The 56,011-nt window shown below is 70.5% G+C and carries 49 protein-coding genes and 1 tRNA gene (2 of these 50 only partly in view); 20 read left to right on the forward strand and 30 right to left on the reverse strand.

Going from position 1 to position 56,011, the window contains the following annotated elements; all coding sequences use genetic code 11:
• Window positions 1–354 carry the final stretch of an IclR family transcriptional regulator C-terminal domain-containing protein gene (locus Q9R47_RS07265; RefSeq protein ID WP_311232538.1) on the forward strand. It extends 525 nt beyond the left edge of the window, so only the last 354 of its 879 coding nucleotides appear in the window; its start codon lies beyond the left edge, outside the window; the stop codon is at window positions 352–354.
• Window positions 355–402: 48 nt separating this feature from the next.
• Here Q9R47_RS07265 and mtgA read toward each other — a convergent pair whose 3' ends face one another.
• The 4 genes from mtgA to Q9R47_RS07285 all read right to left on the reverse strand — a co-directional run bounded on the left by mtgA (window position 403) and on the right by Q9R47_RS07285 (window position 5,053).
• Window positions 403–1,137, reverse strand: coding sequence for a monofunctional biosynthetic peptidoglycan transglycosylase (gene mtgA, locus Q9R47_RS07270; RefSeq protein ID WP_311232539.1), 735 nt, complete (start codon window positions 1,135–1,137; stop codon window positions 403–405).
• Entirely contained in the window at window positions 1,134–1,979 is an 846-nt protein-coding gene (gene aroE / locus Q9R47_RS07275; RefSeq protein ID WP_311232540.1) for a shikimate dehydrogenase, read from the reverse strand. Before aroE ends, mtgA begins: the two co-directional genes overlap by 4 nt.
• 87 nt (window positions 1,980–2,066) lie before the next feature.
• Complete coding sequence (locus Q9R47_RS07280; RefSeq protein ID WP_311232541.1) at window positions 2,067–2,927, reverse strand: TonB family protein; 861 nt, start codon at window positions 2,925–2,927, stop codon at window positions 2,067–2,069.
• A gap of 41 nt (window positions 2,928–2,968) precedes the next feature.
• A complete protein-coding gene (locus tag Q9R47_RS07285; RefSeq protein ID WP_311232542.1) occupies window positions 2,969–5,053 on the reverse strand; it encodes an RNB domain-containing ribonuclease in 2,085 nt (694 codons plus the stop codon).
• Between the two features lie 195 nt (window positions 5,054–5,248).
• On the opposite strand from Q9R47_RS07285, the gene Q9R47_RS07290 reads away from it, so the two are divergent.
• Entirely contained in the window at window positions 5,249–6,874 is a 1,626-nt protein-coding gene (locus Q9R47_RS07290) for a Wzy polymerase domain-containing protein (RefSeq protein WP_404977114.1), read from the forward strand.
• 19 nt (window positions 6,875–6,893) lie between these two features.
• Here Q9R47_RS07290 and Q9R47_RS07295 read toward each other — a convergent pair whose 3' ends face one another.
• The gene (locus Q9R47_RS07295; protein WP_311232719.1) at window positions 6,894–7,499 is read right to left on the reverse strand and encodes a YqiA/YcfP family alpha/beta fold hydrolase; all 606 of its coding nucleotides are present in this window, start codon (window positions 7,497–7,499) and stop codon (window positions 6,894–6,896) included.
• An 81-nt stretch (window positions 7,500–7,580) separates the two neighbouring features.
• On the opposite strand from Q9R47_RS07295, the gene rodA reads away from it, so the two are divergent.
• Together rodA and tldD are read left to right on the forward strand one after the other, a co-directional pair.
• Window positions 7,581–8,741, forward strand: a complete 1,161-nt coding sequence (rodA, locus tag Q9R47_RS07300) for a rod shape-determining protein RodA (protein WP_311232543.1) — start codon at window positions 7,581–7,583, stop codon at window positions 8,739–8,741.
• A gap of 95 nt (window positions 8,742–8,836) precedes the next feature.
• Window positions 8,837–10,297 carry a metalloprotease TldD gene (gene tldD, locus Q9R47_RS07305; RefSeq protein ID WP_311232544.1) on the forward strand — a complete coding sequence of 487 codons (1,461 nt, stop codon included), beginning with the start codon at window positions 8,837–8,839 and terminating at the stop codon, window positions 10,295–10,297.
• A 154-nt stretch (window positions 10,298–10,451) separates the two neighbouring features.
• On the opposite strand, the gene Q9R47_RS07310 is transcribed toward tldD, so the two are convergent.
• Entirely contained in the window at window positions 10,452–11,459 is a 1,008-nt protein-coding gene (locus Q9R47_RS07310) for a hypothetical protein (protein ID WP_311232545.1), read from the reverse strand.
• Between the two features lie 212 nt (window positions 11,460–11,671).
• Here Q9R47_RS07310 and Q9R47_RS07315 point away from each other — a divergent pair, with 212 nt between their 5' ends.
• The 3 genes from Q9R47_RS07315 (at window position 11,672) to Q9R47_RS07325 (ending at window position 14,091) form a co-directional block, all read left to right on the forward strand.
• Window positions 11,672–12,238, forward strand: a complete 567-nt coding sequence (locus tag Q9R47_RS07315) for a hypothetical protein (protein WP_311232546.1) — start codon at window positions 11,672–11,674, stop codon at window positions 12,236–12,238.
• A gap of 264 nt (window positions 12,239–12,502) precedes the next feature.
• Window positions 12,503–13,648 carry a 3-deoxy-7-phosphoheptulonate synthase gene (locus Q9R47_RS07320; RefSeq protein WP_311232547.1) on the forward strand — a complete coding sequence of 382 codons (1,146 nt, stop codon included), beginning with the start codon at window positions 12,503–12,505 and terminating at the stop codon, window positions 13,646–13,648.
• Between the two features lie 134 nt (window positions 13,649–13,782).
• Window positions 13,783–14,091, forward strand: a complete 309-nt coding sequence (locus Q9R47_RS07325) for a hypothetical protein (RefSeq protein ID WP_311232548.1) — start codon at window positions 13,783–13,785, stop codon at window positions 14,089–14,091.
• A gap of 18 nt (window positions 14,092–14,109) precedes the next feature.
• Here the strand turns inward: Q9R47_RS07325 and mpl are convergent, their stop codons facing one another.
• The gene (gene mpl / locus Q9R47_RS07330; RefSeq protein WP_311232549.1) at window positions 14,110–15,528 is read right to left on the reverse strand and encodes a UDP-N-acetylmuramate:L-alanyl-gamma-D-glutamyl-meso-diaminopimelate ligase; all 1,419 of its coding nucleotides are present in this window, start codon (window positions 15,526–15,528) and stop codon (window positions 14,110–14,112) included.
• 214 nt (window positions 15,529–15,742) lie between these two features.
• On the opposite strand from mpl, the gene Q9R47_RS07335 reads away from it, so the two are divergent.
• The 7 genes from Q9R47_RS07335 to Q9R47_RS07365 all read left to right on the forward strand — a co-directional run bounded on the left by Q9R47_RS07335 (window position 15,743) and on the right by Q9R47_RS07365 (window position 22,743).
• Window positions 15,743–16,342: a hypothetical protein gene (locus tag Q9R47_RS07335; protein WP_311232550.1), complete on the forward strand. Its 600-nt coding sequence runs from the start codon at window positions 15,743–15,745 to the stop codon at window positions 16,340–16,342.
• Window positions 16,339–16,917, forward strand: coding sequence for a TlpA disulfide reductase family protein (locus Q9R47_RS07340; RefSeq protein ID WP_311232551.1), 579 nt, complete (start codon window positions 16,339–16,341; stop codon window positions 16,915–16,917). The genes Q9R47_RS07335 and Q9R47_RS07340 overlap by 4 nt, the downstream gene beginning before the upstream one ends.
• A 109-nt stretch (window positions 16,918–17,026) precedes the next feature.
• Window positions 17,027–17,476, forward strand: coding sequence for an acetyl-CoA carboxylase biotin carboxyl carrier protein (accB, locus tag Q9R47_RS07345; protein ID WP_311232552.1), 450 nt, complete (start codon window positions 17,027–17,029; stop codon window positions 17,474–17,476).
• A 258-nt stretch (window positions 17,477–17,734) separates the two neighbouring features.
• The gene (gene accC, locus Q9R47_RS07350) at window positions 17,735–19,084 is read left to right on the forward strand and encodes an acetyl-CoA carboxylase biotin carboxylase subunit (protein ID WP_311232553.1); all 1,350 of its coding nucleotides are present in this window, start codon (window positions 17,735–17,737) and stop codon (window positions 19,082–19,084) included.
• 84 nt (window positions 19,085–19,168) lie between these two features.
• Entirely contained in the window at window positions 19,169–20,050 is an 882-nt protein-coding gene (gene prmA, locus Q9R47_RS07355; RefSeq protein ID WP_311232554.1) for a 50S ribosomal protein L11 methyltransferase, read from the forward strand.
• Between the two features lie 49 nt (window positions 20,051–20,099).
• Entirely contained in the window at window positions 20,100–21,710 is a 1,611-nt protein-coding gene (locus Q9R47_RS07360; protein WP_311232555.1) for a zinc-ribbon and DUF3426 domain-containing protein, read from the forward strand.
• Window positions 21,711–21,846: 136 nt separating this feature from the next.
• Window positions 21,847–22,743 (forward strand): carbohydrate kinase family protein, encoded by an 897-nt coding sequence (locus tag Q9R47_RS07365; protein ID WP_311232556.1) that lies wholly within the window; start codon window positions 21,847–21,849, stop codon window positions 22,741–22,743.
• A 90-nt stretch (window positions 22,744–22,833) separates the two neighbouring features.
• Here Q9R47_RS07365 and Q9R47_RS07370 read toward each other — a convergent pair whose 3' ends face one another.
• The 8 genes from Q9R47_RS07370 to Q9R47_RS07405 all read right to left on the reverse strand — a co-directional run bounded on the left by Q9R47_RS07370 (window position 22,834) and on the right by Q9R47_RS07405 (window position 33,353).
• On the reverse strand, window positions 22,834–23,589 hold the full coding sequence (locus Q9R47_RS07370; protein ID WP_311232557.1) for a hypothetical protein: 756 nt from the start codon (window positions 23,587–23,589) through the stop codon (window positions 22,834–22,836).
• A gap of 189 nt (window positions 23,590–23,778) precedes the next feature.
• Window positions 23,779–24,978, reverse strand: coding sequence for a ribonucleotide-diphosphate reductase subunit beta (locus tag Q9R47_RS07375; RefSeq protein WP_311232558.1), 1,200 nt, complete (start codon window positions 24,976–24,978; stop codon window positions 23,779–23,781).
• A 137-nt stretch (window positions 24,979–25,115) separates the two neighbouring features.
• Window positions 25,116–28,067 carry a ribonucleoside-diphosphate reductase subunit alpha gene (locus tag Q9R47_RS07380; protein ID WP_311232559.1) on the reverse strand — a complete coding sequence of 984 codons (2,952 nt, stop codon included), beginning with the start codon at window positions 28,065–28,067 and terminating at the stop codon, window positions 25,116–25,118.
• 378 nt (window positions 28,068–28,445) lie between these two features.
• Window positions 28,446–29,072: a 1,6-anhydro-N-acetylmuramyl-L-alanine amidase AmpD gene (ampD, locus tag Q9R47_RS07385; RefSeq protein WP_311232560.1), complete on the reverse strand. Its 627-nt coding sequence runs from the start codon at window positions 29,070–29,072 to the stop codon at window positions 28,446–28,448.
• Window positions 29,059–30,570, reverse strand: coding sequence for a sigma-54 dependent transcriptional regulator (locus tag Q9R47_RS07390; RefSeq protein WP_311232561.1), 1,512 nt, complete (start codon window positions 30,568–30,570; stop codon window positions 29,059–29,061). The genes ampD and Q9R47_RS07390 overlap by 14 nt, the downstream gene beginning before the upstream one ends.
• 33 nt (window positions 30,571–30,603) lie before the next feature.
• Entirely contained in the window at window positions 30,604–32,307 is a 1,704-nt protein-coding gene (locus tag Q9R47_RS07395; protein WP_311232562.1) for an ATP-binding protein, read from the reverse strand.
• Window positions 32,308–32,325: 18 nt separating this feature from the next.
• Entirely contained in the window at window positions 32,326–32,559 is a 234-nt protein-coding gene (locus tag Q9R47_RS07400) for a PP0621 family protein (protein ID WP_311232563.1), read from the reverse strand.
• On the reverse strand, window positions 32,556–33,353 hold the full coding sequence (locus tag Q9R47_RS07405; protein WP_311232564.1) for a cytochrome c biogenesis protein CcsA: 798 nt from the start codon (window positions 33,351–33,353) through the stop codon (window positions 32,556–32,558). Before Q9R47_RS07405 ends, Q9R47_RS07400 begins: the two co-directional genes overlap by 4 nt.
• An 86-nt stretch (window positions 33,354–33,439) precedes the next feature.
• Here Q9R47_RS07405 and ffh point away from each other — a divergent pair, with 86 nt between their 5' ends.
• Window positions 33,440–34,822, forward strand: a complete 1,383-nt coding sequence (gene ffh / locus Q9R47_RS07410; protein ID WP_311232565.1) for a signal recognition particle protein — start codon at window positions 33,440–33,442, stop codon at window positions 34,820–34,822.
• Window positions 34,823–34,968: 146 nt separating this feature from the next.
• Here ffh and mdoH read toward each other — a convergent pair whose 3' ends face one another.
• The 6 genes from mdoH to Q9R47_RS07440 form a co-directional block, all read right to left on the reverse strand.
• A complete protein-coding gene (gene mdoH, locus Q9R47_RS07415; protein ID WP_311232566.1) occupies window positions 34,969–37,053 on the reverse strand; it encodes a glucans biosynthesis glucosyltransferase MdoH in 2,085 nt (694 codons plus the stop codon).
• Between the two features lie 289 nt (window positions 37,054–37,342).
• Window positions 37,343–38,764, reverse strand: coding sequence for a sigma 54-interacting transcriptional regulator (locus Q9R47_RS07420; protein WP_311232567.1), 1,422 nt, complete (start codon window positions 38,762–38,764; stop codon window positions 37,343–37,345).
• A 13-nt stretch (window positions 38,765–38,777) separates the two neighbouring features.
• A complete protein-coding gene (locus Q9R47_RS07425; RefSeq protein WP_311232568.1) occupies window positions 38,778–39,518 on the reverse strand; it encodes a hypothetical protein in 741 nt (246 codons plus the stop codon).
• Entirely contained in the window at window positions 39,508–40,968 is a 1,461-nt protein-coding gene (locus Q9R47_RS07430; protein WP_311232569.1) for an ATP-binding protein, read from the reverse strand. The genes Q9R47_RS07425 and Q9R47_RS07430 overlap by 11 nt, the downstream gene beginning before the upstream one ends.
• Before the next feature lie 12 nt (window positions 40,969–40,980).
• On the reverse strand, window positions 40,981–42,330 hold the full coding sequence (miaB, locus tag Q9R47_RS07435; RefSeq protein ID WP_311232570.1) for a tRNA (N6-isopentenyl adenosine(37)-C2)-methylthiotransferase MiaB: 1,350 nt from the start codon (window positions 42,328–42,330) through the stop codon (window positions 40,981–40,983).
• 127 nt (window positions 42,331–42,457) lie between these two features.
• Window positions 42,458–42,934 (reverse strand): hypothetical protein, encoded by a 477-nt coding sequence (locus Q9R47_RS07440; protein WP_311232571.1) that lies wholly within the window; start codon window positions 42,932–42,934, stop codon window positions 42,458–42,460.
• 116 nt (window positions 42,935–43,050) lie between these two features.
• Between Q9R47_RS07440 and Q9R47_RS07445 the strand changes: the two genes are divergently transcribed.
• A tRNA-Met gene (locus tag Q9R47_RS07445) sits at window positions 43,051–43,127 on the forward strand.
• Window positions 43,128–43,241: 114 nt separating this feature from the next.
• Here Q9R47_RS07445 and Q9R47_RS07450 read toward each other — a convergent pair.
• From Q9R47_RS07450 to msuE, 5 genes are all read right to left on the reverse strand, one after another.
• Window positions 43,242–43,502 carry a hypothetical protein gene (locus Q9R47_RS07450; RefSeq protein ID WP_311232572.1) on the reverse strand — a complete coding sequence of 87 codons (261 nt, stop codon included), beginning with the start codon at window positions 43,500–43,502 and terminating at the stop codon, window positions 43,242–43,244.
• A 96-nt stretch (window positions 43,503–43,598) separates the two neighbouring features.
• Window positions 43,599–43,784: a DUF2252 family protein gene (locus Q9R47_RS07455; RefSeq protein ID WP_404977119.1), complete on the reverse strand. Its 186-nt coding sequence runs from the start codon at window positions 43,782–43,784 to the stop codon at window positions 43,599–43,601.
• A gap of 10 nt (window positions 43,785–43,794) precedes the next feature.
• A complete protein-coding gene (locus tag Q9R47_RS07460) occupies window positions 43,795–45,084 on the reverse strand; it encodes an SfnB family sulfur acquisition oxidoreductase (RefSeq protein WP_311232574.1) in 1,290 nt (429 codons plus the stop codon).
• Between the two features lie 76 nt (window positions 45,085–45,160).
• On the reverse strand, window positions 45,161–46,315 hold the full coding sequence (sfnG, locus tag Q9R47_RS07465) for a dimethylsulfone monooxygenase SfnG (RefSeq protein ID WP_311232575.1): 1,155 nt from the start codon (window positions 46,313–46,315) through the stop codon (window positions 45,161–45,163).
• A 79-nt stretch (window positions 46,316–46,394) separates the two neighbouring features.
• On the reverse strand, window positions 46,395–46,979 hold the full coding sequence (gene msuE / locus Q9R47_RS07470; RefSeq protein WP_311232576.1) for an FMN reductase: 585 nt from the start codon (window positions 46,977–46,979) through the stop codon (window positions 46,395–46,397).
• A 341-nt stretch (window positions 46,980–47,320) separates the two neighbouring features.
• On the opposite strand from msuE, the gene Q9R47_RS07475 reads away from it, so the two are divergent.
• The gene (locus Q9R47_RS07475; protein WP_311232577.1) at window positions 47,321–48,442 is read left to right on the forward strand and encodes a sigma-54 dependent transcriptional regulator; all 1,122 of its coding nucleotides are present in this window, start codon (window positions 47,321–47,323) and stop codon (window positions 48,440–48,442) included.
• A gap of 90 nt (window positions 48,443–48,532) precedes the next feature.
• On the opposite strand, the gene Q9R47_RS07480 is transcribed toward Q9R47_RS07475, so the two are convergent.
• The 4 genes from Q9R47_RS07480 to Q9R47_RS07495 form a co-directional block, all read right to left on the reverse strand.
• Window positions 48,533–49,312 (reverse strand): enoyl-CoA hydratase, encoded by a 780-nt coding sequence (locus Q9R47_RS07480; protein WP_013593304.1) that lies wholly within the window; start codon window positions 49,310–49,312, stop codon window positions 48,533–48,535.
• Window positions 49,313–49,386: 74 nt separating this feature from the next.
• Window positions 49,387–51,201 (reverse strand): peptidase M61, encoded by a 1,815-nt coding sequence (locus tag Q9R47_RS07485; RefSeq protein ID WP_311232578.1) that lies wholly within the window; start codon window positions 51,199–51,201, stop codon window positions 49,387–49,389.
• 43 nt (window positions 51,202–51,244) lie between these two features.
• Window positions 51,245–51,988 (reverse strand): DsbC family protein, encoded by a 744-nt coding sequence (locus Q9R47_RS07490; RefSeq protein ID WP_311232579.1) that lies wholly within the window; start codon window positions 51,986–51,988, stop codon window positions 51,245–51,247.
• Between the two features lie 75 nt (window positions 51,989–52,063).
• Window positions 52,064–53,227 carry an FAD-dependent monooxygenase gene (locus Q9R47_RS07495; protein WP_311232580.1) on the reverse strand — a complete coding sequence of 388 codons (1,164 nt, stop codon included), beginning with the start codon at window positions 53,225–53,227 and terminating at the stop codon, window positions 52,064–52,066.
• A gap of 92 nt (window positions 53,228–53,319) precedes the next feature.
• Here Q9R47_RS07495 and Q9R47_RS07500 point away from each other — a divergent pair, with 92 nt between their 5' ends.
• The 3 genes from Q9R47_RS07500 to Q9R47_RS07510 all read left to right on the forward strand — a co-directional run.
• Window positions 53,320–54,189, forward strand: a complete 870-nt coding sequence (locus tag Q9R47_RS07500; RefSeq protein WP_311232581.1) for an MOSC N-terminal beta barrel domain-containing protein — start codon at window positions 53,320–53,322, stop codon at window positions 54,187–54,189.
• 69 nt (window positions 54,190–54,258) lie between these two features.
• Window positions 54,259–55,353 carry a redox-regulated ATPase YchF gene (gene ychF, locus Q9R47_RS07505; protein WP_311232582.1) on the forward strand — a complete coding sequence of 365 codons (1,095 nt, stop codon included), beginning with the start codon at window positions 54,259–54,261 and terminating at the stop codon, window positions 55,351–55,353.
• 19 nt (window positions 55,354–55,372) lie between these two features.
• On the forward strand, window positions 55,373–56,011 hold the 5' portion of the coding sequence (locus Q9R47_RS07510; protein ID WP_311232583.1) for an AAA family ATPase. Its footprint extends 567 nt past the window's final position; only the first 639 of its 1,206 coding nucleotides appear in the window; the start codon lies at window positions 55,373–55,375; its stop codon lies off the right edge, out of view.

A 56,011-nucleotide genomic window follows, 5' to 3' on the forward strand; every position in this document is an offset into this window, starting at 1 on the left:
GCCCTGCGCAGGACGGTGCGCGAGACGCGCCGGCAGGGCTACGCCATCCGCTATGCGAAGAACAACTCCGAGAGCACCGCCTTCGCCGTGCCGGTGTTCGGCGGCGGCGTGCTGCGCGGCGCGCTGGTGTATTCCACCTTCGCGAGCCAGATGGACGACCGCATGCTCAAGCGCTTCCTGTCGCTGGTGCAGTCCACCGCATCGCGCATCGGCGAGGAGGCCGCCGCGTCCGCCCAGCTGTCCGGCATGCCGATGCCGGCGCAGACGGCCGGCATGCTGGCGACGCCGCAGCCCCTGCTGCAGCCTGCCGGCGCCGTGCCGTCGTTCGCCCACCACCACCCCGTGGCCGCCTGACGGGGGGGCGGGCCGGTCCTGGGCCGCGCCACTCCGCGCGCGAGGTGCCTACGGAAGTTCGGCGCTGGCCATCCGGCCCAGGATCACCCGGGTGCGGCCCGACAGGTAGGCCGATCCGGGGCTCTTCTCGAAACGCCGGGGCGCGGGCAGCATCACGGCCAGGCGCGCGGCCTCGGCGGCGCTCAGCTGCGCGGCGCTCTTGCGGAAATAGCGCTGCGCCGCCGCTTCGGCGCCGAAGACGCCTTCGCCCCATTCGACGCTGTTGAGGTAGATCTCCAGGATGCGCTGCTTGCTGAGCAGCTGCTCCAGCGCCAGCGTCAGCACGAATTCCTGGCCCTTGCGCAGCAGCGTGCGTTCGCCCGACAGCAGCAGGTTCTTGGCGAGCTGCTGCGTGATGGTGGAGCCGCCGCGGATGCGGGCCGGCCGCGCCGCGCGCCCGGGCTGGGCATCCTGCAGCCGCGCGGCGTGCGCCTCGGCGCGCGCGTTGCGTTCCCAGGCCTTCTCCACCGCGGTCCAGTCCACGCCGTCGTGGTTGACGAAGCCGTCGTCCTCCGAGGCGATCACCGCGCGCTTGAGCGTGTCCGCGATGCGGTCGTAGGGCAACCATTCCTGGCGCCAGTGCAGGCCGTCGCCCGCCGCCACCTGCGCCCAGATTTCGGAGCGCTGGAAGCTGGTGGACTGCGGATCGATGGCCGCCATCGCGGCGATGCGCAGCACGAAGAACAGCTGCAGGGCCACGCCGGCCAGCAGCACGCAGCCGATCCAGCGCAGCAGGGCCTTCATGGCTGCGCGCGCAGTTCCTGCAGCACCTGCGCGGCCGGGGGGCGCACCCCGCGCCAGACCGCGAACGCCTCGGCGGCCTGCTCCACCAGCATGCCGAGCCCGTCGCGCGGCACCGCGCCGCGCGTGCGTGCCCAGTCCATGAAGCCCTGCGCCGCGGGGCCGTACATCATGTCGTAGGCCAGCGTGCCTTCGCGCAGCACCGCGCCGGGCACCGGGATTTCGCCGCCGGCCAGGCTGCTCGCCGTCGCGTTCACGACCACGTCGAAGCCGGTGCCGGGCTCTTCGATCGGCAGTGCCTGCAGTGCGACCTGCCGGGCCGCCGCCAGATCGGCATGCGCCTGCACCAGGGCCTGCGCGCGGGCCGCGGTGCGGTTGACCACCACGATCCGGCGGGGCCCCTGCTCCAGCAGCGGCGCGAGCACGCCCGCGGCTGCACCGCCCGCGCCCACGAGCAGCACGTCGCGGCCCGCCAGCGCCACGCCCGCGTTGCGCACGATGTCGGCCACCAGGCCCAGGCCGTCGGTGTTGTCGGCATGCACGCTGCCGTCGGGCAGGAAGGTCAGGGTGTTGGCCGCGCCGGCGCGGCGCACGCGCTCGCTGGCCACGGTGGCGAGCCGCGCGGCGTCGTGCTTGAACGGCACCGTCACGTTGCAGCCGCGGCCGCCGGCCGCCGCGAAATCCGCAAGGGCCCGGGCGAAGCCGTCCAGCGGCACCAGCCGCCGCGTGTAGTCGATGCGCTCGCCGGTGAGTTCGGCGAAGCGTGCGTGGATCCACGGCGAGCGGCTGTGCTCCACGGGGTGGCCCATCACGCAGTAGGCGTCCGGTGCAGGGGTCGTCGTCATGCGGCAGGAGGAAGGGGAAAGGAGAGGGGGAGAAGGAAAGAGGGAGCGGCGTCGGCCGGGGCAAGGGAGACGGACGGGCGGGGCACGTCAGCGCACGCTGGTCTCCAGCGTCTGTTCGCGCGTGAACTTGAAGCGCGACACCACGGCGATCTGGTCGGCCCGGGCGCGCATCGCGGGGCTGAACGCGCCGAACGGGCCGGAGGCGCGCACGATGGACTGGGCGCGCTGGTCGAGCAGGCGGTTGCCGGAGCCCTGCACGACCTCGGTGTCCAGCACCCGGCCGTCGTGGTTCACGGTGACGATCATGGTCAGCTCGCCGTAGAGCTTCTTGCCGCCCTGTTCGGGAAAGCTTTCCGTGCCCTTGTCCTCGATCCTGCGGCGCAGCCCGTCGTAGTAGATGGCGTACACCTCCTCGCGCGTGGCGGGGCTGATGTAGCGCTTCTTGGGACGGGAGTTCTCCTCGTTGATGCGCTTTTCGATCTCGGCGAGCAGCTTCAGCAACTGGCGGCGCTTCTCTTCCTGCTGCACGCGGTCGGTGTTCGGGCTCTGGTCGCGCGGGTCCGGCGGGGGCATGGTCGCCAGTTGCCTGCGCAGCTGCGCGAGCAACTGGGCCTGCTGCTCCTGCATGGCGTCGAGCTTGCGCTGCGCCTCCTCGAAATCCTCGCCCACGTGGGTGACGGCGGAGTAGGGCAGGGGGCTGGTGGCGCGGCCCTTCTCCGCATCGCCGCCGCCCGCGAGCGACGCCTGGGCGATGGCCTGGGCCTTCTCGGGCTGCTCGCCGGACTTGGCGTTCACCAGGATCACCTCCAGCGGCGTGTCCTGGAAGACGCGGTTGAAACTCTCCGGATCGACGAAGCGCACGGACAGCAGCGCCGCATGCACCGCCACCGACAGGGCGAGGGCGATCTGCAGGGTGCTGAAGCGCTGGAGGAAGGCGGGGCGTCTCACGGCGGCCGATTATGCGGTGGTGCGGGCGGTCCCGGCCGTGGTCAGGAAGCGGCCGCCGGCGGCGTGCCGGCGCCCTCGGCCTCGTCCACGTCCACCGCGATGGCGATCGGGCCGGCCACGGCCTCCTCGTCGTCGCCCTCGGGCTCGGCCACGGCAGCGTCGTCCGACGGGTCGGCCGGATCGTCCAGGCGCTCGGTCACGGTGCCGCTCACGTCCAGCGTGATGTCGTCGATCTCGCCGAGCTTCACCCGCACGCGCGCACCGCGCGGCAGGGCCTGGGCACCCAGCACCGGCAGCACCAGCGGCAGATCGTCCGCGCGCACCAGGTAGCTGCCGCCGCCGCCTTCCTTGATCACGCTGGCGTCGATTTCCGTGATGCCGTTCTGGCGCAGGTACTGCAGCGTCCAGAAGCGCTCCATGCCGGCCTGGTAGCCGTTGTAGGCGCCGTAGGCCGCGTCGAAGCTGCTGATGATGGAGAACAGGTCGGCGTCCTTGGGCTTGAACGGCGCGGCGAGCGCGGCCGTCTTGCCGTGGCGCACGCAGGCGATGATCTGCCACTGGTTCACCAGATCGACGTAGCGGCGCAGCGGCGAGGTCGCCCAGGCGTAGCTCTTCACGCCGATGCCCGCGTGGGGCAGGGCCTTGGTGCCCATGCGCACCTTCATGCCGGGCGCGAGGCTCGCCTGGCTGCGGTAGATGCCGGGCACGCCGTGCTCGGCCAGCAGATTGCCCCAGGTGCTGTTGGCCACGATGGCGGCCTCAGCCACGATCAGGTCCAGAGGCGCGCCGCGGCGGCGCGTGGTGATCGAGACGGTCTCGGCGCCGGTCGGCTCTCCGCCCTCGGGCACGCCCGCGAGCCGGAAGTTGTAGTCGGGCCGGTTGAAGGTCTCGGGCTTGCCGCGCACCACCTCGCGCTGCGCCTTGAGCTTGCGCGCCAGGCGGTGCAGGAACGACAGCTCGGCACGGCGCTCCTGCAGGGCGGCGGGGGTGCCCTCCACCTCCAGCGACGGGTCCTGCAGCCATGCCTCGGTGACGATGTGGTCCAGCCGGTCGTGGCGCAGGTTCACGGCGACGGGCACGCGCTCGAGCTTCGTCTCGGTGCCGGTGATCTCCAGCGTGGCCTCGTCGATCGTCGCGTAGAGCGAGACGGCGGGGTTGGCGCGGCCTTCGTCGAGCGTGTAGATCTGCACCACGTCGTCCGGCAGCATGGTGATCTTGTAGCCCGGCATGTAGACGGTGGACAGCCGCTGGCGGCCGAGCTGGTCGAGCGGCGAGCCCGGCACGATCGCCAGGCCCGGCGCCGCGATGTGGATGCCCAGCACCACCGTGCCGGTGCCCAGGCCCTGCACCGAGAGCGCGTCGTCGATCTCGGTGGTCTGCGAATCGTCGATCGAATAGGCCTGCACGGGCGCCAGCGGCAGCTCGGCCGGCGGCTGGGGAGCGGTGAGCGACGGGAATCCCGTGCCCTTGGGGAAGTTGTCGAACAGGAAGCGCTTCCAGTGGAACTGGTAGGGCGAATCGATCGCGCCGGCCTGCTGCAGCAGATCGAGCGGCGCCTTGTGCGTGGCGCGGCTGGCGTCCACCACCGCCTTGTATTCGGGCGCGTTCTTGTCGGGGCGGAACAGGATCTTGTAGAGCTGGTCGCGGATCGGCTGCGGGCATTCGCCGCGGCCCAGCTGCTCCGCCCAGGCGGCGATCTGCTCCTGGAGCAGGCGCTTTTTCTCGATGCCGGCCAGCGCCTGCTGCAGGATCTCGGCCGGCGCCTTCTTGAAGCGGCCCTTGCCGGCGCGGCGGAAGTAGTGCGGCGCCTCGTAGAGCGCGAACAGCGCGCCCGCCTGCTGCGCGAGCGTGGCGTTCTCGGAGAAATAGTCGCGGGCCAGGTCGGCGAAGCCGAATTCCTCTTCGGGTGCGAACTCCCAGGCCAGGGGCAGCTCGATCGTGGCGGCCAGGGCCTGGCCCTCGCGCAGCAGGTCGGCGGGAGCGGGCTTGTCGAACTTCAGCAGGATGTGGGCGGCCTTCACCTTCACCCGCTTGCCGGAGTCGAGCTCGATCTGGGCCGAATTCTCGGCCTCGGACAGGATGCGCCCGGCGAGGAACTTGCCGGCTTCTTCAAACAGTGCGTGCATGGGGAGGATTCTCCCATGGGCCGGCCCGCCCGCCGCCCGGCCCGGCCGTGGCCGCGCGCCCTATGATCCTGCGCTGGCCGGCACGCGTGCCCGGCCACACCCTTCTTCCTTCGCCCCTGCCCGCTGCCGCGGCCCACCTTCTTCCCGATGAACGCGCTTCCTCCTGCGCCGCCCGCCGCTCCCGCTCCCGCATCCTTGCCCGCGCCCTCCGCCGCGCGTGGCCTCGCGTCCGCGCCATCCCCATGGCCGGCCCGCGCCCTGGGCGGCGTCGCGGCGGTGGCCATCGCCCTGCCGTTCCTCTACGGGCACACGGCGTCGCCGCTGTCCAATTTCTGGCCGCTGGTGGTGTCGGCGCTTTGCGCGCTGGTGGTGGCCACCGCCTTCGCCATCGCCTGGTCGCGCCAGCCGGCGGGCGATGCGGGCCACGGGCTGCGCCAGCACGCCGCCCGGGCCGTGGCGGCGGGCGCGCTGCTGGCGGGCCTGGCCGGGGCCGGCATCGGCCTGGCCCAGTTCTTCATGGGCGATCCGGGCTGGGCGCCATGGATCTACCCCTCCACGCACGGCATCGCGATGGGCAACCTGCGCCAGCGCAACCAGCAGGCCACGCTGCTGTGCATGGGGGCCTGGGCGCTGGCGTGGTGGGTGGCGCGCATGCGTGCCGCGTCCCACCTGCAGGGCGGCCCGCGGCTGCGGCCCGCCGCCGTGGGCGCGGGCGTGCTGGCCTGCTGGGCGCTGGCGCTGCTCGCGGCCGGCGCGGCCGCCACGGCGTCGCGCACCGGGGCTCTGGAATGGGGCTGCATGCTGTTCCTGCTGCTGCTCTGGCGCCGCAGCCTGGGCGCTCCCGCGCTCGCGCTGGGCCTGGCGGGCATCGCGCTCTATGCCGCGTTCTCCGGGCTGCTGCCGGTGCTGCTGGAGCGCTGGACGGGCTTCTCGATGGACGGCCTGTTCGCGCGCCTGTCGGCCGCCGAACATGCCTGCGACAACCGCCGCGTGCTCTGGTCGAACGTGCTGCACCTCATTGCCGAGCGGCCCTGGACGGGCTGGGGCTGGGGCGAGCTCGCCTACGCGCACTACGCCGCCGACTATCCCGGCAAGCGCTTCTGCCTGCTGGTGGACAACGCCCACAACCTGCCGCTGCAGCTGGCCGTGGAGCTGGGGCTGCCCTTCGCCCTGGCCGCGTGCGGGCTGGCGCTCTGGCTGGCCTGGCGCGCACGCCCCTGGCGCGAGACCGAGCCGGCGCGGCAGCTCGCCTGGGGGCTGCTGGTCCCCATCGGCGTGCACAGCATGCTGGAGTTCCCGCTCTGGTACGGCCCCTTCCAGCTCATGGCCGCCTGTGCGCTGGCGCTGCTCTGGCCGCGCTTCTGGCGGGCGCCGGTCCGTGCCGCGGTGCGGGTGCCGCTGCTGTGCGCCGCCGGGCTCGCCGCCGGCGTGTGGCTGGCCGGCATCGCGCTGCTGGCGCGGGATTACCACCGCGTGTCGCAGCCCTATCTGACCGCCGACCGGCGCGATCCCGAATTCCAGAGCGACACCGCCCGCCGCGTGGCCGCCTCCACCGTGTTCTTCCGCGACACCCTCGACTTCGCCGTGCTCACCACGATGCAGACCACGCGCGAGAACGCCGCGCGCGTGCACGCCCTGGCGACGCGCCTCGTGCATTACTCGCCGGAGCCCCGCGTCATCGAGGCCTTGATCGACAGCGCGACGCTGCTCGGCCTGCGGGACGAGGCCGCGCTGAACGCCCGGCGCTACCAGGCCGCCTATCCGCAGGAATACGACCGGTGGCGGGGGCGGCAGGCGCCGGCCAGCGTGCCGGCGCCCTGAGCCGGTCAGCGAAGCCGCTTCACGCGGGGCGGGCGTCCAGCCCGCAGAACGCCACCACCGTGCCGATGTGCTCCGCGAAATCGCTCAGGGCATGGTCGCCGCCTTCCAGCAGCACCACCCGGGCGGCGGCATGGCGGGCGGCCATCTCGCGCCAGTCCAGCAGTTCGTCGCCCTTGGCGATGATGGCGAGTTCCGGTCCGGCGGCGGGCAGGGTCCGCACCTCCAGCGCCCGCAGTTCGGCGATGTATTCGGGCCGGAAGTAGAACTGCTCGGACGGATCGTGCCAGGCCGTCTGCTGGCCGATGTAGCGCTCCAGGTCCCGCGCCGGGTCCACGGCCGGGTTCAGCAGCACGCTCGCGCAGCCGGGCTTGTGCTGCGCCACCCAGCTCGCGTAGAAGCCGCCCAGCGACGAGCCGACCACCGCCATCCGCTGCGCCGGCCAGTCGGCGATGCCCTGCGCCACCAGCGCCATCGCATCGCGCGGCGAGGGCGGCAGCTGCGGGCACCAGAACCGCACGTCCGGCCGGTGCGCTGCCATCCAGTCCGCCATCTGGCGGGCCTTGGCCGAGCGCGGCGACGAGCGGAATCCGTGCAGGTAGAGCAGGTGGGTGGTGGTGTGCGGCATGGGCGCGGAAGGCATCGGCATGGAGCGGGCATTGTGCCGCCACGGCCGGCCGCCGCGGGCCGCCGCCGATAATGTCGCCCCATGTCCGCCGCCTTCGACAAGCCTTCCCTGCTGCAGCGCATCCTGCCCCTGTTCCGCGGCTTCGACTGGCCGCTCATCGCGGTGCTGCTGACGCTCTCGTCGATCGGCTTGGTGGCGATGTATTCCTCGGGCTACGACCACGGCACCCGGTTCTACGACCATGGCCGCAACATGGTGCTGGCCGCGGGCATCCTGTTCGTCGTCGCGCAGATCCCGCCGCAGCGGCTGATGATGCTGGCCGTGCCGCTCTACACCGCCGGCGTGGCGCTGCTGGTGGCGGTGGCGCTCTTCGGCATCATCAAGAAGGGCGCGCAGCGCTGGATCAACGTGGGCCTCGTGATCCAGCCGAGCGAGATCCTGAAGATCGCCATGCCGCTCATGCTGGCCTGGTGGTTCCAGAAGCGCGAGGGGCAACTGCGCCCGCTGGATTTCGTGGTGGCCGGCGCGCTGCTGGCGTTGCCCGTGGGCCTCATCATGAAGCAGCCCGACCTGGGCACCTCGCTGCTGGTGCTGGCGGCCGGGCTGTCGGTGATCTTCTTCGCCGGCCTGCCCTGGAAGCTCGTGCTGCCGCCGGTGGTCCTGGGCGGCATCGGCATCGCGCTCATCGTCTGGTTCGAGCCGCAGCTGTGCGCGGACGGCGTGCGCTGGCCGGTGCTGCACGACTACCAGCAGCAGCGCATCTGCACGCTGCTCGATCCCACGCGCGATCCGCTGGGCAAGGGCTTCCACATCATCCAGGGAATGATCGCCATCGGATCGGGCGGCGTCTGGGGCAAGGGCTTCATGGCCGGCACGCAGACCCACCTGGAGTTCATCCCCGAGCGCACCACCGACTTCATCTTCGCGGCCTATTCGGAGGAGTTCGGGCTCGCCGGCAACCTGTTCCTGATCGTCTTCCTGCTGCTGCTCGTCTGGCGCGGCCTGGCCATCGCCCTGGGCGCGACCACGCTGTTCTCGCGCCTCATGGCCGGCGCCGTGTCGATGATCTTCTTCACCTACGCCTTCGTGAACATGGGCATGGTGAGCGGCATCCTGCCCGTGGTGGGCGTGCCGCTGCCCTTCGTGAGCTACGGCGGCACGGCCATGGTCACACTGGGGCTGGCGCTGGGGGTGCTGATGTCCATCGCCCGCGCGCAGCGCCAGCCGCTCGCCCCGGCATAGCGGAGGCGGCCCGCCGCCCCCGAGAGGCCACGCCGCCGTACGGGGTGTGCGCGGGCCGCAGGGCGGTGGCCGCCGGGGGCTTCTAGAATCCGCCCATGATCTCCCGCGAACCGACCATCGAACGCCTGTCCATCGCCCGCCAGCTGCTGCTGGAGCCCTTCGGGCTGGACGAAACCCACCTCGCGCGCGCGCTGTCGGACATCCGGGCGCACCGCGTGGACGATGCCGACCTGTACTTCCAGTACACCCGCAGCGAGGGCTGGAGCCTGGAGGAGGGGATCGTCAAGACCGGCTCCTTCAGCATCGACCAGGGCGTCGGCGTGCGGGCGGTGAGCGGCGAGAAGACGGCCTTCGCCTATTCCGACGACATCTCCGAGGCCTCGCTGCGCGACGCGGCGCATACGGTGCGCTCCATCGCGGCGGCGTCGCAGCAGGGCCGCGCGAAGGTGGCGGCGCGCAAGGTGGCCGCCAGCCGCTCGCTCTACCCGGACCTGGACCCGATCGCCACGCTCGACAGCACCGCCAAGGTGGCGCTGCTGGGCAAGGTGGAGCAGCTGGCCCGCGCCAAGGACCCGCGCGTGTCGCAGGTCATGGCCGGCCTCGCGAGCGAATACGACGTGGTGCTGGTGGCGCGCGCCGACGGCACGCTGGCCGCCGACGTGCGCCCGCTGGTGCGCCTGTCGGTGACGGTGATCGCCGAGCAGGGCGGCCGCCGCGAGATGGGTTCCGCCGGCGGCGGCGGCCGCTTCGGCCTGGCCTACTTCGACGACGCCCAGATCGGCCGGTACGTGGACGAGGCCGTGAACGCGGCCCTGGTGAACCTCGAATCGCGTCCGGCGCCGGCCGGCGAGATGACCGTGGTGCTCGGCCCCGGCTGGCCGGGCATCCTGCTGCACGAGGCCGTGGGCCACGGGCTGGAGGGCGATTTCAACCGCAAGGGGTCGAGCGCGTTCAGCGGCCGCATCGGCCAGCGCGTGGCGGCCAAGGGCGTCACGGTGCTGGACGACGGCACCATCGCCGACCGCCGCGGCTCGCTCAACGTGGACGACGAGGGCCACGCCAGCCAGCGCAACGTGCTGATCGAGGACGGCATCCTCAAGGGCTACATCCAGGATTCGCTCAACGCCCGCCTGATGGGCGTGGCGCCCACCGGCAACGGCCGGCGCGAGAGCTATGCGCACATCCCCATGCCGCGCATGACCAACACCTACATGCTGGGCGGCGACAAGGACCCGGCCGAGATCGTCGCCAGCATCCAGCGCGGCCTCTACGCCACCAATTTCGGCGGCGGGCAGGTGGACATCACGAGCGGCAAGTTCGTGTTCTCCGCCAGCGAGGCCTACTGGGTCGAGAACGGCAAGATCCTCTATCCCGTCAAGGGCGCCACGATCGTCGGCGGCGGCCCCGAATCGCTCAAGCGCGTGACCATGATCGGCAACGACATGGCGCTCGACAGCGGCGTCGGCACCTGCGGCAAGGAAGGCCAGAGCGTGCCCGTGGGCGTGGGCCAGCCCACGCTGCGCATCGACGGGCTGACGGTGGGCGGCACGGCCTGACGGCTGCGCCGCCGCGCATGCGGCACCTACGGCAAAAAGCCCGGCGGAGAGCAGTCTCCACCGGGCTTTTTTTCCATTCGCCATCCCCGGCCAGAGGCTGGGGACGGGAGCCGGGACGGCCGCCGCGCAGGCGGCCTCCGGTCCGGGGCCTGGATCAGGCCGCCACGACCACGCCGACCGGGCGCTGGCGGCGGAAGCCCAGCATGCCGGCGCCGGCGGCGACCGCGGCGCCGATCAGCAGCACCACCAGCGTGCCCCAGGAGCCGCGGGCCACGTTCTTCGCGGCTTCCGCGCCGGCCTCGCGGGCCTTCTGCTCGGCCTGCTGCTTGGCTTCCTCCAGCTTGGCGCGCGCCTGGTTGTAGGTCTGCTCGTAATTGTTGGCGATCTGCTCGGCCTCGGCGCGGGACTTGCCCGTGCGCGCCACGATGATGTTCACCAGGGCTTCCTTGTCGGCGGCGTTCAGCACGCGCTCGCCGCGCTGGATCACGCTCGCCAGCCAGCCCTTGGCATCGGCGTCGGCGGTCTGCGGCGTCTGGGCGGCGCTGCTGGCGCTGGCCTGGGCCTCGCTCGCGGCGGCCTGCGCCTCGTTCTTCAGGTTCTCGGGCTGCAGCTCGGGCTTGCCGGTCTGGCGCAGCAGCTTCTCCAGCTCGGACTGCAGGCTGTTCGCGTCCAGCGAGATGCCGGCCTGGTCCAGCTGGCGCTGCACCGCGCCGCCCAGCGCCGGAGCGGCGGCCGAGACCCCGGCACCGGCCACCGCGCCCGCGGTGGTCAGGCCGGCCTTGGCCGCTCCGCCCGCCACGCTCAGGGCGCTGCCCGTGGCGCTGATCAGCAGGTACACGGTGAAGAGCGTGGTCAGGCCCCAGGCCAGCAGGCCGTGCAGCGCGCCCGAGCGGCGTGCGAGGTTGCCGGCCACGTAGCCGCCCACCGCGATGGCCAGCAGCGTCGTCACGCCGGCCCAGATGCCGGCCCCCACGCCGAAGCCGGTGAACGGATTGCGGTCGCCCATCGGGTCGATGGCCGAGGCGCCGATCGCGGTGCCGAGCACGGACAGCACCAGGTAGACGATCAGCGAAAGAACGAGCCCCGCGAAAACGGCGCCCCAGGAGACGGTGGGCGCCCAGGGGCGCTCTTCGGGAAGGACAGCAGTGGATTGGATGGACATGATCGGCTTTCTTGGAGATGGGATGTCACGCTCGGGCGGCAAGACGCCGGACCGAGGCCGAATACCGGAGGCCCTCTCGCCCGCCGGTACGGCAGAGCTTATGCAGCGCCCTTACTGTCCAGCGTCTGCCGAAGCAGTGCTCGACCGTAGGACAACGCCCGCACACATGCCATGCAGGCAGGGGGAAGACTGGTTACATTGCCATTGCATCCATGGCCACCACCCCCACCCAGCTTCCCTCCAGCCTGCAGACCTTCGGCGACATCAGCCGGTGGCTGCGCGAGAGCGCCGCAGACGAGGATTCGCTGCAGTTCCGCGATGCCGTGACGGCTCTGTCCGCGCAGGTGGAGCAGGCCGTGTCCACCCGCCGTGCGCCGGATGCCGATCCGCAGGCCGTGCTGGCGTGCGTCACGGCCTTGCTGGACGAAGCCCGCCGGCACCAGCTGTTCCTCTCGGGCCTCGGATCGGCCTGGCATGCACTCTATGAATTCTGCGCTTACGAGAACGCGCTGCGCCAGCTCGTGCGTGCCGCGGCGGCCTGGCAGCATGCCCTGCAGCGGCGCAGCCGCGACGAATCGCCGTGCTTCCATGCCTTCGAAGGCCATGCGTGGCGGGCGCTGGGCCAGGCCGTGCTCGCCATCGATCTCTACCAGCAGGGCGGCGTGGACGCGAGCGAGTGGCAGGATCTGCGCACGGGCGGGCCCGCGCCCGGCCTGCGGCGCGGCTGGTGGACGCGCCTCGGCGGATGGCTGTCGCGCCGGGGCGGGGCAGGGGGCTGAGCGCCTGCGGCAAGGACGCCTGTCGCCGCGCTGCAACGCATTGCCGCGCCACGGCCCGCGAAAGAGTGCTACATTGCCAGTTATGCCGATTCGCAGCGCGTTTTACTTTTGGTCCTTTTGGTTCTCTGTCCCTGGCGGATGAGAGGTTAGCGCGCAGCCCCCTGAAAGCACCTACCCCCTGACGACCGCCGACGCTGAAAAGCCCGGCGGTTTTTGTTTTTTCCGGCCTCCCTTTTTTCCGAACCACTCCACGAGGAAGCAGCCATGACGGCCCCCACCCAGTCCGCACCCTCCACCAGCGATGCCTGGTACCGCCACGTCGAGAAAACCAGCCAGACCGACGACGAACGTATCCAGGACATCACCGTGCTGCCTCCTCCCGAACACCTGATCCGCTTCTTCCCCATCCGGGGCACGGCGATCGAGACCCTCATCGCCCGCACGCGCCAGCGCATCCAGGACATCATGGCCCGCCGCGACGACCGCCTGCTGGTGGTGATCGGCCCCTGCTCCATCCACGATCCGGCCGCCGCCCTCGAGTACGCGCGCCGCCTGCAGTCCGTGCGCGCCCAGTACGCCGACACGCTGGAGATCGTGATGCGCGTCTACTTCGAGAAGCCGCGCACCACCGTGGGCTGGAAGGGCCTCATCAACGATCCCTACCTCGACGAGAGCTACCGCATCGACGAGGGCCTGCGCATCGCGCGCCAGCTGCTCATCGACATCAACCGGCTGGGCGTGCCGGCGGGCAGCGAATTCCTCGACGTGATCTCGCCCCAGTACATCGGCGACCTCATCAGCTGGGGCGCGATCGGCGCGCGCACCACCGAGAGCCAGGTGCACCGCGAACTGGCCTCGGGCCTGTCGGCACCCATCGGCTTCAAGAACGGCACGGACGGCAACATCCGCATCGCCACGGATGCCATCCAGTCCGCGAGCCGCGGCCACCACTTCCTGTCGGTGCACAAGAACGGCCAGGTGGCGATCGTGAACACGCAGGGCAACCGCGACTGCCACGTGATCCTGCGCGGCGGCAAGGCGCCCAACTACGACGCCGACAGCGTGGCCGCCGCCTGCAAGGACCTGGAGGCCGCCAAGCTGCCGCCGACGCTCATGGTCGACTGCAGCCATGCCAACAGCAGCAAGCAGCACGAGCGCCAGCGCGACGTGGCGCGCGACATCGCCGGCCAGATCGCGGGCGGCTCGCACAGCATCTTCGGCGTGATGGTGGAGAGCCACCTGGTGGCCGGCGCCCAGAAGTTCACGCCCGGCAAGGACGACGCCTGCGGCCTGGAGTATGGCAAGAGCATCACCGATGCCTGCCTGGGCTGGGACGATTCGCTCGGCGCGCTCAAGGAGCTGTCGGACGCGGTCGCCGCACGGCGTTCCGCTGTGGCCCTCGCCGCTTGACACGGCGTCCCCCGGGTTAACCGGGAGCCCGCGGCGGTTGCGGATGGGCGAGGCCGCCGTGTAAGCTTTTCCCATCCGCCGGCGGGGCTCCGAGTTCCGCCGCTTTCCCGATCCGGCAAGAAAGGCCCCCTCCCATGCGCAGCGAAGTCACCGTCCTTCTCGGACCCGGCCAGGAGTTCCGCTTCGACCTCGAGGGCGAGGTGCCCATGGCCCACGAGATCGCGCGCCGCTGGCTCGACGACGAATTCATGCGCCTGGAGTGCGAGCCGCTGCGGGCCAGCGGCAAGGTGCTCACCGCCGACAAGGTGCTCGTGGTGGCCCAGGCGGCGGGCGCGGCGCTGCTGGCGCAGGACTGGGGCCGGCAGTTCGCCATGGCCGCGAGCGCCGCGCTGGCCCGGCCGGTCGTGCGGGTCGATTTGCCGGCGATGGCGATCAGCTATTGAGGGCCTGACGCCCCCAGTTCACGCGGCGCGGCCCGCCAGGGCCTCGAGCAGCCGGGCATGCACGCCCCCGAAGCTGCCGTTGCTCATGCACACCACGTGGTCGCCGGGCCGGGCCTCGGCGGTGATCTGGTCCACGAGCGTGCCGATGTCGGCGGCCGTGCGGCCGCGGGCGCCCATCGGGGCCAGCGCCTCGGCCGCGTCCCAGTCCAGCCCGGCGGTGTGGCAGAACGCCAGATCGGCCGCTTCGAGGGCCCAGGGCAGCTGCGACTTCATCGTGCCGAGCTTCATGGTGTTGCTGCGCGGCTCGAAGGCCGCGAGGATGCGCGCGCCCGGTCCGACGCGGCGGCGCAGCCCGTCCAGCGTGGTGCGCAGCGCGGTGGGGTGGTGGGCGAAGTCGTCGTACACCGCCACGCCGCCGGCCGTGCCGCGCAGTTCCATGCGCCGCTTGACGTTGCGAAAGCGCGCGAGGGCCGCTGCCGCCTCGGCGGGCGCCACCCCCACGTGGTCCGCCGCGGCGATGGCGGCCAGCGCATTGAGCTGGTTGTGCACGCCCGACAGCTCCCACTCGACGCGGCCGACCACGTGCCCGTTGCGCAGCACGTCGAACGCCCCCGGCTCGCCGCGCGCGGTGAAGTCGCTCACCGCCGCGCCGAAGCTGGCCACGCCGCTCCAGCACCCCTGGTGCAGCACGCGCGCCAGGCTGTCCTCCAGCCCGTTGAACACCACCCGGCCCGAAGGCGGCACGGTGCGCACGAGGTGATGGAACTGCCGCTCGATCGCGGCGAGGTCGTCGAAGATGTCGGCGTGGTCGAATTCGAGGTTGTTCAGCACCGCGGTGCGCGGGCGGTAGTGGACGAACTTGCTGCGCTTGTCGAAGAAGGCGGTGTCGTATTCGTCGGCCTCGATCACGAAGAGCGGGGCGCCGCCCGCCGGCCCGTCCGACGCCACCGGCCGGCCCGCGAGCCCGAGCCGCGCCGACACGCCGAAATCCAGCGGTACGCCACCCACCAGGAAGCCGGGCTGCAGGCCCGCGCATTCCAGCACCCATGCGAGCATCGAGGTCGTCGTGGTCTTGCCGTGGGTGCCGGCGACCGCCAGCACGTGGCGCCCCTGCAGCACATGCTCGGCCAGCCACTGCGGCCCGCTGGTGTAGGGCACGCCTGCGTCGAGGATCGCTTCCATCAGCGGGAACTTCGGACTGCCGTCGGCCAGACGCGCGCGGCTCACCACATTGCCCACCACGAACACATCCGGCGCGAGGTCCAGCTGGTCGGCGCCGTAGCCCTCGATCAGTTCGATGCCCAGCGCCCGCAGCTGGTCGCTCATCGGCGGGTACACGCCGGCATCGCAGCCCGTGACCCGGTGCCCCGCTTCCCGCGCCAGCGCGGCCAGGCCGCCCATGAACGTTCCGCAGATGCCCAGAATGTGAATATGCATGGGCGCCGATTCTACGGTTCGGCCGCGCGCGGCGAGTCGGCGGCCGGGTCCGTCGGAATGCTCCATTTTTGATAGCGGCCGGCGGCCGCCGCCCGTGTTTTCGGGCAAGACCCCGCCCCGCGCGGGCGCATTGCTCCCACGGCGCGCGCCCGCCGGGCCACAATGCGGGTTGTCCCTGCCTTTTCTCTCCCACGCAGCCCACCGGGAAGCCGCCATGCCCAACGCCCTCGCCACCGAGATCGCCAATGCCGCCGCCCGCTTCGTCGTGGAGGAAGGGCTCGAATGGGGCCCGGCCAAGCGCCGGGCCGTCCGGCAGCTCGGCCTGCCTGCGCGCTCGCCGCTGCCGGACAACGACCTGGTGGAGGACGCGGTGCGCGAATACATCGGCCTCTTCTGCGCCGACACCCAGCCCGCCGAACTGCGGGCGCTGCGCGAGCTGGCGCTCGTCTGGATGGAGCGCATGGCGGAGTTCCGGCCGCACCTGGGCGGCGCCGTCTGGTACGGCACGGCGACCCGGCTGTCGGATATCTACCTGCAGCTCTTCTGCGACGACTGCAAATCCGCCGAGATCGCGCTCATCGACCACCACGTCGATTACGAACCCCGCACGGTGACCGGCTTCCACGGCGAATCGGTCGAGGCGCTGAGCGTCGCCGGCCGCTCGGCCGCGCTGGGTGAGACGGTCGGGGTGCACCTGCTTGTCTATGATCTGGACGATCTGCGCGGCGCCCTGCGCCCCGACGCGCGCGGCCGCGTGCCCCGCGGCGATGCCCGGGCCGTGCGCAGGCTGCTGGACGAGGAACCCTCCGCATGACCGAACCCACTTCGGCGCCCGGTGCGCCGAACCCGTCCTCTGTCGACCGCTCGCGCCGCCGTGCCCTCTATGCCGGGGCGGCAGCCATCGCCGCAGCCGCGGGGGCCGGCCTGGCCTGGTGGCGCCTGCGGCCCCACGCGGCGTTGCCGGAGGCCGAAACCGCCATGTGGGCGCAGCGGTTCGACGCGCCCCGGCAGGGCGACGCGGCCGTGGAGATGCAGGCCTTCCGCGGCCGGCCGCTGCTGGTCAACTTCTGGGCGACGTGGTGCCCGCCTTGTGTGGAAGAGCTGCCGATGCTCAACGGTTTCTACCGCGAGCACCGCGCGCGCGGCTGGCAGGTGGTGGGCCTGGCGATCGACCAGCCTTCCGCAGTGCGGAAGTTCCTGGAGCGCGTTCCACTGGATTTCCCCGTCGGGCTGGCGGGGCTGCAGGGTACGGACCTCGGCCGGAGCCTCGGCAACCTCGCCGGCGGCCTGCCGTTCACGGTCCTGTTCGGCGCAGATGGCGGCATCATGCATCGTAAAATGGGGCAGATCACGACCGAAGACCTCCGCCAGTGGGCGGCGCTGGGATGACATCGCGGCATTCCATTCGAAGATGATGGAATTTGCGCTCGGATAGGGGTCGAAACGGCCAAATTGGGGTAAATTCGCGCCCTATTTCGTTTTAGGCGTTGGAGTCCCCATGGATTTGCGAAAACTCAAGACCTTGATTGACCTCGTGTCCGAGTCGAATGTGTCGGAACTCGAGATTACCGAGGCGGAAGGCAAGGTCCGCATCGTCAAGAGCGGCGGCGCCGTCGTGCAGCAATTCGTGGCCGCCCCGGCACCCGCACCGGCCGCAGCGCCCGCGCCCGCAGCAGCCCCCGTGGCCGAACTGCCGGCCCCCGCGGCACCCACCGGCCACATCGTCAAGTCGCCGATGGTGGGCACGTTCTACCGCGCCTCCAGTCCCGGCGCCAAGGCTTTCGTCGAAGTCGGCAGCCAGGTCAAGGAAGGCGACACCATCTGCATCATCGAAGCCATGAAGATCCTCAACGAGATCGAGGCCGACAAGTCGGGCACGGTCACGCGCATCCTCGGCGAGAACGGCCAGGCGGTGGAGTACGGTCAGCCGCTGTTCGTCATCGAGTAAGTCCTCGCTGCGCCCACTGCGGACCTGCAGCGAAACAGGAAATTCGTGTTCAAAAAGATCCTTGTCGCCAATCGCGGCGTACTTGCCGCAGGCAAGGCGAAGCAAAGCGCCCTGGCACGCGCCAGCGTGCGGCGATGAGCCGCGAGAGAGTCCATGTTTAAGATCCTTGTCGCCAATCGCGGCGTACTTGCCGCAGGCAAGGCGAAGCAAAGCGCCCTGGCACGCGCCAGCGTGCGGCGATGAGCCGCGAGAGAGCCTATGTTTAAAAAGATCCTTGTCGCCAATCGCGGCGAAATCGCCCTGCGCATCCAGCGCGCCTGCCATGAGCTGGGCGTCAAGGCCGTGATGGTGTATTCCGAGGCCGACCGCGACGCGAAGTACGTCAAGCTCGCCGAAGAGGCCGTCTGCATCGGCCCGGCCCCCTCGCCGCTGTCCTACCTCAACATGCCGGCGATCATCTCGGCCGCCGAGGTGACGGACGCCGAGGCCATCCACCCGGGCTACGGCTTCCTCTCCGAGAACGCCGACTTCGCCGAGCGCGTGGAAAAGAGCGGCTTCCAGTTCATCGGCCCGACGCCCGAGTCCATCCGCACGATGGGCGACAAGGTGTCGGCCAAGCAGGCCATGATCCGCGCGGGCGTGCCCTGCGTGCCGGGCTCCGAGGGCGAGCTGCCCGACGATCCGGTGCAGATCCGCCGCATCGCCAAGACGGTGGGCTATCCGGTGATCATCAAGGCGGCGGGCGGCGGCGGTGGCCGCGGCATGCGCGTGGTGCACACCGAGGCCGCGCTGGTGAACGCCGTGCAGATGACCAAGGCCGAGGCCCAGGCCGCCTTCGGCAACCCGGCCGTGTACATGGAGAAGTTCCTCCAGAACCCGCGCCACATCGAAATCCAGGTGCTGGCCGACAAGTTCCGCAATGCCGTGTACCTGGGCGAGCGCGACTGCTCCATGCAGCGCCGCCACCAGAAGGTGATCGAGGAAGCGCCGGCCCCCGGTATCCCGCGCAAGCTCATCGAGAAGATCGGCGAGCGCTGCGTGGCCGCCTGCAAGAAGATCGGCTACCGCGGCGCGGGCACGTTCGAGTTCCTCTACGAGAACGGCGAGTTCTACTTCATCGAGATGAACACGCGCGTGCAGGTCGAGCACCCGGTGACGGAGTGGATCACGGGCGTGGACATCGTGAAGACCCAGATCATGGTCGCCGCCGGCGAGAAGCTGCCCTTCACGCAGCGCCAGATCGAGATCCGCGGCCATGCGATCGAGTGCCGCGTGAACGCGGAGGACGCCTACAAGTTCACCCCGTCGCCCGGACGCATCACCGTCTGGCACGCGCCGGGCGGCCCGGGCGTGCGCGTGGACTCGCATGCCTACACCAACTACTACGTGCCGCCGAACTACGACTCCATGATCGGCAAGATCATCGTGCACGGCGACACGCGCGAGCAGGCCCTGGCCCGCATGCGCACGGCCCTGTCCGAGACGGTGATCGAGGGCATCCACACCAACATCCCGCTGCACCGCGAGCTGATGGTGGACGCCAAGTTCGTCGCCGGCGGCACCAACATCCACTACCTGGAAGAGTGGCTGGCCGCGCACAAGCGCTGAACCCGTGCCGGCCCCGGCCGGCCCCCGCGCATGCTGGCGCTCCGGTGACGGGGGCCGGCATCGCCGTTTCTGGAGATGGATGCCATGTTTGAGCTGAGCCTGTTGTGCCCCGAAGAACGGATCGAAGCCGTGGGCGAAGCCCTGGAGGCGCTGGACGCCCTGAGCGTGTCGGTCGAGGATGCCGACGCCCAGACCGATGCCGAGCAGGCGCTGTTCGGCGAGCCGGGCATGCCCCCTCCGAAGGACGGCTGGCAGCGCAGCCGCGTGGTGGCGTTGTTCCCCACGCAGGAGGCGGCCGGCGAGGCGCGCGCGCTGCTGGAGGTGCAGGATTTCTTCGCGGGCTGCCGCGTGCTGGGGCTGTCCGACGTGCCCGACCAGGACTGGGTGCGGCTCACGCAGTCGCAGTTCGCGCCCGTGGAGATCACGCCGGAATTCTGGATCGTTCCCACCTGGCATGAACTGCCGCCCCAGGCCACGCGCCACATCCGCCTCGACCCGGGCCTGGCCTTCGGCACCGGCACCCACCCGACGACCCGCATGTGCCTGCGCTGGACCGCGCGGCGCGGCGGCGGCTTCGGCCGGGTGCTGGACTACGGCTGCGGCTCGGGCATCCTCGCGATCGGCGCCGCCAAGTTCGGCGCCGTGGACATCGACGCCGTGGACATCGATCCCGCGGCCGTGGAATCGACCCGGCTCAATGCCGAGGCCAACGGCGTGGCGCTGAAGGCCGGCCTGCCGGACGCCGCCCAGGGCCTCTACGGCACCGTGTTCGCGAACATCCTGGCCACGCCGCTGAAGGTGCTGGCGCCGCTGCTGTGCGCGCACGTCGATGCCGGCGGGCACCTGGTGCTGGCCGGCATCCTGGAGCGCCAGGCCGCCGAGCTGCAGGAAGCCTATGCACCCTGGCTGCCGCTGCAGGTGAGCGACGCCGAGGACGGCTGGATCCTGATGACGGCCTCGCGCTGACGCGAGGGCGGGCCGCACCGGGCCAAGCGCCACCTACAATCGCGAGCCCATGAGCCAGATCACGCGCTGCCCCGCCTGCGGCACGACCTTCAAGGTCGTCGCGGACCAGCTGCGCATCTCGGACGGCTGGGTGCGCTGCGGGCAGTGCAAGGACGTGTTCGACGCCTCCGCCCACCTGCTGCCGTCGGGCGCGGCCCGGCGCGGCGCACCACCACCACCGCCGCCGTCGCAGGCGGCCGCTCCGGCGCCTGCCGCTGCGCCTGCCTCGTCCATCCCCTCCACCTCGCCGGCCGCATCCGCCGCGTCGGAGCGCACTGCGCCGTCGCCTGCCACGCAGGTGCGTGCGGCTGCGCCGGACATGCCGCCGGCGCAGCCCGCGCACGCACCGCCGCCCCCGGCGCAACCTGCACCGCCCGCGGTGCTGCCGCGCGGCTTCCCGCTTCCGCCCGAGGCATCCCCGCTGTCCGCGGGTGCGCCAGGCACCCTGCCGGACGCTCCGCCCGTACCGGCTTTCCTGGAACGCCGGCGGGAGGCCGCCACCCGGAGCCTGGCAGCCGACGCGTCCGAACGGGCATGGAGCCTCGAGCCGGTCTCGCCGCTCGCATGGCGCGTCCGCCCGCCGGGTTCTCCCGCGGCCGCACCGGCCCCGGCGCCCGATCCGCTGGTGGGCTACGAACTGCCTTTCGCCGAACTGCGCGACTCCGGCTGGCCCGAGGAATTCGACACGGACGGCGCGGGATTGCGCGAGGAAGGTCCGGCCACGCCGCCGGCCGGCCGCTCCGATGCCTCCGAGGCGGCTGGACGGGATGGCGCCCCACATGCCGAGGAGGACGGCCCGCCGCCGACGCCGGCAGACGATGCCCTGGAGCAGGAGCTGGCGAGGGAGCTCGCGCACGAGGGCGTCGACGTCGATACCGATCCGGTGGACGTCGCCACCCAGGCCATGCCGCTCGCCGCCGATGCCGCGATGCCCGAAGACGCGCCCGTGCCCGCCCCGTCGGTATGGCGGTCCGCGCGCAATGCGGCCAACGCGCGGGCAACGCCGGGCACGCCGCCGCAGCGCGCACCGGGCCGCAGGCCGCGCCAGGACGAAGACGGAGCCGACGACGATGGCGATGACGGGCACGGCGATGCCGACAGCGACGAGCCGGGCTTCGTGCGCGCCGCGCGGCGCAGGGCCTGGTGGCGCCGGCCGGCGGTGCGCATCGCCCTGGGCCTGGCGGGTGTGCTGCTGCTGGGGGTGCTGCTGCTGCAGGTCGCCCTGCAGGAGCGCGACCGCCTCGCATCGCAATATCCCGCGATCCGGCCCCTGCTGCAGGTGCTGTGCGCGCCGCTGCAGTGCCGGATCGATCCGCCCCGCCGCATCACGGACGTGGTGATCGACAGCTCGTCCTTCAACAAGGCGCGCGGCGACGGCTACGTGCTCGCGGTCACGCTGCGCAGCCGCGCGGATTTCCCCGTGGCCACGCCCGCCCTCGAGCTGACGCTGACCGATGCGCAGGAGCAGCCCGTGCTGCGCCGCGTGCTGACGCCGCAGGACCTGAACGCGCCCATCGAACTGCCGGCCGGCGGCGACTGGGGCGGCTCCTGGCCGGTGAGCGTCGCGGGCGCTGCGGCGCCGCGCGTGGCGGGCTACCGGCTGCTGGCGTTCTACCCGTGAGCGGCGCGGGTGCGCGTTCGGCGGGGCCGGAGTCTGCCGGCTTTTTCACCAGGCACGCCGACGTTCCCGTCGCCGTCTGCCTGGTCTGTTTCGTTTCCCCCGTTTCATCCACTTCTTCCCGATCGACAGGATTCCTATGGCTGCCCTGATTTGCGGTTCCCTGGCCTTTGACACCATCATGACGTTCGAGGGCCGCTTCGCCGAGCAGATACTGCCCGACCAGCTGCACATCCTCAACGTGTCCTTCCTCGTCCCGTCGCTGCGCCGGGACTTCGGCGGCTGCGCCGGCAACATCGCCTACAGCCTGAAGCTGCTGGGCGGCACCCCCGTGCCCATGGCCATGCTCGGCAGCGACGGGGCCGAGTACCAGCAGCGCCTGCAGGGCCTGGGGATCGACACGCGCCACGTCGGCCGCGTGGACGAGACCTACACCGCGCAGGCGCTGATCATGACCGACCGCGACAACAACCAGATCACCGCGTTCCATCCGGGCGCGATGATGCTCGCGCACCAGACGCGCATCGCCGCCGAGCCGGACCTGCGCCTGGGCATCATCGCCCCGGACGGACGCGACGCGATGATCGAGCATGCGGCGCAGTTCGCGGCCGCCGGCATTCCCTTCGTCTTCGATCCGGGCCAGGGCCTGCCGATGTTCGGCGGTGAAGAGCTCGCGCGCTTCATCGGCCAGGCGGACTGGGTGACGGTGAACGACTACGAGGGCCGCATGCTGTGCGAGCGCACGGGCTGGAGCTTCGCCGAGATCTCCCGCAAGGTGCGCGGCCTGGTCGTGACCCTGGGCGCCGAAGGCTGCGATGTGTGGGAAGACGGCGTGGCCACGCGCGTGCCGCCCGTGCAGCCGGCCGCGGTGGTCGATCCGACGGGTTGCGGCGACGCCTGGCGCGGCGCGCTGCTCTTCGGGCTGGAGCAGGGCTGGTCGCTCGCGCGCTGCGCCGCACTGGGCAACCGCCTGGGCGCGCTGAAGATCGCGCAACGCGGACCGCAGAACTACCAGCTCGACTTCACGCCCGCCTGAGATCGCGCGGGCATAAAAAAACCCGGTGCATGCACCGGGTCGGTCCAGGCCCCTGCATGCATGGGCATGCGGCGGGCCGGAGACGCTGCCTCAGGGCTTGGTGCCCGTCGGGAACGGCCATGCGGCCTGCGGGTTCAGCGTGGTCTGCGCCGCAGGAGCAGGGGCCGGAGCGGCGGCCTTCGTGGTCTTGGCGGCGGCGGACTTGCGCGGGGCGGCGGCTTTCTTCGCCGTGCCGGTGGAGGCGGATGCCGCCTTCTTGGCGGGAGCGGCAGCAGCCTGCTTGGCAGGAGCAGCAGCCTTCTTCGCGGGTGCGGCAGCCTTCTTGGCCGGAGCGGCAGCCTTCTTCGCGGGCGCAGCGGCCTTCTTGGCAGGTGCTGCCTTCTTCGCGGGGGCTGCGGCCTTCTTGGCGGGAGCGGCCGCCTTCTTCGCCGGTGCAGCCGCCTTCTTGGCGGGAGCGGCAGCCTTCTTCGTGGTGGTCGAAGCGGCCTTCTTGGCAGGAGCCGCAGCCTTCTTCGCCGTCGACGATGCCGACTTCGTGGACGAAGCGGCCTTCTTCGCGGGAGCGGCAGCCTTCTTCGTCGTGGTGGAAGCGGCCTTCTTGGCGGGCGCGGAAGCCTTCTTCGCCGTCGTCGTCGAAGCCGACTTCGTGGTGGACGAAGCAGCCTTCTTGGCGGGAGCGGCAGCCTTCTTCGTGGTGGTCGAAGCGGCCTTCTTGGCCGATGCCGTGGCCGGGGCCGCAGCGGCCTTCTTCACGGTCGTCGATGCCTTGGTGGTCGTCGCCGATTTTTCCTTCTTGGCGGCGGGTGCTGCCTTCTTGGCGGCGGTCGTCTTTTTCGCAGTTGCCATCATTTTCTCCTTGGGTCGATTTGCAAAGAGCGCTCCGTGCCTGCATTGGACATGGAGCGATCCATGGCGATGGGGCCCCGGGGGCACCCACCGCCATGAACGCGGGAACGCCCCGCGCGGCAGGGCCCTTGCGGGCTGCCGGTGCGGGGCGTGGAATGAAAAATCATGGCCTGGAATTACCGGGATCGACTAATCCCAGGACAGAGCGCCGCCGGACTGGTACTCGATGACGCGCGTCTCGAAGAAGTTGCGCTCCTTCTTCAGGTCGATCATCTCGCTCATCCAGGGGAAGGGGTTCTCTTCGTTCGGGAAGAGCGCCTCCAGGCCGATCTGCGTGGCGCGCCGGTTGGCGATGTAGCGCAGGTAGCCCTTGAACATGGAAGCGTTCATGCCCAGCACGCCGCGGGGCATGGTGTCTTCGGCGTACTGGTACTCCAGCTCGACGGCCTTCATGAACAGGCCCTTGATCTCTTCCTTGAACTCCGCCGTCCAGAGGTGCGGGTTCTCCAGCTTGAGCTGGTTGATCAGGTCGATGCCGAAGTTGCAGTGCATCGACTCGTCGCGCAGGATGTACTGGTACTGCTCGGCGGCACCGGTCATCTTGTTCTGGCGGCCGAGCGCGAGGATCTGCGTGAAGCCGACGTAGAAGAACAGGCCTTCCATCAGGCAGGCGAACACGATCAGCGACTTCAGCAGGGTCTGGTCGGTCTCGGGCGTGCCGGTCTTGAACTCCGGGTCCATGATCGCCTCGATGAAGGGGATCAGGAACTCGTCCTTGTTGCGGATCGACGCGACCTCGTTGTAGGCGTTGAAGATCTCGCTCTCGTCGAGGCCGAGCGACTCCACGATGTACTGGTAGGCGTGCGTGTGGATCGCTTCCTCGAACGCCTGGCGCAGCAGGAACTGGCGGCACTCGGGCGCGGTGATGTGGCGGTACGTGCCCAGCACGATGTTGTTGGCGGCCAGCGAATCGGCGGTGACGAAGAAGCCGAGGTTGCGCTTGACGATGCGGCGCTCGTCCTCGGTCAGGCCGTTCGGGTCCTTCCAGAGCGCGATGTCGCGCGTCATGTTCACTTCCTGCGGCATCCAGTGGTTGGCGCAGGTGGCGAGGTACTTCTCCCAGGCCCACTTGTACTTGAAGGGGACGAGCTGGTTGACGTCGGTCTGGCCGTTGATGATGCGCTTGTCGGCGGCATTCACGCGGCGGTGCTGGGTGGGTGCGGCAGCGGCGGACGGCGCGGCTGCGGCGAGCGGCGCGGAGGCGGCGACGGACTGCAGCGCGGGGCTCTGGAAAGACGCGGGGGGCGCCATGTCGGGACGGTGGCTTTGCAGACCGCCGTCCGGAGTTTTCTGCGATGAGGGCTTGACTTCTTCGTCCCAGTTCAGCATAGGTATTCCAATGGTCGGATTATGAAAGCAGCGCTGCAAAAATAAAAGCGCCGCAGCGTGGCGCAGCGATGTTTTTGTTGCTTCAGAGCACACGCGCGGAAGGTCCCGTGGTGAGACCTTCCGCGCGGCGCATCACATCACTGGCACGCTTCGCAGGTCGGGTCGTCGATGGCGCAGAACTTCACGTCGGTCGCGGGCAGCGCGGCGGCCTGCGATTGCGCCGCGGCGGCGGCCGCATCGAGCGCGCTGGGGCGCGCGGCGCCGTTGCCGGCGGCCTGCATCGCACCGTCGCTGCCCGACGAAACGGCGTTGAGCTGGCGCGTGTTCACCGTGCTCATCTCGACGTGCGTCGCGCTCTGCGTGCGCAGGTAGTACGTGGTCTTCAGGCCGCGCACCCAGGCGAGCTTGTAGGTCTCGTCGAGCTTCTTGCCCGAGGCGCCGGCCATGTAGATGTTCAGGCTCTGCGCCTGGTCGATCCACTTCTGGCGGCGCGACGCGGCCTCGACCAGCCAGGTGGGCGCCACTTCGAACGCGGTGGAATAGAGCGCCTTCACGTCCTGCGGCACGCGGTCGATCGGGTGCAGCGAGCCCTTGAAGTGCTTGAGGTCCATGACCATCACGTCGTCCCACAGGCCCAGGCGCTTCAGGTCGCGCACGAGGTAGCCGTTGATGACGGTGAACTCGCCCGACAGGTTCGACTTGACCGACAGGTTGCCGAAGGACGGCTCGATCGACGCATCCACGCCGACGATGTTGGAGATGGTGGCCGTGGGGGCGATCGCCACGCAGTTGGAGTTGCGCATGCCGTCCTGCGCAATCTTCTTGCGCAGCGCATCCCAGTCGAGCGTGGCGGCGCGGTCCACTTCCACATAGCCGCCGCGGGCCTTCTCGAGCAGATCGAGCGTGTCGATCGGCAGGATGCCGCGGTCCCACAGCGAGCCGGGGTAGCTGGAGTACTTGCCGCGCTCCTGGGCGAGCTCGGTCGAGGCCCAGTAGGCGTAGTAGCAGATCGCTTCCATCGAGCGGTCGGCGAATTCCACCGCGGCCTGCGAGGCGTAGGGAATGCGCAGCTCGTACAGGCTGTCCTGGAAGGCCATCAGGCCCAGGCCCACGGGGCGGTGGCGCATGTTGGAGGCCCGCGCCTTCTCGACCGCGTAGTAGTTGATGTCGATCACGTTGTCGAGCATGCGCATGGCCGTGGAGATGGTCTTGCGCAGCTTGGCGTGGTCGAGTTCCTTGCCGTTCGGGCCGTCCTTGAGGTGGCGCACGAGGTTCACGGAGCCGAGGTTGCAGACCGCGGTTTCGGCGTCGCTCGTGTTGAGCGTGATCTCGGTGCAGAGGTTGGACGAGTGCACCACGCCGGCGTGCTGCTGGGGCGAGCGCACGTTGCAGGCGTCCTTGAACGTGATCCAGGGATGGCCGGTCTCGAACAGCATCGTGAGGATCTTGCGCCACAGGTCGGTGGCCTGCAGGGTGCGCGAGGGCTTGATCTCGCCGCGCGCGGCCTTCTCTTCGTAGGCGACGTACGCCTTTTCGAAGTCGGCGCCGAACAGGTCGTGCAGGTCCGGCACGGAGGAGGGCGAGAACAGCGTCCAGGTGCCCTTTTCCATCACGCGGCGCATGAACAGGTCGGGGATCCAGTTGGCGGTGTTCATGTCGTGCGTGCGGCGGCGGTCGTCGCCGGTGTTCTTGCGCAGCTCCAGGAACTCCTCGATGTCGAGGTGCCAGGTCTCCAGGTAGGTGCAGACCGCGCCCTTGCGCTTGCCGCCCTGGTTCACGGCCACGGCCGTGTCGTTGACCACCTTGAGGAACGGCACCACGCCCTGCGATTCGCCGTTCGTGCCCTTGATGTGCGAGCCCAGGGCGCGCACGCGGGTCCAGTCGTTGCCCAGGCCGCCCGCGAACTTGGAGAGCAGCGCGTTTTCCTTGATGGATTCGTAGATGCCGTCGAGGTCGTCGGGCACCGTGGTCAGGTAGCAGGACGAGAGCTGCGAGCGCAGCGTGCCGCTGTTGAACAGCGTGGGCGTGGACGACATGAAGTCGAACGACGACAGCACCTCGTAGAACTCGATGGCGCGGGCTTCGCGGTCGGACTCGTTCAGGGCGAGGCCCATGGCCACGCGCATGAAGAAGCACTGGGGCAGCTCGATGCGGGTCTTGCGCACGTGCAGGAAGTAGCGGTCGTACAGCGTCTGCAGGCCGAGGTAGTCGAACTGCTGGTCGCGGCCCGGGTTGATCGCGGCGCCCAGGCGCTGCAGGTCGTACTGCAGCAGGCGCGGATCGAGCAGTTCGTTGTCCACGCCCTTCTGGATGAACTGCGGGAAGTACGCGGCGTAGGCCGGGCCCATGTCGGCGGGCACCACGTCCTGGCCCAGCACCTCGCGCACGATCGTGTGCAGCAGCAGGCGGGCAGTGGCGTAGGTGTAGTCGGGGTCCTTCTCGATCAGCGTGCGCGCGGCCAGGATGGAGGCCTTGTACACCTCGTCCATCGGGACGCCGTCGTACAGGTTGCGCAGCGTCTCGGCCACGATGGGCGCGGCGTGCACGTCCGCGCCCAGGTTGGCGCAGGCGGAGTCGATCAGGCCGAGCAGGCGGGCTTCGTCGAGCGGCACGCGCTGGCCGTTGTCGATCACGTGCAGCACCGGCGTGGAAGGCGCGGGCTGGCGGTCGTGCTGCAGGTGCGCGCGCTCCTGCGTGCGGCGCTCGCGGTAGAGCACATAGGCGCGGGCGACTTCATGGTGGCCGCCGCGCATCAGGCTCAGTTCCACGTTGTCCTGCACGTCTTCGATGTGGAACGTGCCGCCGCCCGGGCGCGAGCGCATGAGCGCGCGCACCACCGACTGCGTGAGCGTGTCCACCGTCTCGCGCACGCTGGCGGAGGCGGCGCCCTGCGTGCCGTGCACTGCGAGGAAGGCCTTCATCATCGCCACGGCGATCTTCTGCGGCTCGAAAGGCACCACCGCGCCGTTGCGGCGGATGATCTGGTAGTGCGAGAGCGGGTGGCCGCCGGCGTCCGGCGCGAGGCCCTGGGACGGGGCTGCCTGGTCGGGGGAGGTCGTGGCGGATGAAGGGTTCAGCGCAGGCTGCATACAGGAAACCTCGGATGATGGGGTGGCAGAAATGGGACAGTGATGTAGGTCGACACCGCTAGTGCATTGCGCCATGCGGAACGCTATAGGTAGCGTGTCGATGCCTGTCCGGGCACTACATGTAGTGTATCTCCGGATCGGCGGCGGGTGTGCGGTGCGCGCGGCGGCGTGGTGTTTCGAGCGTGCCGGGCGCTTCCCAAGCATGGGCTGCGAAGCCGCGCCGAACGGAGATCCCGAAGCGCGATGCGAGGCGTGGCGCGCGTTGCGGGGCAGGATCGCGTGCCGGGCCTGCGCCGGTGCTGGAAACGCGCAAGGGGAGCGAGTGTCGCGATTTGCCCGCACCCGCGCCAGCGGTTCGGGAAAACCCTTGCTGGCCGGTCAGGAGGGGTTGACTTGCGGCGGAAAGGCGATGCCCGGCCGGTCGAGCCCCCGCTCCAGGGCATTCCAGTCGAAACCGGGGCCCGGATCGCGCTTGCGCCCCGGCGCGACGTGCTCGTGGCCCGCGATGTGGGCGACCGGATAGCGGTGCGCGATGTCGCGGCACAACACCACGAGCGCCTGGTACTGCGCGGGCTCGAAGCGATCGCCCTCCAGCCCTTCGAGTTCGATGCCGATCGACGAATCGTTGCAGTTCCCGCGGCCCCGGTAGGCCGAGGGGCCGGCATGCCAGGCCCGGTCGTCACAGCCCACGAACTGCCAGAGCCTCCCGTCCCGCTCGATGAAGAAGTGCGCCGATACCTGCAGCCCGCGGATGCCGGCGTAATAGGGATGCGCGTCCCAGTCCAGCGCATTGGTGAACAGGCGCTGGACCTCGCCGGTGCCGTACGCGCCGGGCGGCAGGCTGATGGAATGCACCACGACGAGGTCGATGGCCGTGCCGTGGGGGCGTGCGCCGAAATTCGGCGAGGGCAGGGCGGTGGCCGGCGCGTACCAGCCGCCGCGCCATGGGGCATCGCAGGCGGGTCCGCCGCCGGGCGGCGGCGCGGAGGTGTCAGCAGGGTGCATGGTCGTCGGGCGCGTCGTCGTCCTGCGGCGTGGCGATCGCGAGCCGGTCGATGCGGTAGCGGATCTGCCGCAGGCTGATGCCCAGCCGTGCGGCGGTGGCGGTGCGGTTGAAGCCGTGCTCGCGCAGGGCGCGCACGAGGATCTCGCGCTCCTGCTGGTCCAGCCAGCCCTGCAGGTCGGCGGGCAGCGGCACGGTCGATCCCGGGTGCGCATCGCCCGCGCCGTCGGCCGCCGCCGCGCCCGCGGGAGCGGCAGCAGGAGCCGCTGCGGGGCGCGGGGCCGGCGCCGCGGCGCTGCCCGGGGCCGGGCCTTCCTCGATGTGCAGGTCTTCCGCATCGCTCAGCGCCACGGCGCGGTGCAGCAGGTTCTCCAGCTCGCGCACGTTGCCGGTGAGCGGATGGCGCGCGAGCGCCGCGAGGGCCTGTGCCGTGAGCGCGGGCACGGGCAGTCCGGCCTCGCCGGCGATGCGGTCGAGCAGCGCCGCGCACAGGGCCGGCAGGTCCTCGCGGCGCTCGCGCAGCGGCGGGATCACGATCTCGATCACGTTCAGGCGGTAATAGAGATCCTGGCGGAACCGCCCCGCCTGCACGTCGGCCGCGAGGTCGCGGTGGGTGGCGCTCACGATGCGCACGTCCACCGTCTCTTCCTGGGTGGAGCCGAGGGGGCGCACGCTGCGCTCCTGGATCGCGCGCAGCAGCTTGGCCTGCATGGCCAGCGGCAGGTCGCCGATCTCGTCCAGGAACAGCGTGCCGCCGCGCGCGGCCTGGAAGTAGCCGTCCCGGTCCGCGTTCGCGCCGGTGTAGGAGCCCTTGCGCGCGCCGAAGAATTCCGCCTCCAGCAGGTTCTCGGGGATGGCGCCGCAGTTGACGGCCACCAGCGGGCCGTCGGCGCGCTGGCTGCTGGCGTGCAGCGCCCGGGCGACCAGTTCCTTGCCGGTGCCCGACTCGCCGCGGATCAGCACCGGTGCCATGCTGCGCGCGACCTTGGCGATGCGCTGCTTGACGTTGCGCATCGCCTCCGATTCGCCGACGAGGCGCTCCAGATCCGAGGGCGCGCCCGCGCCCGCAGCACCGGCTTGGTGCGCGGATGCGCCCATCCGCGGCGAGCGCGGCGCAGGCACGCCGCCCGATCCCTGCACCGCGGAGGCGACCACGGAGCGGAACTGCTTGAGATCGACGGGCTTGGTGAGGTAGTCGAAGGCTCCCGAGCGCAGCGCCTCGACCGCATTCTCGGCCGAGCCGTACGCGGTCATGACCACGCAGCGCTCTCGCCGCTTCTGCTGGCGCAGGTCCTGCAGCAGCTCCATGCCGAAGCCGTCCGGCAGCCGCATGTCGGTGATGACGGCGTCGAAGCGGCGGGCCTGCAGCTGGCGCCGCGCCTCCTCCACCGTGGCCGCCGTCTCCACGCGGTAGCCCTCGCGCAGCAGCGTGAGTTCGTAGAGCGTGCGCAGGTCGGGTTCGTCGTCGACGACCAGGATGGTGGCGGCGGGGGCGTTCATGGCAGGGAGCGTACAGGGGCGCGGAGGGCCTTCTCAGACGACGATTGTGTCAAACAGCGAGGCCGGCCCCGGCCGGTGGGCGCGCCGGAAGGCCACGGTGAAGGCGTTGCCGCCGACCGCGCCGCGCTCCAGCACCCGCGTGAGCCGCTGGTAGGCGATGGAGGCTCCGTGGCGCTGGCAGAGTTCGCGGCAGATGTAGAGGCCCAGGCCGCTGGAGCGGCTCTCCGACGAGAAGAAGGGCTCGAACAGATGGCGCTCCACGGTCTTGTCCAGCGGTGCGCCGTCGCTCCAGACCTGCAGGTGGGCCTGGCCCGCGCCATTCACGTACGTGGCGATGCAGAGCGAATCCGGTTCCCCGCCCATGTAGCGCAGGGCGTTGTCCAGCAGGTTCACCAGCACCCGCCGCAGGTGCTCGGCGTCGAACTCCACCTGCGTGCCCGCGGTATGCAGCGCCAGGTGCGCGCGCCGGCCCCGCGGTGCGTGCGCCATCCAGTCGCGGCAGGCCTGGGCCACGGTGTCGTCCAGCGGCAGCACGCCCGCGGGCGCATGGTGGATCTGGTGCTGCACGCGCGCGATGTCCAGCACATCCTCCGCGATGCGGGCGAGCCGGTCCGCGTTCTGCCCCACCATCTGGGTGAGCCGCCGGTGCGCGGGATCGGCCAGGTCTTCTTCCAACAGCGCGTTGGCCTGCACGATGGCCGCCAGCGGGTTGCGGATCTCGTGGGCCACCGCCGCCGACATGCGGCCCATGGCGGCCAGCTTCTCGGTGCGCAGGCGGGCCTCCATCTCGCGCAGGTCGTGCAGGAACATCACGCACAGCTGCGCCCCGCCGGTGCCGGGCGCGACCAGGGGCGAGGCCGTGAGCCAGGTCCGCACGTGCAGTGCCAACGGGCTCTGGCCCGGGTGCAGCACGTCCAGCCCGGCGCTCTGCGGCTGGGCCTTCTGGAACGTCTGCCGGGCCAGGTCCAGCAGCGGCGCCCAGGAGGGCGTGCCGCCGAGGGCGAAGGGCGGCGCGGGCGTCGGCGCGCCGCCCAGGAAGAGCAGGGCCGCGGGGTTGGCCAGGCGCACCGTGTCGCCGCCGTCCACCACCAGCACGCCGTCCGAAAGGTGGTCGATCACCAGCGCGCTCACCTGCTCCTGTAGCTTGGCGGCGAGCAGACCCTCCTGGGCGCGCTCCTGCTCGCGGTGCAGGCGTGTGGCCAGCTGGTGCACGAGGTAGGCCACGATGAAGTAGCCGGTGCCGGTGAGCGCCGCCTGGAAGTAGCGCTGCGTGGATTCGGCCGTTCCGGCGCCGCCCAGCCACCAGGTCCAGGCGAGCAGCATCAGCGTGGCGGCGGCGGTCGTGCCCAGCGCGAGCGTGAGGGAGCCGAGCACGCCGGCCATGAGGATGGGCAGGCCGAACAGCGGCGTGAAATTCATCGCGCCGGACTGCAGGATCTGCAGCCCCATGATCGCCGCCAGATCCACCCCGATGGTGGGAAGCCAGCGGATGCCGGCCTGCGGCGGCGGGGGCGCGGCGCGCGAGAACGCGAGCGCCATCACGGTGGCCAGCAGATACAGCGTGCACAGGGTCGCGAGGACCGGCTCGGCGTGCTGGTTGAAGGCGAACCCCAGGGCCTGCAGCAGCAAGAGCGCCACCGCCACCAGCACCCGGCCGGCGAGGAAGCTGGTCCAGAGGCGCAGGAAGGGCGGGTCCGCCGCAGGCGCCTGCAGGGTGGACGGGGACCAGTGCGGCACGGGCGGCTCGGTGCGTGCCTAGCCCTGGCGCGCGCCCAGGCGCTGGTGCTCGGGGCTGCAGTAGTTGCGGCCACCTTCCACGACCGCCTGCGGCGCGGGCACGTGCACGCCGCAGTGGGCGCAGGCCACCATGTCCTGCGGCGTGGCCAGCCGGCGGCGCCCGGCGTCCGCGGCCACCTGCCCGCGGCGCGCGCCGCCGCGCCACAGCCACCAGGCCACGGCCAGCACGAGCAGCAGCAGGAGGTATTTCACAGCGAGCGCCCCAGCACCACTTCGAGCACGAAGCGCGAACCCACGTAGGCGAGCAGCAGCAGCCCGGCCCCGGCGTAGAGCACCCGCACGGCGCTCCGGCCGCGCCAGCCGAAGCGCGAGCGGCCGATGAGCAGCACGGCGAACGTGAGCCACGAAAGCACGGAGAACACGGCCTTGTGGTCCCAGTTCCAGGCCCGGCCGTAGAGCGTCTCGCCGAAGAACAGGCCGGCCGCGAGCGTGGCGGTGAGCAGCACGAAGCCGGCCACGACGAAGCGGAAGGTGAGCCGCTCCAGCGTGAGCAGCGGCACGCCGCTGCGCGGATCGGCAGCCAGGCGGATGCGGCGCTCGGCCCGCGTCATCAGCCAGGCATGGACCACCGCCGCGGCGAACAGGCCATAGGAGGCGATGCCCAGCGCGAGGTGCAGCGGCAGCCAGGCCGAGGCGTTGACGTGCAGCGGCTGCCCGGGAAACACCTGGGCCAGCAGCACCGCCGCCGCGCCCAGGGCGGCCAGCATCCAGCGCGTGCGCATCTGCGGGAACACCTGGTGCTCGATCGCGTAGACGGTGAGCACCAGCCACGCCGTCATGGAGAGCGCGGGCGCGAAGCCGAAGCGCGGCACGCTGCCCAGCAGGCCCCAGGCCAGCACGGCGGCATGCAGCACCCAGGCCACCCAGAGCGCCGCGCGGCCGCGCTCGGCGCCGATCCGCGAGGCCGCCAGCGCCGGTACCGCGTAGGCCAGCGCCGCGCCCAGGGAGAGCAGCCAGTGGGCGGGAGAGACGCTGGGTAAAATCATGGGCCCACAGTTTAGCCCGCCACCGCCGCGCCCCGCGCGGCCCGCGCCCGGATGCACGTCCGGCCCGCCCAACCGGAACACGTCCCATGGCATCCGCCCTCACCGAAAAACTCTCCCGGCTCGTCAAGGAGATGCGTGGCCAGGCCCGCATCACCGAATCCAACGTGCAGGACATGCTGCGCGAGGTGCGCATGGCGCTGCTGGAGGCCGACGTGGCCCTGCCGGTGGTGCGCGACTTCATCGCCCGCGTGAAGGAAAAGGCCCTGGGCCAGGAAGTGCTGGGCTCGCTCAAGCCGGGGCAGACGCTGGTCTCCATCGTGAACCGCGAACTGGCCGCGACGATGGGCGAGGGCGTGTCGGACATCAACCTCGCCGCCCAGCCGCCGGCCGTGATCCTGATGGCGGGCCTGCAGGGCGCCGGCAAGACCACCACCACGGCCAAGCTCGCCAAGCACCTGATCGAGAAGCGAAAGAAGAAGGTGCTCACCGTGTCGGGCGACGTGTACCGCCCGGCGGCCATCGAGCAGCTCAAGACGGTGACGAAGCAGGCCGGCGCCGAGTGGTTCCCCAGCACGCCGGACCAGAAGCCGCTGGACATCGCGCGCGCCGCGATCGACCACGCCCGCCGCCATTATTTCGACGTGCTGCTGGTCGACACGGCCGGCCGCCTCGCGATCGACGAGGCGCTCATGAACGAGATCAAGGAGCTGCACGCGGCCCTGAACCCGGTCGAGACGCTGTTCGTGGTCGATGCCATGCAGGGCCAGGATGCGGTGAACACCGCCAAGGCTTTCAAGGAGGCGCTGCCGCTCACCGGCATCGTGCTGACCAAGCTCGACGGCGATTCGCGCGGCGGCGCGGCGCTGTCGGTGCGCCAGGTGACGGGCGCGCCGATCAAGTTCGCGGGCGTGTCCGAGAAGATCGACGGCCTGGAGGTGTTCGACGCCGAGCGCCATGCCGGCCGCGTGCTGGGCATGGGCGACATCGTGGCCCTGGTGGAGCAGGTGAGCGCCGGGGTCGACCTGGAGGCCGCGCAGAAGCTGGCCGCCAAGGTCAAGAGCGGCGACGGCTTCGACCTGAACGACTTCCTGGGCCAGCTGCAGCAGATGAAGCAGATGGGCGGCATCTCCAGCCTGATGGACAAGCTGCCCTCCGAACTCATGGCCAAGGCCGGCCAGGTGGACATGAACAAGGCCGAGAAGGACATCCGCCGCAAGGAAGGCATCATCCAGAGCATGACCGCCCAGGAGCGCCGCAAGCCCGAGATCATCAAGGCCACGCGCAAGAAGCGCATCGCGGCCGGCGCGGGCGTTCAGGTGCAGGAGGTGAACCGCCTGCTCAACGAGTTCGACCAGATGCAGGGCATGATGAAGAAGATGAAGGGCGGCGGCCTCATGAAGATGATGAAGAAGATGGGCGGCATGAAGGGCTTCGGCGGCGGGGGCGGCATGCCCAAGCTGCCGTTCTGATCCTTTTCGATGCCTCCATGACGAAGCCCCGCCACCGCGGGGCTTTTTCTTTGTCCATGCACGGCGTGCGCCCATGAAAAAAGCCGGCCCTGGGTAGGGGCCGGCCTGGAAGTGCGCGCCGGGCGCGCACGAGGGGCAAAGGGGCGTCAGGCCGCCTTCAGCAGCGGAGCGGGCTGGCGCTGCGGGCCGCCGTTCTTGAGCTGGGTGGCGTGCATCCAGGCACGGCGCAGCACGGGCGGCGACCACGATTCCTCGGGGATCAGCAGCAGGCGCTGGGCGCGCAGGGTGCGGCCGAGGGCGATCTGGCTGGACAGCACCACCAGCGGGATGGCCAGCACCAGCGGCAGGCCCACGGGCATCAGCCAGACCAGGGCGGTGGGGTCGAGCAGGGCCACGCCGGCGCCCAGCAGGGCGATGACGATGCTCATCGGGGCCAGCTGGCGCAGGGCATCGCTCCAGGGCACGGCATTGGCTTCGCGGGGGGGCGACTTCCAGTCGAGCTTCAGGCCGGTGAGGGCGATCAGCACGAACAGCGAGTGGCCCAGCATGCGGATGGGAGCCTGCAGGATGGCCATGGCGCTTTCCAGCACGGCGCTCTTGAGCAGGCTGGCGGTGCCGCCGTACTGCTTCTGTTCGCCCTTCATGAGAATGGCGGTCACGCCCAGCACGCGGGGCAGGAACAGCATGCACAGCGTCCAGGCCCACAGGGCCATCAGCTCGCCGGGCAGCACGTTCCAGTCGGCCACGAGGCGGGCGCCGGAGAGCCACAACACGGTGCCGAATGTGATGAAGGCCAGCCACAGCGGGGCCGAGAGGTAGGCCATCGCGCCGGTCACGAACATCGCGCGGTGCACGGGGTGGATGCCGGGCTCGGCCATCAGGCGCGCGTTCTGCAGGTTGCCCTGGCACCAGCGGCGGTCGCGCTGCAGTTCGGACAGCAGGTCCGGCGGCTGCTGCTCGTAGCTGCCCACCAGATCGGAGACCAGCCACACGTGGTAGCCGGCGCGGCGCATCAGCGCGGCTTCGACGAAGTCATGGCTCATGATGCCGCCGCTCATGCCGCCGGTGCCCTTGATCGGGGCCAGGGCGCAGTGGTCCATGAAGGGCTTCACGCGGATGATGGCGTTGTGGCCCCAGTAGTGGGACTCGCCCAGCTGCCAGTACTGCATGCCGAGCGTGAACAGCCGGCCGGTGACGCGCGAGGCGAACTGCTGCGCACGGGCGTGCAGCGTGACGTGGCCGATGGCCTGCGTGGCGGTCTGGATGATGCCGGCGCGCGGATGGGCTTCCATCAGCTTGGCCATGGAGACGATGCAGTCGCCGCTCATCACGCTGTCGGCGTCGAGGACCACCATGTACTTGTAGTCCTTGCCCCAGCGGCGGCAGAAGTCGGCCACGTTGCCGGCCTTGCGGTGGCTGCGGCGCGTGCGCAGGCGGTAGTACACCTCGACCTGCGGCTGGTTGGCATTGGCCGCGAGCACGGCGCGCAGCTCTTCCCAGGCGGCGCGCTCGGCGGCGGCGATCTCGGGGTCGTAGCTGTCGGAGAGGATGAACACGTCGAAGGTCTTCGCGTGGCCCGTGGCGGCCACCGATTCGCACGTGGCGCGCAGGCCTGCGAACACCGTGGACACGTCCTCGTTGCAGATCGGCATGATGATCGCGGTGCGCGCATCGGGGCTCAGCACGTCGTTGCGGACGCTTTTCGCCGACAGGGCATGGCGGTCGCCGCGCAGCATCACCCAGAAGCCCATCATGGCCGTGAGGAAGCCGGTCACCACCCAGGTGGAGAGCAGGGCGAACAGGGCGAGCTGGCCGTATTCGAGCCAGGCGCTGTCGTAGTTGGGCTGCACGCCGGCGAAGAGCGTGGTGGCCAGGGCGCTGGTGGCCAGGGCCAGCAGCAGGAAGATGTTGCGGCGCTGGCCGGCGATGCGCTCCCAGCCTTCGCGGGGCGCGGCAGCCGTGCCGGCTGACGCCTTGCCGCGGCCGTTGAGGCGCATCAGCAGGGCCGTGCCGATGCTGTTCCAGAAACCGCGCCAGGGCAGCGGTGCCATCGAGCCGCGGTGCACGGGCGGTGCGGTGAGCGAATTGGGATGGCGTTCTTCGCGCAGCGTGCTGCGCGACGACTCCACCGGGCGGGGATAGCGTGCGCCACGGCGCGCCACCACAGCGGGAGCGGCGACGCCCGCGGGTTTGCGGGGCGCGGCATCCGGTCGGGAGGATAGGGTTTCCATGGTTGTGCTCACTCGGTTGTGGTGTTCCAGGGCAGGTGCGTAACCCTCTCGCGAACGCGTTGCGGCCGGTGTCGGCGCATCGCTGGAGGGGGGGTAGGCCTGTTGCATGCGAGCAATAGGGCAAACCCTGTGCCAGCCTGGAAAAATCCTTTGAAATCAAGGAGTTGCGTGCACTTTTCCGTGTAAGCAGTTGTGCAGGGTGCCTGGGCGGGCCCAAAACCCCGGTTTTTGTCGCAATCCGGCGACCGATTCCACGCAGGTAAAGTGAATTCCCTTTGGAATCAACGACTTAGTCTTGTCGCTCTTCGGCGACATCATCGCCGGCGGCCGCATCGCTCTTGAACTGGCCGGGCGTGAGCGCGTGCTTTTGCAGCAGGCGGTAGAACTCCGTACGGTTGCGCTGCGCGAGCCGTGCGGCGTCGGCGACGTTGCCGTCCGTCATCTTCAAAAGGTCCACCAGGTACTCGCGTTCGAAGCGCTGCCGCGCCTCGGTGAAGCTCAGCACCTGGGCCGTCGGTGTGCGCAGGGCGCGCTGCACCAGCCCCAGCGGCACCAGGGGCGTGGTGGAGAGCGCGCAGGCCTGCTCCACCACGTTGTAGAGCTGCCGCACGTTGCCGGGCCACGGGGCGGCCGTCAGCGCCTTGAGGGCTTCGGGCGAGAAACCCGAAAGGCGCTTGTCGTACTTGCGGGACAACAGATCGAGGAAGTGGTTCGCCAGCAGCGGGATGTCCTCGCGCCGGTCGGCCAGCGTGGGCAGCGTCAGCGTGACCACGTTGAGGCGGTAGTAGAGGTCTTCGCGGAACTGGCTGGTGGCCATGGCGGCCTCCAGGTCGCGGTGGGTGGCGGAGACGATGCGCACGTTCACGGGCGTGGCCTGGCTCGCGCCCACGGGGCGCACCGCCCGCTCCTGCAGCACCCGCAGCAGCTTGACCTGCAGGGCCGGCGGCATGTCGCCGATTTCGTCGAGCAGCAGCGTGCCGCCGTCGGCCGCCTGGAAAAGGCCCTTGTGGTTGCTGTGCGCGTCGGTGAAGGCGCCCTTCATGTGGCCGAACAGTTCGGACTCCAGCAGGGCCTCGGGAATGGCGCCGCAGTTCACGGCCACGAACGGCCGCGCCGCGCGCGGGCTGGCGCGGTGGATGGCCCGGGCCAGCAGCTCCTTGCCGCTGCCGCTGTCGCCCAGCAGCAGCACGCTGGCGTCCGACTGCGCGACCATGTGGGCCTCGGCCAGCAGGTCGGCCATGCGGTTGGAGCGGCTCACGATCTCCGCCCGCCAGGTGCTGTCGGACTGCGGGCTCCGGGTGGCGGGCGCGCTCAGCGCCAGGGCCTGCGCGATCTTGTCGAGCAGGTCCTTGGCGTCGTAGGGCTTGGTGAGGTAGGTGAAGACGCCGCGCGCCGTGGCCTCCACCGCGTCGGGAATCGTGCCGTGCGCGGTGAGCAGGATCACCGGCAGCGAGGGATGGCGCGCGCGCACCTCGTCGAACAGCGCCAGGCCGTCGCGGCCGGGCAGGCGCACGTCGCTCAGCACGAGCTGGGGCCGGTGGGTCTCCAGCTGCGCGAGCGCGGCCTCGGCCGAGGGCACGGCCGTGATGTCGTAGCCCGCCGCATTGAGCCGCAGCGACAGCAGCCGCAGCATGTCGGCGTCGTCGTCCACGACGAGGATGCGCGGCCGGGGCGCGGAGGGCGGGGCTTTCGGGGAGGACGGGGCGGGCATGCGCGGGACCGGGTCAGCGGGGGGTGTCGGCGGAGGCCGGGTGCGAGCGGCCGTTGCCGGGCGCGCCCGGGCGGGCGTTGAGGCTGCGCTCGATGGCGCGCATCGCCTCCAGGCGTTCGTTCAGCTGGTCGATGCGGCGCTGCATGTCGCGGATCTGCTGGCCCTGGCGGTCCGCCTGGTCTTCCAGGCGGCGCTGCTGGAGCAGGCGGTTCTCGACGAGGCGCGCGAGCGGCTGCAGCAGGACCGCGGCCGGCCGGCCGTCGGCCAGCAGCTTCTGTAGCAGCCCCAGGGAGCGGGCCGTGTCGGCCGGCTGGCGCGTCTGCAGCAGGGCCAGCGACAGCTGAAAGGCGGTTTCCGGTGCGGCGCCGCTGCCGGACTGCGCATCGGACAGGCGGGCGATCTCGGCCGTGAGTTCGGGCGGCGACAGGCCGCGCACGCGGTCCGCGTACTGCAGCATCTGGCGCGGCAGCGAGACGGAGGCGGTGCGCTCGGGCTTCGGTGCGTCGAGGGCTTCGCCCGGCGCGGACGGCCCGGCGGCGGCAGTGTCCGGATCGGGCTTGTCCATGTCCGGCTCCGGCGCGGGCTGCGGCGCGGCGGCTGGCGGGGCCGCCGGGGGCTCGGCGGCGGGCTCGGGCGGCGCGGCGCAGCCGGAGAGCGCGAGCGTCAGCGCCGCCCCCAGCGTACACAGCGCAAGGCGGATCGCCGGGCCGGCGGACAGTGCGCGGGAGCCCGGCAGCAGGTGGTCAAGAGGCATGGGGCAGTTCGATGCGGAAGGGGGTACGTTCGCCGGCCTCGACGAGGCTCACGCGCCCCCCGTGGGCGGCGACGTATTCCTGGACGATGGACAGGCCGATGCCGGTGCCGCGGGCGGCGTCTTCCGGCTGCCGCACTCCGCGGTAGAAGGGCTCGAAGATGCGGGCACGGTCATTTTCATGCACGCCGGGACCTTCGTCGGCCACATCGATGCGGATGAGGTCTTCGAAACGTATGAGTTGAATCAAAATCCTGCCGCCGCGCGGCGAGAAACGGATCGCGTTGGAGAGCAGGTTGCCCACGGCCGAGGCGATCTTCTCGGCATCGATCGGCAGCGTCACGGGCCGGCCCTCCACCACCACGTCGAGCTTGCGGGCCTGCCAGTGCAGGCGCTGCGCCTCGACCTGGGCCTCGATCAGCGCCAGCAGGTCGGTGGGCGTGCGATGGAGTTGCCGCGCCTCGAAGGCGGCGGCGTTGAAGCGCAGCAGCGCCTCGATCTCGCCCTGCAGCACCAGGGTGTTCTGGTGGAGGATGTCCACCACCTCGCGCTGGCCGGGCGTGAGTTCGCCGGTCACGCCGTCCTGCAGCAGCGCCACGCCCTCGCGCATCGAGGCGAGCGGGGTCTTGAGTTCGTGCGAGACGTGCCGCAGGAACCGCGCCTTGTCGGCGTCGAGCTCCAGCAGCCGCACGCGCAGCCATTCGAGCTGCTGGCCCACGCGGCGCACGTCCACCGGCCCCGGGATGTCGACGGGCTGCGCGAGTTCGTTCTCGCCGAGCAGGCGGATCGCGTGGCGCAGGTGCCTGAACGGCCGGGCGAGCCAGATGCCCAGCGCGAGCGCGAGCACCAGCGCCAGCACGATCACGCCGACCACCTGGTGCGTCACCTCGCGGCGGCTGGCCTCGATCTTTTCCTGCAGTTCGGTGCTGCGCCGTGCGTTGATGTCCTGCACGGTCTGGACGATGGCGCCGTTGACGCCGTCGATCTCCAGGAACAGCCCGGCCACGGCGCGTTCGTTGTCCAGCGACAGCGCGGGCGGGCCCTCCAGCAGGGTGTTCACCTGGTCGAGGTGGGCGCGCCACTGGACGGCGAGGTCCGGCGGCAGGCCGTTGGCCTCCAGGCGCTGCAGGATGTCGCGCGCCTCGCGGGCGATGTCGTCGAAGCGGCGGCGCAGCGTGCGGTCGGCCAGCACCAGCGACTGCCGGGCGGCCCGTTCCATCGTCTGGCTGCGCGCGTTCAGGCTCTGGGCGGCGGCGTTGAGCTGGATCGCCTCGGCGGCGCCATGGCGGCTCTGCACCATGAGCTGCTCCAGCGTGAAGATGGCGCGCAGCGAACTCGCTCCCTGCAGCCCGGCGATCAGCAGGAAGGCCAGCAGCAGCATCTGCTGGAACGACAGCCCGCCGAGCGCGGCGACGCCCTGCTGGCGGCGGAAGATGCGTGCGGCGAAGCCCATGCGCACCCGTCCTCAGTGCGTGGCCAGTGCGCCGTGGCCTGCCATGGCCACCTCGCCGCGCAGCGTGTAGGCCTTGGCCTCGGTGATGGTGACGTCGACCATCTGCCCGATGAGCCGGGGATGGCCCGCGAAATTCACCACGCGGTTGCATTCGGTGCGGCCCATCAGCTCGCTGCCGTCGCGCTTGGAGGCCCCCTCCACGAGGATGCGCTGCACGGTGCCCACGCGGCTTTCGCTGATCGAGCGGATGTTGGCGTTGATCACGGCCTGCAGCTCCTGCAGGCGGCGCAGCTTGACCTCGTGCGGCGTGTCGTCGTGCAGGCCCGCGGCCGGCGTGCCGGGGCGGGGGCTGAAGATGAAGCTGAAGCTGTTGTCGAAGTGGATGTCGTCGATGAGCTTCATCATCCTGGCGAAGTCGTCCTCGGTCTCGCTGGGGAAGCCGACGATGAAGTCGCTGCTCATCGCCAGATCGGGCCGGATGGCGCGCAGCTTGCGGATGGTGCTCTTGTATTCCATCGCCGTGTAGCCGCGCTTCATCGCCATCAGGATGCGGTCGGAGCCGTGCTGGACGGGCAGGTGCAGGTGGCTGGCCAGCTGGGGGATGCGCGCGTAGGCGTCGACCAGGCGCTGCGTGAATTCGTTGGGATGGCTGGTGGTGAAGCGGATGCGCTCGATGCCCGGGATGTCGGCCACGTATTCCAGCAGCAGCGCGAAATCGGCCACCTCGGCCGTGCCGCCCATCTTGCCCAGGTAGGCGTTCACGTTCTGGCCCAGCAGCGTGACTTCCTTCACGCCCTGGTCGGCCAGGCCCGCCACCTCCACCAGCACGTCGTCGAACGGCCGGCTGACTTCCTCGCCGCGCGTGTAGGGCACCACGCAGTAGCTGCAGTACTTGCTGCAACCTTCCATGATGGAGACGAAGGCGCTCGCGCCCTCGACGCGCGCGGGCGGCAGGTGGTCGAACTTCTCGATCTCGGGAAAGCTGATGTCCACCTGCGGGCGCGCCAGGGCCTCGCGCTTGGCCAGCAGTTCGGGCAGGCGGTGCAGGGTCTGGGGGCCGAAGACCACGTCGACATAGGGCGCGCGCTTGATGATCTCGTCGCCCTCCTGGCTGGCCACGCAGCCGCCCACGCCGATCTTCACGCCGCGCGCCTTCAGGTGCTTGAAGCGGCCCAGGTCGCTGAAGACCTTCTCCTGCGCCTTCTCGCGCACCGAGCAGGTATTGAACAGGATCAGGTCGGCCTCTTCGGCGTTCTGCGTGGGCTCGTAGCCCTGGGCGGCATGCAGCACGTCCACCATCTTGTCCGAGTCGTACTCGTTCATCTGGCAGCCGAAGGTTTTGACGAAGACTTTTTTGGCCATGGCGGGAAGTTCCGGGAAAGGGAAAGGCGGCACCCTGCGGGCGCCGCGTCCGGGCCGCGCTGGGGCGGCCGGAGACATCATCGAGAAAAACGGGGGCGTGGCGGTGGCCGCGGCGACGGCCTCGCCGTCAACGGCCGGAGCCGAACAGCGAATCGAAGAACGATCCGCCGCCGCTGCCCTTGCGCGGCACCGCGGCTTCCGCCTTGGTCAGGATCCATACGGTGTGCAGCAGGCCCGTGGACGGCTCGATCGTGTAGTTCACCGTGAACGACTGGCCGATCACCGAGTGGGCCATCACCAGCGTGTTCTGCGGGCTGAAGATGCGCAGGCCGGGCGCCGTGCGCACGGTGTCGCCATTGAGCTTGGCTTCGGCCGTGCTGAGCACCACCAGGGTGCCGCGCTGCGCGGCCTCGGGGAAGTTGCGCAGGTTGCCCATGCCGGGCTGCACTTCCTGCGCCGCTGCCGGAGTGGGCAGCAGGGCGGAGGCCGTGGCCGCGCACAGGGCGAGCAGCAGCGCGGCCATCGCCTTCGTGCGGTGCGGGGTGGCCCGGGGCAGGGCGGCGGGTGGGGTGGTGGTGTTCTTGCAGCGGGTCATGGTGTTCATCCAGGGGCTGAAGGGCGGAATTCTACGGCCCGGCCCCGTGGGCGTTCCGTGGGCGGAATCGAACGGTGCAGGAAGTTGTTGTGCGCTCCGAAAAAAGCGCTATACTTGAGGGCTCAGGCGCTTTAGCTCAGTCGGTTAGAGCGATGGAATCATAATCCACAGGTCCGCGGTTCGAATCCGTGAAGCGCCACCAGAACCGAAAAGCCTTGCAGGTCCCAAGCCTGCAGGGCTTTTTTCATTCCCGCCCGGGTACTTCCGGTGCGTGCGTCCGCACCTTGAACGCGCAGCGTCTCGTGGGCCGAGCGGCTCACAGCCGGAGCACCCCGTCGTCGTAAGCTGCGTTGTATCCGGCCGCGTCGCGCAGCGTCTTCTCCGCCATCTCCGCCGCGGCGGCCTGCAGCTTCGCCTGCAACTTGCCGCGGCGCGCGTAGTCGATCAGTTCGTCCGCGATGGCCGAGCCCTGGCGGCCGGCGCTGCGCAGCTGGCCCCAGGCGACCAGCCGGCCCATGGTGGCGACGACGCCGCGGATGCCGGCGATGGTGCGGGTCGGGCGGTTGCGCCCGGGCAAAGGTTTCCATGAAATCCAGCACCGCGGCGCGCTGGGCGTCGGATGCGGGCAGGGCCTTGCCCCCGTCGGTGCGCAGCGTGCGCTTGCGGCCCTTCTTCACGGTGCGGCTGTCGAGGAAGGCCCGATCCAGTACGCCTTGCCGTCGCCGAGGGCCTGCACGTAGGCGGACAGGAAGGACGTGCAGAGCTCTTCCACCGCGAGGGGCTCGAGCCGCAGGCTGCGGGCACCCACCCGCAGGCTGGCCAGCAGCCGCACGAGGTCCCAGGTGCGCCCGTCCGGCAGCGTCGGGGAGTCAGCTCCATGCGTGGAAGGGCGGCTTCACTCCGTTCAGGTAGTAGTTGCCCACGATCGCGTACTTCCACCGCACCGGGTCGTGCAGCGTGTGGGTGCGCGCATTGCGCCAGTGGCGGTCCAGGTGGTATTGGCCCAGCGTGGAGCGCGTGCCGGCGAGTTCGAACAGTTGGTTGGCGGCCTGCAGGGCGATCTCGGTGGAGAGAACCTTGGCCTCGGCCACCGCGATCTGCGCGGCGGCCACGGTGTCCGCACCGGGCGCGGCCAGCGCGCGGTCGATGGCGCGGCCCGCGCGCTCCAGCAGCGCCTCGCTCGCATGCAGGCGGATCTGCAGGTCGCCCACCGCGTGGATGGTGTAGGGGTCCTCGGCGGCGGTGTCGCGCTGGCTGTCCACCCAGGGGCGGGTCCGGGTGCGCACGAAGTCCCGGGTGTCTTCGATCGCGTTGCGGGCGATGCCCACGTCCACCGCGGCCTGGATGATCTGGAAGATCGCGCCGTCCGCGGAGGGGCTGTCGTAGCCCTTCCAGGCGGGCACGAGGTGGGAGCGGGGCACGCGCACGCGGTCGATGAGCACGGTGCCGCTCAGCGTGGTGCGCTGGCCGAAGCTGCTCCAGTCGTCGATGACCGACAGGCCGGGCGCATCGCGCTCGGCGATGGCGTACCAGGCGCGGCCCTGCGGATCGTTGGCCACGATCGGCACGTAGTGCGCCAGCAGCGCGCCACTGGAATAGAACTTGCGCCCGCTCACCACGGCATGATCGCCGTCCTCCACGAAGCGGGTCTCGAAGTCCGCGGCGCGGCGCGAGCCCGATTCGGAGAAGGCGTTGCCGAAGCGCGCGCCCGCGAGGATCTCGCCGAACAGCAGGCGCTGCTGCGCCTCGTCCGAGACGGTGCGGATCGCGGCCACGATGCCCAGGTGGTTCTGGGTGATCTGTCCGATGGACGGGTCGGCCGCGGAGATGATCGCGATGACCTCCGCCAGCGTCGCGTACGACACCTCCGCGCCGCCGTGCGCGCGCGGCACGTTGATGGCCCAGAGGCCGCTCTGCGAATAGGCGTCGATCTCCTCCACCGGCCAGAGCCGGTCTCGGTCGCGCAGTGCGGCGCCTTCGCGGAAGCGCTCGGCCAGGCGGTGGGCGACGGCGATGGCCTCGGCGTCGTCGCGGATCACCTGGGCCGGGGCCGCGGGGCGCGGCAGCCCCGGCACGGGCTGGCCGGGCTGCAGGGCCGCCTGCAGGGCGTGCGGGCGGACGGGGTGTGCGGTGGCGGGGTTCTGGAGCACGGCGGACATGGTGGTTCCTCTTCTTCGATCGGCGTGGTGCGGGCGTGGCGTGGAGCGGCGTGCAGGGCGGGCCGGACGGGTCCGCTCAGGCCGTCTCCGTCTCCAGGGCAGGCTGCGGCCGCGGCTGCGCCGGGATGGCGTCCTGCGCCGGCACCGCGGCCGGGCGCGCCTCCAGCGCGCGCACCAGCGGCAGCACGTTGCGCCCGAAGTACTCCACCTCTTCGATGAAGTGCAGGAAGCCGGTCAGCACCAGGTCCACGCCGATCGCCTTGAGCGCGACGATGCGCTCGGCGATCTGCTGCGGCGTGCCGATCAGGTTGGTGCGGAAGCCGTCGTTGTATTGCACGAGGTCCTCGAAGGTGGACTTCGCCCAGTTGCCTTCCCCTTCCGGCGACGCACGGCCGGCCTGCTTCACGGCGTCGCCGAAGGCATGCACCGCTTCCACGTGCGCGTGGCGGAGGATGTCCTGCAGCACGGCCTGCGCTTCTTCCTCCGTATCGCGGGCGATCACGAAGGCGTTCACGCCGATGCGCACCGTGTGGCCGTTGGCGCGCGCCTTGGCCTGGATGTCGTCGATCTGCGCCTTGAGGCCCTCGGGCGTGTTGCCGTTCGTGAAGTACCAGTCGGACACGCTGGCCGCGTTGTCGCGCGCGGCGCGCGAGCTGCCGCCCTGGAAGATTTCCGGATGGGGCTTCTGCAGCGGCTTGGGGCTGAGCGTGTAGTCGTTGAAGCGGTAGAAGTCACCCTTGAAGGTGAAGTGGTCCTGTGTCCAGATGCCCTTGAGCGCCTGGATGAATTCCTTGGAGCGGCGGTAGCGCTCGTCGTGCTCCAGCCAGGGCTCTCCGATGGCCTGGAACTCGCCCTTGAACCAGCCGCTCACCACGTTGATGCCGATGCGGCCGCCCGAGATGTGGTCGATGGTGGCGATCTGCTTGGCCACCACGGCCGGGTTCCACGGGCCCGGCAGGATGGCGGCCAGCACCTTCAGCCGCGTGGTGGCGTGCAGCAGGGCCTGGCTGAACGACACGGACTCGTGCTGGTGCTCCGCGCCGTAGCCCGCCGTGAAGCGGATCTGGCTCAGGGCGTAGTCGAAGCCGGCTTGCTCCGCCGCCACCGCCAGCCGCTGGTTGTACTCCAGGCTCCAGTCGGTGCGCTGCTCGATGGTGCTCACGACCAGGCCGCCGCTGACGTTCGGCACCCAGTAGGCGAATTGGACGGGCTCGTTGCGGAATGTGCTCATGGTGAAGACTCCTTGGAAGGGGAGGGAGGACAGGGGCGTGCAAAGGGCGGTGTGGATGGGCGCGCGGACGGGCAGGCCCTCAGGCCACGGCGGCCAGCACCGGGCGGGCAGGCGCGGACGTTTCCCGGCCCGCGCGCAGCAGCGGCAGGGCGCGGGCCACGGCCAGATCGGCGCGGGCGAGCAGGGCCGGGTCGGTGATGCGGTAGTCGGTGAAATCCCTGTCGGTGCCGTACACGCCCAGGGGCAGCGTGCGGGCCTGGAAGAAGCTGAAGAGCGGACGCAGCTGGTGATCGATCACGACCGCATGGCGTTCGCTGCCGCCCGTGGCCGCCAGCAGCACCGGCACGTCCACCAGGGCTTCGTGGTGTACGAAGTCGAAGAAGTGCTTGAACAGGCCCGAGTACGTGGCCCGGTACACCGGGCTGCCCACCACGAGCACGTCGGCCTGCTCGACGGCGGCGATGTCGGCCTCCACCTCGGGCGGCAGCTGGTTGCGGTAGAGGGCGCCCGCCAGCCGCGGGCCGACCGTGCCGAGTTCGATGGTGCGCACGCGGACGGGCACGGCGTCGCCGATCTTTTCGACGAGGTGTTCAACGAGGGCGAGGGTGCGCGAGGGGCGCTGCAGGCTGCCGGAGACGGCGACGAGATTCAGTGTTCGGGCCATGGTGATCCATTCGTTGCGGGAGAGGGGAAGGCAAAAGGCGCCGCGGCGCGGTGTCCGCCAACTCTTCAGCAGCTTGTGTGCCACCCGGCTTTCCCTTTGGAATCAACGGGTTGCGCGATCTTCGGTCCTGCGCCGGCTGTCTGCCGCGCAGCATCCTGCTGCCGGGTTGCTGCCAGGGCAGCAATCCGCCGGAAAACGCGCATGCTTATGCGCGTGCGGCAGCCGCAAACCGTCTATCGATCGTTGGAATCCTCACTTGCCGCCGGAGGGGCGGCTTCCCGACAATGGCTTTCAGCGGCAGTGCAGCGCCTGTGCCGGCCGCGGTTCTTCCTTCGATTGCCATGCCACCCGTCCATTTCCTCCCTGCCTTTGCCGAACACGGCGATGCGCCGGCCCGGCCACGGGACGCGGCGCCCCTGCTCACGCTGCCCGGCGCGCGGGCCATGCCCACATCGATCCGCGCCACCGCGCAGGTGTTCGAAGATCCACGCTCGCTCGCGCTGCTCGAGCGCATCCGCCTCGTGGCGCCCAGCGATGCCAACGTGCTGATCCTGGGCGAAACGGGTACCGGCAAGGAACTGATCGCGCGCCATGTGCATGCGCTCAGCGCGCGGCGCGCGGAGCCGTTCGTGGCGGTGAACTGCGGCGCGCTGTCCGAAACGCTGGTGGAAAGCGAACTCTTCGGCCACGAGAAGGGCGCCTTCACGGGGGCCTTCACCGCCAAGGCCGGCTGGTTCGAGGCCGCCCATGGAGGCACGCTGTTCCTCGACGAGGTGGGAGACCTGCCGCCGTCGATCCAGGTCAAGCTGCTGCGGGTGCTGCAGGAGCGCGAAGTGGTGCGGCTGGGGGCCCGCAGGAGCGTGCCCGTGGACGTGCGCGTGGTGGCCGCCACCAACGTGCGCCTGCAGGACGCGGTGGCCGCGGGGCATTTCCGCGAGGACCTGTTCTACCGGCTGCACGTGGTGAGCCTCGCGCTGCCTACGCTGCGCGAACGGCCCGGCGACATCCTGCCGCTCGCGCGCCATTTCATCGACGAGTACCGGCACCGCCTCGGCCATGGCCCGGTGCGGCTCGACGCGGGCGCGGAGCGCAGGCTGCTCGCCCACGACTGGCCCGGCAACATCCGCGAGCTGGAGAACGTGATCCACCACGGACTGCTGATCTGCCGGCACGGCGTGCTGCTGGCCGACGACCTTCAGCTGTCCTCACTGGGGCTGCAGCGCCGCCCCGCAGGCGGCGCGCCGCCGGAGCCGGCACCGCTGCAGGCGCTGGAGACGGCGCTGTCGGGCCTGTTCCAGCAGCAGGGCGATCAGCTGTACGAACGCATCGAGGAAACGGTGGTGCGCGCCGCCTTCGAGTTCTGCCACCGCAACCAAGTGCAGGCGGCGCGCCTGCTGGGCATCAGCCGCAACATCCTGCGGGCGCGTCTCATCAAGCATGGTGACATCGCGGCGGCGAGATGACCTCCCCCGGGCGGCTGCGCGGCGTCCGCTGGCCTGGCCTGCTCCGCGCCCCTCGGACGCGGCAGGCCCTGCCGGCGCCGGGTGCCGTGCTCAGCGGTGCGTGAAGGCCGCCGGGCGCTTCTCCAGGAAGGCGGCCATGCCTTCCTTCTGGTCCTGCGTGGCGAACAGCGCGTGGAACAGGCGGCGCTCGTACATGAGGCCGTCGGAGAGCGAGCCCTCGAAGGCGCGGTTGACGGTTTCCTTGGCCGCCATGACGGCCACCTGCGAGAAGCCGGCGATCACCAGGGCCGCGCCCAGCGCTTCGTCCATGAGCTTGTCGTAGGGCACGACGCGGCTCACCAGGCCGGCGCGCTCGGCCTCCTGCGCATCCATCATGCGGGCGGTGAGCGCCATGTCCATGGCCTTGGACTTGCCCACCGCGCGCGGCAGGCGCTGCGTGCCGCCCGCGCCGGGAATCACGCCGAGCTTGATCTCGGGCTGGCCGAACTTCGCGTTGTCGGCGGCGATGATGAAGTCGCACATCATCGCCAGCTCGCAGCCGCCGCCCAGCGCGAAGCCGCTCACGGCCGCGATCACGGGCTTGCGGATGGAGCGGATGCGCTCCCAGTTGCGCGTGATGTAGTCGCCCTTGTAGGCATCGGCGAAACCGTACTTCGCCATGGCCCCGATGTCGGCGCCCGCGGCGAAGGCCTTCTCGCTGCCCGTGAGGATGATGCAGCCGATGCGCTCGTCCGCGTCGAAGGCGGCCAGCGCGTCGCCCAGCTCGTCCATGAGCTGGTCGTTGAGCGCGTTGAGCTGCTTGGGGCGGTTCAGCGTGATGACGCCGACCTTGTCCGCTTCGGTGCGGACCTCGATGACTTCATAGGCCACGGGGTATCTCCTGGGTTGTCGTTGTGGTGCGGACGACTATACCGAAGGGTCGTCCCCGGACGGCCCCGCACCCGTCACGCCGCGGACACCGGACCGGCCGTGGAGTCGGCCACGGGCGGGGCCTGCCCGTCCAGCCAGCGGCGCGCCAGCGCCGCATCGCCGAGCGACAGTGCGATGGTGTCCTGCGGCGCGGTGCCTTCGTGCTCCAGCGCCAGGGAGAGCCGCAGCACGCGGCGGTCGCGCGCCACCAGGGCCGTGACGCGCTTCTCGCGGCCCGCATAGAGCGCGACGTCGTCCAGCCGCTGCACGCGCCAGGTCTCGCCGTGCGTCTCGATCGCCAGCCATTCGTCGCCGGCCGCGAACCCGGCGGCTTCGGCCAGGCCGCCGCGCAGCACCACCTTCACCTGCAGGCCCTGCGTTTCGGACACCCGCATTCCCAGGCGCTGCGCGGGCTGCGCCGTGTCCGCACGCAGCGCCACGCCGTGCGCGGCCAGCAGTTCCGCGAGCGGCAGGTCGTCCGTGCCGTGCACCCAGGCCGCGATCTCCTGCGCGAACGGGCGCCCCGAGAGGGACTCGAGCACCGCGAGCAGGTCGTCCTCGGTCATCGGGCCCGCGTCGCAGCGCGCCCAGAGCGCGCGCATCACGTCGTCGAGCGTGGTGCGCCCTTCGCGGCGCAGCGCCAGGTCCAGGCACAGGCCGACCAGCGAGCCCTTGGTGTAGTAGCTCACCGTCGTGTTCGGCGTGTTCTCGTCCTGGCGGTAGTACTTCACCCAGGCATCGAAGCTCGCGTCGGCCACGCTCTGCACGAGGCGCCCGGGCGTCTGCAGCACCTGGTTCACGGTCTTGGTGAGCAGGCGCAGGTAGGCGGCATCGTCGATCAGGCCGGCGCGCCGCAGCAGCAGGTCGTCGTAGTAGCTGGTGAAACCCTCGAAGAACCAGAGCAGGCGCGTGTAGTTCTCCTGGGCGTAGTCGTAGCGCGCCAGCTCCGAGGGCCGCAGGCGCTTGACGTTCCAGGTATGGAAATGCTCGTGGCTGATGAGGCCGAGCAGGGTCGTGTAGCCCTCGGGCGCCTTGGCCTCGCCCTGGCGCGGCAGGTCGCGGCGGCCGCAGATCAGGGCCGTGGAGTTGCGGTGCTCCAGGCCGCCGTAGCCGTCGTCCACCACGTTCAGCAGGAACAGGTACTGCGTGTAGGGCGGCGAGCCCGCGCCGTGCCAGAAACGGATGCCTTCCTCGCAGATGCGGCGCGTGTCGGCCACCAGCCGCTCGCCGTCGAACGAGGGCGCCGCGCCGGCCACGACCAGCCGGTGGGGTATGCCGCAGGCTGTGAAGCGCGCGCTCCAGAACGGACCCATCTCCACCGGGCAGTCCACCAGTTCGTCGTACGAGGCCGCGCGGTAGGTGCCGAAGCCCGCGCGCGTGGTCTTCTCCGACGCGAGCCCGGTGGCCACGGACCAGTGCGCCACCTCCGGCGTCGCCACGATTTCCAGGTCGTGGCGCGCCTCCTCCTGGCCGTGTACGCGCAGGCACAGGCTGGTGCCGTTGAAGAAGCCGCGGGATGCGTCCAGCCAGGCCGTGCGCACGGAGTTGTCGTAGGCGCTGACTTCGTAGGTGAGCACCAGCGGCGAACCCTCGCGGCACTCGGCCTGCCACAGGCACTTGCTGCGCTGCGTGAGCGCCACCTCGTGGCCGCCCTGGCGGGCGCGCAGGTTCTGCAGGTTCTTGGAGAACTCGCGCACGAGGTAGCTGCCGGGAATCCACACGGGCAGCGACAGTTCCTGCTGCGCGGCGGGCCGCTCCACCGTCAGCGTGACGTGGTAGAGGCGCGCCTGCAACTGCGCGGGTTCCACCCGGTAGTGGACGGGCGAGGCATGGTGGCGAAGGGAGGGCATGCGGCGGCGGAGGGCAGGGAAGCGGGTACGGGCGGGCGATGGATCAGTTCGCGGCGGGGGCGGGCGTGCCGGTGGCGGGGCCCGCATCGGCGAGCCGCTTTTCCACCTCGCGCGCGTCGATGGCGCCCGGCACGCGCGAGCCGTCGGTGAAGATCAGCGTGGGCGTGCCGGTGATCTTGTGCTTCTTGCCGAAGGCCAGGTTGCGCTGCAGGGCCGCGGTGTCGCAGCTCGCGGCCGCCGGAGCCTTGTCGCGCACCATCTGGTCCTGCCAGGCGGCGGCCCGGTCCTTGGCGCACCAGATGTTGCGCGACTTCTCGGCCGAATCGGGGCTCAGGATCGGGTAGAGGAACAGGTACACCGTGACGTTGTCGACGTTCTGCAGGTCCTTCTCGAAGCGCTTGCAGTAGCCGCAGTTCGGGTCTTCGAACACCGCGAGCTTGCGCTGTCCGTTGCCGCGCACGATGGTGAAGGCATCCTGCAGGGGCAGCGAGGCGAAGTCCACCTGGGTGAGCTTGTTGATGCGGTCCTCGGTCAGGTTGCGGCGCGCCTTGGTGTCGATCAGCTCGCCCTGGATGAGGTAGTTGCCCTTGGCGTCGGTGTAGAAGACGTCGGTGCCCATGCGCACCTCGTAGAGGCCCGGCATGGGCGTGGCGCGCACCTCGTCGATGTTCTGCAGCTGCGGGATGCGGCTGCCCAGCGCCTTGCGGATCGCCGATTCCTGGGCGTGGGCACCGAAGCCGAAGGTCAGTGCGGCAGCGCCGGCGAGCAGGGCGGGAATCAGTTTCATGGTCTTCCTTCGTGATGCGTGAATGTCGTGTGGCCGCCGGCGCGGCAGGGCCGGCCCGGGAGTGCCGCGCGGACGTCAGCCCAGGCCCATGGCCTGGCGCGTGACCCAGTCCTTGACGAGGCCGCTGCGCTCGAAGCCGCGCATGCCCCAGTTGCGCAGCCAGGGCACGGGCCCCTCGTTGCGGGAGAAGAGTTGCTGCAGGCCGTCCATGGCCCAGCCCATCGGCAGCAGCGCGGCCTTGCGTTCGCGTTCGTAGTGCCGCAGCAGTTTCAGGTCCGCCACGCTGCGCCAATAGTCGCGCTCGCGCAGCACGCGGGCCAGGCCCTGCGCGTCCGCCAGCCCCAGGTTGAGGCCCTGGCCGGCCAGCGGGTGCACGGCGTGCGCGGCATCGCCCGCGAGCACCCAGCTGCGGGCGGGTGCCGCCTTCGGCTTGCCCTGGGCCGGGCCGCCGGCCGTGGCCGCCATCGGCCCGCACCAGCGGTCCGCCCGTGCCTGCTGCAGCGGCCATGCGGCGCGCGGAGCGTCCAGCGTGACGGCGCCCAGCGTGTCCTGGCTCGCGGCGTGGATGCGTTGTTCGAAATCGGTGGGTTCCATGGCCAGGAGGCGCTGCGCCTCGTCCTGCCTGACGGACCACACGACGGCCACGGAGTTCCCCTCGGGGCCCTCCAGCGGCAAAAAGGCCAGGATGCCGTCGGGCAGGAACCACTGGCGCGCCACCTGTCCGTGGGGCCGCTCGCAGCGCAGCCGCGTGGCCACCGCATGCTGGCCGTAGGGCACTTCGTCGTAGTGCACGCCGAATTCCTCGCGGGTGCGGCTGGCGCGGCCTTCGCAGACCACCGTCAGCGCGGCCTGCACGGGCGCATCGACCACCTCCACCTGCGGCTGGAAGCGCACCGCGTCGGCCAGGCGCGCCTCCAGCGCGGGCACGTCCACGATCCAGGCGAGCGCTTCGGTGGCGGGATGGCGCTGCGCGTCGAACGTGACCTCGCCGCCCATGTCGCCGTGCACGTCCATGCGCAGCACCGGCGTGGCGTGTTCGGCGTCCGGCCAGCTGCGCACGGATTCCAGCAGCCCGCGCGATGCGGTGTTGAGCGCGTAGGCCCGGACATCGGGGCCGCCCGCGGCCGGCGCCGGGCCGGGCACCAGGGCCACGCGCAGGCGCTCTCGCGCGAGAAGCAGGGACAGCGTGCGGCCCACCACGCCCGCGCCACGGATACAGACATCGAAGGATTGCGCCATGCGGCCATTGTAGGAGCCGCCCCGTGCTCCGCCGTGCCGAAGGCACAATCCCCGGCTTTCCCGTCCCCACCTTGCTTTTTCCGGAGCCCCGCGTGACCTTCCGCACCGACCGAGACCTGGCCGGCACCATCTCCCGCCTCTTCGTCCATCCCGTCAAGTCCTGCGCGGGCATCGCGGTGCGCGAGGCCCGGCTCACGCCCACCGGCCTGGAATGGGACCGCGCCTGGATGGTGGTCGATGCGCACGGCGAGTTCCTCACGCAGCGCACCCTGCCGCGCATGGCGCTGGTGCAACCGGAGCTCGGCAGTACGGAATTGATTCTCCGGGCGCCCGGCATGCCGGTGCTGCGCGTCACCATGCAGGCGAAGGGCCCGGCCGCGGCGGTGCGCGTGTGGGACGACGCCGTGCCCGCTCTGGACGCGGGCGACGGGGCCGCGCGGTGGTTCTCGGAGTTCCTGGGCTTGCCGTGCCGTCTGGTGCGCTTCGATCCGGCGCACCGCCGGCTCTCCAGCCTGCGCTGGACGGGCGGTGTCGAGGCGCCGAACCAGTTCGCCGACGCCTACCCCGTGCTGGTGGCCAGCGAAGCGTCGATCGAGATGCTCAACCACCGCCTGGACGGCATGGGCGCGCCGCCCGCCACGATCGAGCGGTTCCGCCCCAACGTCGTCATCGCCGGCGTCGAGGCGCACGACGAAGACCGGATCGGCGCCCTGTTCGTCGATGCCGACGGCGGGCAGGCCTGCCTGCAGCCCGTGAAGCCGTGCACGCGCTGCCCGATCCCCGACATCGACCCGGCCACGGCGGAAAGCACCACCGACGTGGGCGACGCGCTGCGCGCCTACCGGCAGGACCGCCGCATGGACGGCGCCATCACCTTCGGCACGAACGCCATCGTGCTGGAAGGCGCGGGCTGCGTGCTGCGCGTGGGCCAGCGCGTATCGGCCGACTGGCAGTTCGACTGACCGGCGGGCGGCCCGCCACGGCGGCCCGGTAAAATCGCCGGTTTTCCCCAGAACCCTGAAAGCCCTGCCATGAGCCTGAAATGCGGCATCGTGGGCCTGCCCAACGTCGGCAAGTCCACCCTCTTCAACGCCCTGACCAAGGCCGGCATCGCGGCCGAGAACTATCCCTTCTGCACCATCGAGCCCAACACCGGCGTGGTGGAAGTGCCCGATCCCCGCCTGCAGCAACTGGCCCAGATCATCACGCCCGAGCGCATCGTGCCGGCCATCGTCGAGTTCGTGGACATCGCCGGCCTGGTGGCGGGCGCCTCCAAGGGCGAAGGCCTGGGCAACCAGTTCCTGGCCCACATCCGCGAGACCGACGCCATCGTCAACGTGGTGCGCTGCTTCGAAGACCCGAACGTGATCCACGTGGCCGGGCGCGTGGACCCGATCGCCGACATCGAGGTCATCCAGACCGAGCTGTGCCTGGCCGACCTGGCCACGGTGGAGAAGGCCCTGAACCGCTACAGCAAGGCCGCCAAGTCGGGCAACGACAAGGAAGCCGCCAAGCTGGTCTCGCTGCTCACGCCCATCCAGGCCGCGCTCGACGAAGGCAAGCCCGCGCGCACGGTGGCCGTCAGCAAGGAAGACGCGCCCCTGCTCAAGCAGTTCTGCCTGATCACCGCCAAGCCGGCGATGTTCGTCGGCAACGTGGCCGAGGACGGCTTCGAGAACAACCCGCTGCTCGACCGCCTGAAGGAATACGCCGCTGCGCAGAACGCGCCCGTGGTGGCCATCTGCGCTAAGATCGAATCCGAGATGAGCGAGATGAGCGACGAGGACCGCGACCTGTTCCTGGCCGAGATGGGCCAGGACGAGCCCGGCCTGAACCGCCTGATCCGCGCCGGCTTCAAGCTGCTGGGCCTGCAGACCTACTTCACCGCCGGCGTGAAGGAAGTGCGCGCCTGGACCGTGCCCGTCGGCGCCACCGCGCCCCAGGCCGCCGGCGTGATCCACGGCGACTTCGAACGCGGCTTCATCCGCGCCCAGACCATCGCCTTCGACGACTTCATCGCCTTCAAGGGCGAGCAGGGCGCGAAGGACGCGGGCAAGATGCGGGCGGAAGGCAAGGAATACGTCGTCAAGGATGGGGACGTGATGAACTTCCTGTTCAACGTTTAGCGCACTTCACGGAGCAGCAATGCCACAGACCGTTTTCATTCAGCGTGTGGTTCTGAGGAACTACAAGAGCATTGGCAACTGCGATGTGCGCTTGCAGCCCCTGACGTACCTGGTTGGCCAGAACGGTGCAGGAAAGAGCAATTTCCTGGATGCACTGCATTTCGTTCGGGACGCGTTGGCGGGCTCCCTAGACAATGCCATCAACGAGCGTGGCGGGCTGAACGAGGTACGGCGCCGCTCTAGCGGACATCCCACGCATTTTGGCATCCGGCTCGAATTCGTTCTACCCGATGGCCGCGACGGGTGGTATGCCTTCAACATCGGTGCGATGGCCAGCGGCGGCTACGAAGTGCAGCATGAAGAGTGCGTCATCGGCGGGATCGGCAAGGGGCCGTTCTACCGCATCGATAAAGGACGCCTGCGCGATAGCAGCGAAACCACTTTCCCTGCCGTAACAGCGGATCGCCTTGCCCTGGTGGCCGCATCCGGCTTCACGGCATTCCGGCCGGTGTTCGATGCCCTGACCTGCATGGGTTTCTACAACCTCAACCCCAAGCTTATGCGGGAACTGCAGAAGCCCCAGGATGGCCGTCTGCTGAAGCCTGTGGGGGAGAACATTGCCAGTGTCATTGGGCACCTGGAGCGAATCGCTCCTCAA

This window comes from Acidovorax sp. PRC11 (genome assembly GCF_031844105.1).
Taxonomy (GTDB): domain Bacteria; phylum Pseudomonadota; class Gammaproteobacteria; order Burkholderiales; family Burkholderiaceae_C; genus Paracidovorax.

Bases quoted from the DNA above. Each gene is read 5' to 3' on its own strand.
- mtgA (WP_311232539.1), bottom strand. From the start codon at position 1,137: ATGAAGGCCCTGCTGCGCTGGATCGGCTGCGTGCTGCTGGCCGGCGTG.
- aroE (WP_311232540.1), bottom strand. From the start codon at position 1,979: ATGACGACGACCCCTGCACCGGACGCCTACTGCGTGATGGGCCACCCC.
- Q9R47_RS07285 (WP_311232542.1), bottom strand. From the start codon at position 5,053: ATGCACGCACTGTTTGAAGAAGCCGGCAAGTTCCTCGCCGGGCGCATC.
- Q9R47_RS07295 (WP_311232719.1), bottom strand. From the start codon at position 7,499: ATGCCGCACACCACCACCCACCTGCTCTACCTGCACGGATTCCGCTCG.
- rodA (WP_311232543.1), top strand. From the start codon at position 7,581: ATGTCCGCCGCCTTCGACAAGCCTTCCCTGCTGCAGCGCATCCTGCCC.
- tldD (WP_311232544.1), top strand. From the start codon at position 8,837: ATGATCTCCCGCGAACCGACCATCGAACGCCTGTCCATCGCCCGCCAG.
- Q9R47_RS07310 (WP_311232545.1), bottom strand. From the start codon at position 11,459: ATGTCCATCCAATCCACTGCTGTCCTTCCCGAAGAGCGCCCCTGGGCG.
- Q9R47_RS07315 (WP_311232546.1), top strand. From the start codon at position 11,672: ATGGCCACCACCCCCACCCAGCTTCCCTCCAGCCTGCAGACCTTCGGC.
- Q9R47_RS07320 (WP_311232547.1), top strand. From the start codon at position 12,503: ATGACGGCCCCCACCCAGTCCGCACCCTCCACCAGCGATGCCTGGTAC.
- Q9R47_RS07325 (WP_311232548.1), top strand. From the start codon at position 13,783: ATGCGCAGCGAAGTCACCGTCCTTCTCGGACCCGGCCAGGAGTTCCGC.
- mpl (WP_311232549.1), bottom strand. From the start codon at position 15,528: ATGCATATTCACATTCTGGGCATCTGCGGAACGTTCATGGGCGGCCTG.
- Q9R47_RS07335 (WP_311232550.1), top strand. From the start codon at position 15,743: ATGCCCAACGCCCTCGCCACCGAGATCGCCAATGCCGCCGCCCGCTTC.
- Q9R47_RS07340 (WP_311232551.1), top strand. From the start codon at position 16,339: ATGACCGAACCCACTTCGGCGCCCGGTGCGCCGAACCCGTCCTCTGTC.
- accB (WP_311232552.1), top strand. From the start codon at position 17,027: ATGGATTTGCGAAAACTCAAGACCTTGATTGACCTCGTGTCCGAGTCG.
- accC (WP_311232553.1), top strand. From the start codon at position 17,735: ATGTTTAAAAAGATCCTTGTCGCCAATCGCGGCGAAATCGCCCTGCGC.
- prmA (WP_311232554.1), top strand. From the start codon at position 19,169: ATGTTTGAGCTGAGCCTGTTGTGCCCCGAAGAACGGATCGAAGCCGTG.
- Q9R47_RS07360 (WP_311232555.1), top strand. From the start codon at position 20,100: ATGAGCCAGATCACGCGCTGCCCCGCCTGCGGCACGACCTTCAAGGTC.
- Q9R47_RS07365 (WP_311232556.1), top strand. From the start codon at position 21,847: ATGGCTGCCCTGATTTGCGGTTCCCTGGCCTTTGACACCATCATGACG.
- Q9R47_RS07370 (WP_311232557.1), bottom strand. From the start codon at position 23,589: ATGGCAACTGCGAAAAAGACGACCGCCGCCAAGAAGGCAGCACCCGCC.
- Q9R47_RS07375 (WP_311232558.1), bottom strand. From the start codon at position 24,978: ATGCTGAACTGGGACGAAGAAGTCAAGCCCTCATCGCAGAAAACTCCG.
- Q9R47_RS07380 (WP_311232559.1), bottom strand. From the start codon at position 28,067: ATGCAGCCTGCGCTGAACCCTTCATCCGCCACGACCTCCCCCGACCAG.
- ampD (WP_311232560.1), bottom strand. From the start codon at position 29,072: ATGCACCCTGCTGACACCTCCGCGCCGCCGCCCGGCGGCGGACCCGCC.
- Q9R47_RS07390 (WP_311232561.1), bottom strand. From the start codon at position 30,570: ATGAACGCCCCCGCCGCCACCATCCTGGTCGTCGACGACGAACCCGAC.
- Q9R47_RS07405 (WP_311232564.1), bottom strand. From the start codon at position 33,353: ATGATTTTACCCAGCGTCTCTCCCGCCCACTGGCTGCTCTCCCTGGGC.
- ffh (WP_311232565.1), top strand. From the start codon at position 33,440: ATGGCATCCGCCCTCACCGAAAAACTCTCCCGGCTCGTCAAGGAGATG.
- mdoH (WP_311232566.1), bottom strand. From the start codon at position 37,053: ATGGAAACCCTATCCTCCCGACCGGATGCCGCGCCCCGCAAACCCGCG.
- Q9R47_RS07420 (WP_311232567.1), bottom strand. From the start codon at position 38,764: ATGCCCGCCCCGTCCTCCCCGAAAGCCCCGCCCTCCGCGCCCCGGCCG.
- Q9R47_RS07425 (WP_311232568.1), bottom strand. From the start codon at position 39,518: ATGCCTCTTGACCACCTGCTGCCGGGCTCCCGCGCACTGTCCGCCGGC.
- Q9R47_RS07430 (WP_311232569.1), bottom strand. From the start codon at position 40,968: ATGGGCTTCGCCGCACGCATCTTCCGCCGCCAGCAGGGCGTCGCCGCG.
- miaB (WP_311232570.1), bottom strand. From the start codon at position 42,330: ATGGCCAAAAAAGTCTTCGTCAAAACCTTCGGCTGCCAGATGAACGAG.
- Q9R47_RS07440 (WP_311232571.1), bottom strand. From the start codon at position 42,934: ATGAACACCATGACCCGCTGCAAGAACACCACCACCCCACCCGCCGCC.
- Q9R47_RS07460 (WP_311232574.1), bottom strand. From the start codon at position 45,084: ATGTCCGCCGTGCTCCAGAACCCCGCCACCGCACACCCCGTCCGCCCG.
- sfnG (WP_311232575.1), bottom strand. From the start codon at position 46,315: ATGAGCACATTCCGCAACGAGCCCGTCCAATTCGCCTACTGGGTGCCG.
- msuE (WP_311232576.1), bottom strand. From the start codon at position 46,979: ATGGCCCGAACACTGAATCTCGTCGCCGTCTCCGGCAGCCTGCAGCGC.
- Q9R47_RS07475 (WP_311232577.1), top strand. From the start codon at position 47,321: ATGCCACCCGTCCATTTCCTCCCTGCCTTTGCCGAACACGGCGATGCG.
- Q9R47_RS07485 (WP_311232578.1), bottom strand. From the start codon at position 51,201: ATGCCCTCCCTTCGCCACCATGCCTCGCCCGTCCACTACCGGGTGGAA.
- Q9R47_RS07490 (WP_311232579.1), bottom strand. From the start codon at position 51,988: ATGAAACTGATTCCCGCCCTGCTCGCCGGCGCTGCCGCACTGACCTTC.
- Q9R47_RS07495 (WP_311232580.1), bottom strand. From the start codon at position 53,227: ATGGCGCAATCCTTCGATGTCTGTATCCGTGGCGCGGGCGTGGTGGGC.
- ychF (WP_311232582.1), top strand. From the start codon at position 54,259: ATGAGCCTGAAATGCGGCATCGTGGGCCTGCCCAACGTCGGCAAGTCC.